Below are 57,671 nucleotides of genomic sequence, written 5' to 3'. Positions count from 1 at the left end.
TCTTCTTTTCTACATTGAAGAGAATCTCACCATTTCCTGACATAAACAAGTCTCTTCTGGCAAGCTCTGTGACGTAATCCTCATCCTTTAATTTGGAAATTTCATCTTTTAAATCAGCCTGTTTCGCGTTCAATTCTTTCACTTGTTTTTCCAGCTGAGCTTTCTTTTCTTCGTTTGCGCTAAGGGAAGAGGTCTGTGACCACAGAGAACCCGCTAAGACAATAGCCGTCAACAACACAAGGGCGCCGAATACGATCAACCGTCTGAAAAGCCCTTTCCGCCTTCTTTTCATAAGCTGGGATTGCCGTTCAACCTGCTCTTTATAGTCGTTTTGGATTTCAGTTATTGTACGTTCTCTAGATAGATTCAAACCAGACGGTCCTCCTTTCACCTTTTCAAAATACGTATCATGGTCGATCTGATTGTTATGATTAGTTTCTTGCTCTTTTGTAAAAATCCTGCACTTTTTTGAAAATATCGTTTGAAAGTAAGACGCCACTTTTCAGGAAGAAGTTTCAATAATTGTTTCAACAGGAAAAACAGCGGATACAGCAAAAACGTTACGATCTTAAAAAGACACTTCGCAAAAAAGGCACTCACCCGATAGGAGTATAAAGAAACAACCGTGATCAGCCCGATGAGCAGCTTAAAGAGCAGAAGCACCGGACGGAACAGCACGTGCTGAATGAGCTTTTTTGCGAATTGGTAAAGAGACACCGCAAGATGAATGGCAAATTTCAGTATTTTTATATACATTCGTTTAAACAGGCTTTGGTACGTCGCAATCCCCAGTAAGACAGCCAAGAAAATGTATACCCTGAGTTCTCCTTCATTCACGTTGAGCAGCACATAGAAAAACAGCAGACCTTGTACAATCCAAAAGAGAATGTCATGAATGAATAACAGCCATCTGGCCGTTTTGGCACGGCTGACAAACAGCCTGTATGTATCAAGCGACGCTCCGAGCCAGGCGCCCATACCGGTCATTGCCAGCATCGTATAAAATTGGGTGGTCAGCGTCATTTAAACAACTTGCTAAAAAACCCTTTAGCTTTATCCCCTTGCTGCTCGTCTAAATATACAAGGTCAAACACCCTGCCTTTTATAGATACAATCCCTTTTTCCACATCAAGATTTTTCATCTGCAGGTTCTCGCCTCTGACGGAAAGCATTCCCATAACCGTTTCCAGCAAAAACTCTTCGTTGTCAAAACTTTCTACATGCTTGACGCCCGAAATGTCTAAATGCTTTCTCCCTTTCATCGTTACATCATGCTGTTCCGGAACAGAAGAAGAACCTTTTTGCTCATAATATGAATTCATCTATTCAGCCCCCATATCCTCGATACTTTTAGCATTATTACTGCATTGTATGAGGCGGGAGCCTTGTTTAGAACAAGCCTATTCGCCGAGTTTTTCTTCCTTGACGATTGTATACATGCCCGCGGCTTCTTCTTTTTTCGTTGTTTCTTTCAATTCGTTTACCTTCACGGTGACAAGTTTCTGGCCGAAGCGGACCGTCAGTTCATCACCGGCTTTTACGTCTGAGCTGGCTTTCGCCTGATTCCCGTTAACTGTGATTCTCCCTTGATCGGCGACCTCTTTCGCCAATGTGCGGCGTTTAATTAATCTGGATACTTTTAAAAACTTATCAAGTCTCATATCAGAATCTCCTCTCCATTTCTTTTGCTTCATCCCACAATTTGTCCATTTCCTCAAGTGACATTGCGGTCAATTCAAGGCCCTTTGCTGCCGCTTCTTTCTCAATATAAGCAAAGCGTCTGCGAAATTTGTCATTTGTCATGGCGAGCGCTTCCTCAGGCTCAATTTTATAGTATCGGCCGATATTGACCAATGCAAATAAAACATCGCCGAATTCAGCTTTTAAGCTGATTTCATCTGCTGATTCGGCGGAAGCCTCTGCAGAAAATTCCTTCAGCTCTTCATTTACTTTATCCCATATATCCTGAACGTCATCCCAGTCAAAGCCGATTTTTGCGGCTTTTTTCTGAAGCTTGGCCGCTTTTGCAAGAGAAGGCAGTGTTTTCGGCACGGCATCCAGCAATGAAGTGGATGTTGTTTGCTTTTCCGCCTTTTTGATTTCTTCCCAGTTGGCGACGACATCATGTTCATCCTGAACCTTAACATCCTTAAACACATGCGGGTGCCGTCTGACCATCTTCGCACTGATGTCTCTGATGACATCATCAATTGAGAAATACCCCTCGTCTTCTCCGATCTGGGCGTGCAGCATAACCTGAAGCATGACGTCCCCGAGTTCTTCTATCATGTGATCCGTGTCCTCTTCGTCAATGGCCTCAAGCAGTTCGTAGCATTCCTCAATCATATACTTCTTTAATGACTGGTGTGTCTGCTTTTGATCCCACGGACAGCCGTTCGGCCCGCGAAGCTCGCGAATAATACTTCGGAATGCAGAAAATTCCTGGTAAAGGAGTTCTTCTTTTTTAATCGGCGGAACATACACGCTTGTTAAGTTATTTATTTCTACATTGCGGTCAAGCTCAAACAAAGGCACCTTGGTCATCTTTTCTCCCTTGCTTCCGGCTGCCGTGACGATGACCACTTCATAGTCGTCAGGCAATTTCTCCATAAGCGTCAGCTTCACCTCAGAGGCCGTCATTTGGTCATAAACCTGGCAAATGATCAGGTGATGGCGGAGTTCGAGCTCATCCGGCGTCATTGTTTGCGCATCCGTAAATTGAAACCCTTCAATCGGATCAATTCGCAATGCATTAAAAATGGCATCCAAAAAGCTTTGCCCTCCGGCAGTATGAACAGCTACCTGTTGTTCTTCCCGGCGTTCAAATAACAGCTGAACGGTTTTCTCAGCGACAAACGGATGCCCGGGCACAGCGTAGACGACATCCTCTTGCTTCGCTTTTTCAAACAGAATGTCCGCGATCTCTTCATAGACCGCTTCAAACTGATCATGTTTTTCATAAATATCATCAAAATACCGGATGTCCGCTTCCGTCTCTTGCTCTAATTCCGGAATCAAAGGGTGGTCTTTCGTTCTTATATATAAATGCTTCGCCTGAGTCAGCAGCTTATGTATGCCCACTGTCAACTGATCCATGTCTCCGGCGCCGAGGCCGACGACCGTAATGTTACCTGCCATGTTTTTCTCTCCTCTTTTTCAATTTGCTTAAAGCACTGCCGAAAGGAAGGCCGCTCAGCTCTTCGTCCGTGAAAATCTTCATTCTTATCATACAATAAATAAACAATAGCCCTCCGATGACCGACGCAGACAGACTCTCACATACAGCTCCGGCCCTGCTGACGGGAAGAAATAACTGCCATAGCTTCATATATACGAGCAGAAAGAAGACCATCAGCAGACTGCACCAGCACAGACGGGCAATCACGCCGCCGATATTCGTCAGCCAGCCCTTCGACCAAATTCTCCGGAGATTCAGGCACGCAACTGCGGCAAATGCCAAGACGGTCGCCAGTGCCGCTCCTGTAATACCCCAGCCGGGGACCAGCCAAACATTCAGCACCCATTTCAGCGCCCCTCCCGCCAAAACGGATACGGCGGGGAAAACGGTATGTCCCGCTCCTTGCAGAATCGCGGCTGCTGTAAGCGCAATCGAGGCAAAAAAGATAGATAAGCTGAATATTTGTAAGGTCTGCGTCCCCTCACTGTTTTGGAAAAGCATGATATTCACCGGCTCTAAAATGCAAAAAAGCCCGGCTGATGCACCGATCCCTACCGCAAGGCAGAGCTTGACGGCTGATGTCGCTTTCTCTTTTATGATAAACGGGTTATTCTCATGCACCGCTTTTGAAATTGAAGGAACCAATGACGCGGCGATACTGATGGCAAACACGGTTCCCAGCTGAAGGAGCGGCTGTCCGCGGTCATATATGCCTTTCAGCTGTTTCGCGGCATGACTCTCCGTCCCGTCTGAAAGCAGTGAATATAAGTTTAAGGCGTCTACAAGCTGAATCAAAAGCATGAGTACACTGCTGATACAGATGGTGACTGAATAAAGCAGCAGCTTTTTTACAATGACGGCCGTTTCGATATGTCCGCCGTCTTTCTTGGTTTCTTCCCGCTTATACCAGAAAACAGCCAATACACAAAGGGCCGCCAAGCTTCCGGCAATTGATCCCGAAGCCGCCCCCGCACCAGCCGCGTATAATGAACGGCCGCTTTTCAAAAGCCAGAAGGATAAACCGAGAAGCACCGCCACGCGAAGAAGCTGTTCCGTAATCTGGGATAAGGCTGACGGCATCATATCATGCACACCTTGGAAATACCCCCGGAAAACCGACGTAAACGGAAACAGTATGAAAGCGAACGCCGCGACCCTTATCAGCATCACAAGGCGGGCGTCACCCATAAAACCGGCCAACGGCGCCGCGCCGGCATACATGAGCGCAAACAGAACAAGTCCGGCCGCCGTGACATAAAGGGCGGAAATTTTCATTATTTTTTGTTTATGATCGCTATAATCGTTCATTAATTTTGAGATGATTACCGGAAAACCGGATGTTGACAGCATGACCGCGATCCCTAAAAACGGATACACCTGCTGATAAATGTAAAACCCGACGTCACCGACAATATTCTGAAAAGGAACCCTGTACACGGCGCTTAATATCTTCGTTACGATACCCGCAACGACGAGCACAAAAGCACCTTTCCATGCCGATTGCCGCTTGGCGCCAACTGAATCGTTCATCCAAAAGCTCCTTCCAGCCGCTAGAAAATTACGTCTATAAAACGAGCTTATTATATCACAATCCTAACGGCCGAACCGATAGAGAGCACATATGAATATGAAAAAGAACAGCACTTGTATAAGAGCTGCTCTTTCTCCGTTTTCTTATTTCAATAATGGTAATAAGACCTACTGCTCCATTTGTCTCGCCAAAAAACTGGCTGCCGTTTCTACCGCTTTATGTTCTACTTCTCCAAGTGCCTGTTCCTTGGAAAAGATGACCACGGCACCGATAGGATCGCCATTTGCCACGATCGGAGCTATTGTATAGGAGCTCATATCTTCATCAATGTCATTAACAAGCTGCGCGGACTTCACGTCGTTTTCTACCACTGAGCTGCGCTGATCCATCGTTTTTTCGAGCAAATCGCTGATGGCTTTGTTCAGAAATTCTTTTTTCGAACTGCCTGAAACGGCAATATACGCGTCACGGTCGCAAATCAAGACGGAATGGCCGAGACTGTCATACAAAGCATCTGCATATTCCTTCGCAAAATCGCCAAGCTCACTGATAGGAGAATATTTTTTCAATATAACTTCTCCGTCGCGGTCAACGAATATTTCAAGCGGGTCTCCTTCCCTGATTCGCAGTGTTCTCCGAATTTCTTTAGGAATGACGACCCGTCCTAGATCATCAATACGACGTACGATACCTGTAGCTTTCATCTCTCTGGTGCCTCTCTTTCATGTGATGATATTTAAGGGAAAGTACTAAAGCTCTTTACTTTATGTAGCTTCCGCCACTCGCTTGAAATTAGTATCCGTCACATCAAATGTAATATACACCAGAGAGTAACAATTTTTATGAAGACGCGATTGTTTCTTTCTTCACATCCTGAAGGCCTTTCAGCATGCCGAGCACGGTTTCCAGCCACTCTTCCGTTTTGCGGCCTTTCGTCTGTACTGAGATTTTCAGCTTTTTCCCTTCCATTCCCAGTCCGATCTGCCGGCCGTATTTATTGCCGAGTTCGAACAATTTCTGGCCGTCAATCTGTGCGCTGGCCTCTTCAGAAATGGTAAATCTGATCGCGTCTTTATCCTGCTTGATGAGTTCGACGCGTTCATATTTTCCGTATACCTTCATCTCAGCAACCGTAAACAGCCATTCAACCTCTTTAGGGTAGCTGCCGAACCTGTCGATGATTTCATCTTGAAGCTCATTTTTCTCCTCAATTGTGGCGATTGACCTGAAGCGTTTATACATGTCGATTTTTTGCTTGCCGTCTTGTATATAGTTTTCAGGAATATACGCGTCAAGCTCGATATCGATTTCTGTCTCAAACTGTTCACTTTTCGGAATATCGCCTTTCCGCTCTTCAATCGCTTCCTTGAGCATTTGCGAGTACAGGTCAAAACCGACTGAGTCGATAAAGCCGTGCTGCTGGGCGCCGAGAAGGTTCCCCGCTCCCCTGATCGTCAAGTCACGCATGGCGATTTTAAAGCCTGATCCCAGCTCGGTAAATTCTTTAATCGCCTGCAACCGTTTTTCCGCCACCTCAGTGAGCACTTTGTCTCTGCGGTACGTAAAATACGCATAAGCGACGCGGTTGGAACGGCCGACCCGTCCTCTCAGCTGATACAGCTGAGACAGCCCCATTTTGTCTCCGTCGAACACAATCAAGGTGTTGACATTTGGTATATCTACGCCTGTCTCAATAATAGTCGTGCTGACAAGGACGTCTGATTCCCCTTCCAGAAAATTGAGCATGACGCTTTCCAATTCATTTTCGGTCATTTTTCCGTGGGCATATGCCACTTTCGCATCGGGAACAAGCATGGAAATTTCATCAGCCTTCCGCTCGATGTCATCCACGCGGTTGTACAAGAAATATACCTGTCCTCCGCGCGCCAGTTCTCTTTCGATGGCTTCCCGCACAAGCGCGCCGTTGTATTCCACGACATATGTCTGAACAGGGAAACGGTTTTCCGGCGGCGTTTCAATAACAGATAAGTCCCGCACACCGAGCATGGACATATGAAGCGTACGCGGTATCGGCGTCGCTGTAAGAGTCAGCACATCGACATTGGCTTTGATCTGTTTGATTTTTTCCTTATGCGTTACGCCGAAGCGCTGCTCTTCATCAATGATGAGCAAGCCGAGATCTTTATAGACGACATCTTTAGATAAAAGCCTGTGGGTTCCGATTACGATGTCTACCGTTCCGTTTTTCAGGCCTTTAATCGTTTCATTGGATTCTTTTCTCGTTCTGAATCGGCTGAGAAGACCGATGTTAATCGGATAGTCCTGGAAACGCTCCATAATGGTTTCATAATGCTGCTGCGCGAGTATTGTCGTCGGCACAAGAAGCGCGACCTGCTTTCCGTCTGCGATCGCTTTAAAGGCCGCTCGGATGGCTACCTCCGTCTTCCCGTAACCCACATCACCGCAAAGCAAACGGTCCATCGGGCGCTCTCTTTCCATATCCTTTTTAATCTCCTGAATGGAACGGAGCTGGTCCTCTGTTTCCTGATAAGGGAAAGCAGATTCGAACTGCCGCTGCATTTCATGATCCGGCGAGAACGCATAGCCCTTGCTTGCTTCCCGTTCCGCATAAAGCTTAATCAGATCATCGGCAATATCCTGAACGGAGTTTTCAACTTTTTTCTTCACCCGTTTCCATTCACTGCCGCCCAGTTTATAAAGCTTCGGTTCTTTTCCTTCAGAACCGACGTACTTCTGCACCTGGTCGATTTGTTCTACAGGGACGTACAGCTTATCGCTGCCCTGATAATGAATGTTGAGGTAATCTTTATGAATGCCTTTGATTTCTAATGTTTCAATCCCCAAATACTTACCGATCCCGTGGTTGACGTGGACGACATAGTCGCCGACCTGAAGCTCGGAATAGCTTTTGATCCGTTCGGCATTTGTCAGCTTCTGCTTTCTCGGCTTTTTCTTGATTCGGTTTTTGAACAGCTCTTCCTCCGTAATGACGGCCAGCTTCATCAGCGGCAGTTCAAAACCGGATTGCAGCTCGCCTTCCATGACATAGACCTGTCCTTGCACAAGCGCTTTGGAGCTGTCCGTTTTTGCGGCTTCAATTTCGTAATCAGCCAGCACGGATGCCAATCTGTCGGTTCTGTCCTTATTTGCGCCTAAAAAGACGACGGTGAAGTTTGATTTCTTAAAGCGCTCCATTTCACCTGCGAGCACATTCATCTGCCCGTGAAAACTCTGCATCTGCCGGCTTGTCACATTCACGATATTCTGAGGGCTTGTATGCTGGACATGACGCAAAAATAATGAATAATAAATAGCCGGGCGCCGCTTTTCGCTCATAAGCTCCTGAAAGCTGAAGGATAAATGAATGTCATGCAGAATTTTCCCTTCCTCGAGCAGACTTGTCATAAATTCGGCCTCTTCTTTTTGCAGCTGATCCTCCATTTCATGAATGCGGCTGACCTCGTCTAACAGTAACAACGTGTCTGCCGGTGTATAATCTAGCAAACTAGCAGGTTTTTCGTAAAAGTACGAGAGATACTTCACAAGTTCCTGATCAGTCTGTCCCGTTGATAACCGTTCTTTATCATGTGAGATATTGATATGAAGCATTTCCTTTTGTTTGTCCTGCTTCAGCTTTTTCAGACTGTCGGCAAGCCCTTTATCGAGCCTTTCCATCGCCCGGGCTTTTTCTTCCGCCCTGATGATCAATTCCTTCGCCGGTCCGATCGCCACATGTTTGAGCGTCTCAATTGATCTCTGGTCATCAGAATTGAAGCTTCTGATGGAATCGACCTCCGTATCAAACAGTTCAATTCGCACCGGATGCTCCGACGTCAGCGGATAAATGTCGATAATTCCGCCGCGAATACTGAATTCACCGGGTGCAGAAACCATATCGGAACGCTCATACCCCACCTCTACAAGGCGCGCGGACAGCTGATCCGGTTCTATTTCGTCTCCGAGTGAAATGACGAGCTGGCTGCTTTTCCACAGCTCCTTCGGCGGAAGCATTCTTCTCACTGCCGCAACGGGCGCCACAACGACCGGCGCTTCTCCGTTTGTTAATCTATTAATGACATCAAGCCGCTGAGCGCGCAGTTCAGGGCTCGCTACCGCAATTTCTGAAGAAATCAATTCATTCACGGGGTATAAAAAAACAGATTGATCCCCGAGAAGCGCCGTCAGATCTTCCGTCACTTTTTGGGCCTGATATAAATTATGGGTGATAAAGAAAATCGGCCTTTTCGTTTCCTGTGCAAGGGCGGAGGTAAAAACAGAACGCGCGGAACCTGACAGACCCGCAAGCAGCTGTTCCTTCAGCCCCTCATGTAAACCGTTGACAATGGATTTAAAATCATCGCTTTCTTTAATAAAGGTTTGAATGTTGTCCATATGGGCCCTCCTCTCTATTTTCTGCAAGAACAGAAAAACGCTTTGGTCTAGAATCTACACCAAAGCTTCTTATTGAATAAATGTGTTGTGTTCATGGTAGTGCGGATTGCGCTCCAGCGCCTCTTGGCAGTCTTCACAAATTGTAAGAACATGGACATCTCCATTGTCTTTATATGAAATCATATCGTTTCTTTCCTCATTTGTTAAGTGCTGAAATCCAAGTGACTGTGTCGGCACCGTCGAATATTCCAGGCTCCCTACCTTAAAGCCGCAGTGGCGGCAGAAATAATGCAAAGCCATACGTTGGACCTCCTGATGTGAAAAAATCATTTTTCCCTAGTATGGTCTCCCATTATTTATCTTATACATTTGCATTAAATTCGTTCATGACTTCTAAAAATGGTTTCGTTAAGGAAGCTTCGCAGGCTTTTACGGTTTTTGAGACGGCATCATTGATATGCGGCGCTTCTTCCTTCGTAAAAGCTCCCAGTACATAGTCAACGACTTTCATTCCGTTGACGGGGCGGCCGATTCCGATTCTGACCCGGTCAAATTCAGGGGTTCCGAGGTGCTGTATAAGCGATTTAATTCCGTTATGTCCGCCTGCGCTCCCTTTCGTCCGGAGCCTGATTTTCCCCGTCGGAAGATCAAGGTCATCGTATATGACTTTCAGATCTTCATGATCGGCATCATAATAATCCAGTATCGGCCGCAAACATTCCCCTGATAAATTCATATATGTAAGCGGTTTAACAAGTAGAACTTTTTTTCCGGAAACAAACCCCATTCCGTAAAGTCCGTTGAATTTCGTTTTATTCAATTCAATATTCCATTCTTTAGAAAGCTCGTCAATGGCCATAAAGCCGACATTATGTCTCGTGTTCTCGTAGGTTTTTCCCGGGTTACCCAGACCGGCAATCACAAGCATCGTAAATCCTCCCTCAACATCGCTGTAATTCTTCTCATTCTAGCACAAAAGACGTAACCTCGGGCGGGTTACGTCTTAAAGCGCTTATTGATTTTCTCCTTCGGGCTCTTCCCCAGGAGACGGTTCTGCATCTTCTTCGAATGCTTCCTGCTTAGGAGGAAGGATGGAAGCCACGACTTCTTCCGGATCGTTTGTAAATGTATAATTGCCGTCAGCAGTCAGATCTGCGATGGTCAGCACATCATTCATTTCAAGCCCGGAAATATCAACATTGATTGTCTGAGGGATGTCCTTCGGCTTAGCCTTAATCGAAAGCTCATGCAGCGGCTGCTGGATGACGCCTCCGTCTTTGACTCCCTTCGCCTCTCCCGTCAGCTGAATCGGCACCTCGGCCTCCAGCTCCTCACTCATATTCACGACTTGAAAATCGGCGTGCGTCAATTCGTTTTTGAGCGGGTCTGTCTGAAGATCAGTCACCATAACCGATTGCTGATTTCCGTTGACATCAATTGTGATAATCGTGTTTTTTCCTTCGTCCCGCAATGTTTTAAGCAATTCGACACTGTCTAAAGAGACAGGCGTATTCGTTATTTCTTTACCGTATATAATCCCTGGAACATGTCCTGAATGACGGATTTTCCGAAGCGTCGAACGTTTAAAATCTGTTCTTTCATTTGCTTTTAAAGTTGCCATATTCAGCACCATCCTAATTATCGTTTTATCGTCCTATTAGAACAATACCCACAATAACTGGGATTTAAACCTTAAAATTTCGGTTTAGCTGAATAAATAGCTGACAGATTGTTTCTCGTGAACGCGGATAATCGCTTCAGCCAGAAGCGGTCCGACAGAAAGCTGCTTAAAGCGTTCGATTTTTTTCTCATCAGGAAGTTTAATGCTGTTCGTTACGACAAGCTCCTTGATTTTAGAGTTATTGATCCGCTCAACGGCAGGGCCTGACAGTACAGGGTGCGTACAGCATGCATACACTTCTGCAGCTCCGTTTTCAACCAGCGCGTTAGCGGCAAGTGTGATTGTGCCGGCCGTATCAATAATATCATCGATCAGAATCGCTGTTTTACCTTCCACGTTACCGACGATGTTCATCACTTCTACCTCATTCGGTCTAGGACGGCGTTTGTCGATAATCGCGATCGGCGCTTTCAGACGGTCCGCAAGTTTGCGGGCGCGCGTCACACCGCCGTGGTCAGGAGAAACAATAACGATATCTTTCAAGTCTTTACCTTCAAAGTAATGGCCTAAAATCGGAACACCCATTAAGTGGTCAATCGGAATATCAAAGAAACCTTGAATTTGCGGCGCGTGTAAATCAAGCGCGATCACGCGTGTCGCACCCGCTGTTTCAAGCAGGTTTGCAAAAAGTTTTGCCGTAATCGGTTCACGTGATCTTGCTTTTCTGTCCTGGCGCGCATAACCGTAGTACGGAATGACAATGTTGATTGTTTTCGCGGAAGCGCGCTTTAAAGCGTCAACCATAATCAGCAATTCCATGATGTGCTCGTTGACCGGCGCACTTGTAGACTGAATGATATAGCAATCACAGCCGCGAATACTTTCTTCTATGTTGATCTGGACCTCTCCGTCACTGAATCTTGTAACAGAGCACTTTCCTAATTGAACCCCTACATTATCCGCGATTTCTTTTGCAAGTTCTGGATTTGAATTCAAAGAAAAAATCTTTAAATTCTTATCTCCGTATTCGTTAGACATGGTAAACCTCCGATTTTAGGATTATTTTTTATGAATGTTTTTCACATAATCTTCTTTATTTACTTGTCTTGCTCTGGCAATGGCAAGCGCTTCGCCCGGCACATCTTCAGTTACGGTTGAACCCGCAGCGACGTACGCGCCTTCTCCCACTGTAACAGGAGCGACCAGATTGGAGTTGCAGCCAATAAAGGCGCCGTCTTCAATTTTGGTTAAATACTTTTTCTTCCCATCATAATTGACCGTGATGGAGCCGCAGCCCAGATTCACATCCGTGCCCACTTCGGCATCACCGATATAGCTTAAATGAGATGCTTTGCTCCGGTCGCCGAATTGTGTTTTCTTGATTTCAACAAAGTTTCCGATCTTCACTTCATTGCCGATTGCGGAATCGGGTCTGATGTGAGCAAAAGGACCGATATTTACATCATTCCCAACTTTGCTGCGATTGACAACGGATTGTTTAATCACAGTGCGGCTGCCGATTGAGCTGTCCTCTATCTCAGTGTGGGGGCCGATGACACATTCATCGCCGATTTCAGCTTGTCCCTTTAACACAGTTCCGGGATAAATAACTGTATCTTGTCCGATACGTGCGTCAGGTGAGATGTACGTATTCATCGGATCGATTAAAGTGACTCCGTTCTGCATATGCCGTTTGTTAATACGCTCTTTCATATACATTTCAGCCTGAGAAAGAGCGACTCTATCATTCACTCCGAGCGTCTCTTGGAAGTTACCAGTCTGGTAAGCGGCAACAGTTTCGCCTTCGTCTTTGAGGATTTCGATCACATCCGGCAGATAATACTCGCCTTGGGCATTTTCATTCGAAACCTGTTCGATGACACGAAAAAGAGCCTCGTTATCAAAACAGTACGTTCCCGTGTTAATTTCTTTCACAAGACGTTCTTGCTCCGAAGCATCCTTGTGCTCCACGATTTTTTGAACGGCGCCGTCTTCACTGCGGATGATTCTTCCGTATCCGGCGGGATCGTCGGCAACGGCCGTTAACACCGTGGCTTTTGCACCTTTGTCTGTATGTTCATTCAGCATGGCTTCCATCGTCTCCGCCGTCAGAAGCGGTGTATCGCCGCAAATAACGATCGTGACACCCTTTTCTCCGTGAAGAAATGGTTTTGCCTGTTTGACCGCATGAGCCGTACCGAGCTGTTCTGCTTGGAGAGCGTAATCGCTTTTCTGTCCGAGCTGCTTCTTCACATCTTCGGCGCCGTGTCCTACGATGGTGACAAGCTTCGCTAAAGATAATTTCAGAGCTTCGTCTGCGACGTGCTCTACCATAGGCTTTCCGCATACCGGATGAAGGACCTTGTAAAGCTTCGATTTCATTCTCGTTCCTTTTCCGGCAGCTAAAATCACTGCAAACCGCTTATCCATTTAATGGCCTCCAATATCCCTTTTATCCATAGAAAAATATATCCTAAATAGCTGTTGATTTCAAGAAGACATCAAAAAGTGCAAGAATTTTCTATGTAATCGCTTTATTACTGAAAAATCAGATTTAAAAAAGGACTGCCGGAAAAGGCCTTGTGTCAGCCTTTATCAGCAGTCCTTACATTTTGTTATGTTTAAGAAGCCCCGGCTTCTTCATATTCTAATGCTTCAGAATCACCCAAACGATGATACTCATTTAAAACAGCATCCTGGATCTTGCCCCGCGTGCTGGAATTAATAGGATGAGCAATATCGCGGAATTCTCCATCAGGGGTGCGTTTACTCGGCATCGCAACGAAAAGACCATTGTTTCCATCAATCACACGAATATCATGTACAACAAATTCGTGATCCAGCGTGATGGATGCAATCGCTCTCATGCGACCATCGGTATTCACGCGGCGTAATCTTACGTCAGTAACTTCCACAGTAGTTCACCACCTTTTCCCTATATAAAAGCATTAGTCTAACAATTCCACGATTCTTTTTAAATTCCTGCACGTTTCAAAAAGTTTTTTTGAAAATATAGGATATACATACACAATTAGGTGATAAACCATATTTGGGGATCATATACTGCATAAAAAAAGTGATCCCGAATACCGGAACCACTTTTCTGAGATTTAAGATTTCACCAGCGCAATGACTTCAATTTCCACGAGAGCGTCTTTCGGCAGTCTCGCCACTTCCACACAAGACCTTGCCGGCTTATGTACATCAAAGTATTGTCCGTACACTTCATTCACTTCCGCAAACTGCTCCATATCAGCAATAAACACCGTTGCTTTGACAACCGTCTCGAGAGAAGCGCCCGCTTCTTTCAGCACAGCTTTTAAATTGCTGAACACCTGATGCGTTTGTTCTGTGATATCACCGTTTACCATTTCTCCTTCAGCAGTAAGAGGAATCTGGCCTGAGCTGTAAAACATGTTGTTTACGATGATTCCCTGTGAATATGGCCCGATCGCTGCCGGCGCGTGTTTTGTATGGATTGCTTTTGTCATTTTTCTGTCTCCCCATTCTTTAAATGCTGTTCTTTAAAAAATCGCAGAAAATTGCCGTTTTGAATCTCAATCGTTTTGTCTTTCATATTGATGGTTGAAAGCGTGAGCAGTGACATGTATTCATCGACAAGCCGTTCATTCACTCCCTCGGCTTCAACCAAGACGCCTATTCCCGCAACGTTTGCGTTAAACTCATCAAGCAGGCTGATCATGCCGTTAATGGTGCCGCCGGCTTTCATAAAATCGTCAATAATCAAAACGTTCGAACCCGTAGCCAAACTTCTTTTCGCAAGCGACATCGTTTGAATGCGGTTAGACGACCCTGATACATAATTGATGCTCACCGTGGAGCCTTCCGTCACCTTATTGTCTTTTCGCACGATGACAACCGGAACGTTCAGATAACTGGCCGCTGCGTAAGCAAGAGGGATTCCTTTTGTCGCAACGGTCATCACCACATCAATCTCCCGCTCCGCAAAAACGGAAGCAAAAAGCCTGCCTACATGAGAGAGGACAGATGGTTTTCCTAAGATATCCGTTAAATATACATAACCGCCCGGAAGGATACGCTCAGGATTTACTAAAGACTGTCCCAGCTCCTGTATAAAGGCTTCTGCTTCAGCCTGTTTCACTTTCGGAATGTATTTGACGCCTCCGGCAGCTCCCGGCACTGTAAGCAGCGTCCCAATGCCTTGCTGTTCAAAGGTCTGTTTAATAATCGTTAAATCTTCACTGATTGATGACTTTGCTGATTGATACCGTTCTGAGAAAAACGTTAACGGTATTAATTCATGCGGATGGGTTAACAAATAATTTGTTAAGTCCACCAATCTGCCGCTGCGACGAAACTTCATGAACTTACCCCCAAAATCCGAATAATTTAAAAATAATATAACTTAACATACGGATTTAATCAAGAGCATTCTGTTCGCCGATCATCCGCACCGCGTACACTTGATCACAGAAACCTCTTAACCCGTTATAAATCCGCTGCACCTTCGATTCGTATTGAACCAAACCGAATACAGTCGGTCCGCTTCCGCTCATTAACACCGCATCAGCGCCGAAGCGTTTCATTTGATTTTTAATCATCGCCACCTCGGGATGGAGGCTGAGCGTAACTGACTCCAATACGTTTCCTAATTGTCCGCATACCTTTTGGAAGCTTTTTTCTTCAATCGCGTCAATCATCGCCTGCACATCAGGATGCCGAACCTGCTGTAAGTTCAGCCGGCGGTACACTTCGGCAGTTGATACCCCGATCGTCGGTTTGGCAAGCACGACCCAGCAATGAGGCGGAGCACTGATGTGCCTGATCTTCTCACCGCGTCCGGTTGCCAGGGCAGTGCCTCCGTATACACAGAAGGACACGTCTGAACCGATTTCAGCTCCAAGCTCCGCGAGCTCTTCGACAGAAAGCTTTAAATCCCAAAGCCTGTTCAGCCCTCTGAGCGTGGCTGCCGCATCGCTGCTTCCGCCGGCAAGCCCTGCCGCTACAGGGATCACTTTTGTAATCATAATGGAAACGCCTTTTTTGACTTGAAATCGTTCTTTAAGCAGTTTGGCTGCCTGATAAGCCAGATTCCTTTGATCATCCGGAACAAAGCGATTATGCGACGCCACTCTGATAACGTTTTCGGGCAGTTCTGTCAGTTCAATCCGATCTGCCAAATCAATTGTCGTCATGATCATCTCCACTTCGTGATAACCATCCGGGCGTTTACTTGTCACATCGAGGGACAGATTGATTTTGGCCGGCGCTTTTTCTAAAATACGCATAGCTTTCACCTACTTCTCCATCTAAACATAAGTATGAACATTGTATCACATTTGGAGACCCGGAGGTACTTATCCGAAATTGACGCCGGTTTTGACAGCCGATAGAAAAAACCGGGGAACGGATTGTCCCCCGGGCCACTGCATTATCGGTTATTTTGGTTCTGAGCCGCCATCTGCTGTTCGGCAATCTCAATCGCGCGTTTTACCATATTCCCGGCGTCACGCGCCCGAATGCCTCCCCAGCCCTCGTTTTTCACCGTATCGTAAAAACCAAGGTCCTTCGCCAGCTCATATTTGAACTCATCTGACATAACTCCACGACGTCTGCCCAAACGAAACAACCCCTTTTATAGAATTGATCACCATTCGTGCACGCCACGATAAAACATGTGACACTTATAGCTTCCGTTTAATCGGCTGAAACTTTCGAGGGAATAATTAGAAGAGCTTTAGAAGGCAAAACAAAAAGCAGTAAACAAAAGGTTCACTGCCCATTAAAATGCTACTGAGCTTGCCGCATCGTCATTGAATGTCAATTCAACAGTCTCAGTCAGAATATCAGCATAACTGTATGAAACTCTTTCAAACGAATTCTCGTCTTGATCTAGTTGTATCACAAAAACAGAAGGGTACGTCTCAGCTAAAATGCCCGAACGCTCAATCGTTTTTCGGCGGCCGCCGTTTGCTTTTAACGTAAGCCGTTTACCTAAATTCCCATCAAGCGATCTTTTTATATCGGACAACGTCTTCGCCATTGCATCCACCTCACTACATTTATTGTACAACAAGAGCCCAATTTTGTCAAATAAAATTTAAATTATATCAACGTTAATAAGTCATTGTCAACAAAATTATTTTGACAAAATTCTATTGATTTCTGCGTTATTTTTCACAAGTTCCGGAAATTTATGTATCAATTTGTAAAATAATTAACCCGCATAGCGAAATATATGCGGGTTTTATCACTCATCCATTTGATTTATACGGCATACCGACACGCAGCACACCCTTCGTTTCAATTCCTCCCAGCCCTTTCTCTCTCGTCAGCGTATTTCTCAGGACATCCCATACATTGATCCGCTCCATAAACGGGGTGAAGCTGATTTTCGCGACAATATATACCGGGTCAAGCGCGTGGATATTGACGCGTGACGGCGAACTTGCGAAATTCGCGCCCGCTCTGATTAAAGACTCGAAATGAGATTGGCACGCCCCCGCGAATATGACCAGCTGATCCAAATGAGGTACTTTACGCCTCGCTCTTTGAACGGTTTCGACAAAGTGTTTGGAATGCCTGTAGGCGCTTAAATCGTTCACGCCTCCCTTATGCTTGGAATATGCATCATGGCCGGTGATGACTAAAATATCCGGCCTGTATTTATCAAGCAGCTCGTCAATTGATGCCGGCATTTTTTTCTCATGGCAATGAATTCCGTATACCGGCACACCGATTTTTTCATAAAAGTTCAGGCACTTTTTCAAATAGGCCTCATCGCCGTCCAGATGCAATACCTTTCCGGGCATATGAAAGTAGTGCTCCTGATGCTGATATTGATTTGTCGCATAATATTCCTGTTTTTCCCGAAGCAGCTTATAATCCTGGCGGAGCAGCTCGAGAGATTCATTCATCCTGCTTTCATCTCTTTTCTTTCTCATGGCCTGTTCGTCTTTTCTGACAGGCTCCAAATCAGAAAAATCAGCATCCGCAATCAATCTGACTTCGTCACCATGCAGGATGGCAATTGAATTTCCGTTGCTTGTTTGCTCTATACCGATAATGCGAAATAAAACATCCATTTGATAGGATTTCCTGGCTACCATATCTCCTATTTGAAATTGCACGTTACCCACTCCACAAATAGACTAAGCCTCATCATGAAAGAAGTCTTGGCAAATACACCTCTTTCCGCTGCGGCGCTTGATGTTTCAAGCTTTTCTTGCAGTTGAATGAATAAGGTTCTCCTCTAGCCTATGTAGCGGCAGTCCAAGTGGTGACGCAAAACAAAAAGCCCTCTTAGAAAAGGGCTTTATGCAATCCGTTGGACAGGAGCGCGAATTCTTCTATGGACAGGGATTCACCGCGCCGCTTTCCGTCAATATTCGTTTCTTGAAGAACTTCTTCAATTTGAGCTTTTTTCTCTTTTCCGCCCGGAAGATTGTTCACAAGGTTGTTAAGCAAGGTTTTCCGGCGCTGTGCGAAGCTTGCTTTAATCAGCTGGAAGAAAAACGGTTCATTATCGACGTCAACCGCCGGGCCGTCACGAAGCAAGAGACGGATGACGGCAGAATCGACATTAGGCTGAGGCACAAACACCGTTTTCGGGACGGTCATGACGGTTTTGGCCTCCGTATAGAACTGAACCGCAATGGAAAGCGATCCGTACTCCTTAGAGGAAGGATCAGCGGCCATCCGCTCAGCGACCTCTTTTTGCAGCATCACGACAATTCCTTTTAACGGAAGATGTTCTTCCAAAAGCTTCATGATGATCGGCGTCGTCACATAATATGGGAGATTCGCCGTCACCATAATTTCATCACAATCCTGAAACTGCTCTTCAATGACAGATTTAACGTCTGCTTTCAGCACATCTTGATGAATGATCGTTACATTGTCATATGGAGACAGCGTATCATTGAGAATGGGCAGCAGGCGCTGATCAATTTCAAACGCGACGACCTTTTTCGCCCGTTTGGCAAGCTGCTCTGTCAGCGCGCCGATTCCGGGCCCGATTTCAATGACTCCGGTCCGATCCGTAATTTCCGCATGGTCCACAATTCTGTCCAATATATTTGTATCAATTAAGAAATTCTGTCCCAGACTCTTTTTAAAAGAGAAACCGTACTTTTTCAGAATTTCCTTCGTTCTGATAGGTGTCGCGATATCTTTATTGTTCATCCTGTTCCTCCTGCCTCATAGCATCGAGCGCATCAATAAAATCACTTCTTTTGATTTGAAACATTTGCAGCCGTTTTTGAAGCTGCTTGCCGTTTGTATAGCCGATCTTCAGCAGGTCGCCCAATCGTTCGCGGCGTCTTTTGGCAGCCGGTCCGCCGATCAGACCGGCCTGTATGACATCTTCAGCTGAAATCTCACTCGGCTTTGCCTCCATCTCTTCATGCACATTTTCCAGACATGCTCTGATGCTTTCAATGGATGCGTGCTCAACGCCAATGCCGCGCTTGTTTTTCGGTTTGGCAAGATGTTTGGGCAGAAATGCGTGTTTACAGCCGGGTACTGCTTCAGAAATGGTTTTCCGGATCTTTTCCCCCGGAAAATCCGGGTCCGTCAGCACGATGACCCCTCTCGTTTCCTGCGCCAGCCGAATCTGTCTGATGACTTCATCTCCGATTGCGGAACCGTTTGTCTCGATCGTATCCGCATCAACGGCAAGTTTTATGCGCGCAGTGTCATCGCGTCCCTCGACTACAATAATTTCTTTAATTTTCATTACTTCCTCCAAAAAAACTTTTTATATCCAAAACGAAACCTTTGCTTACATGTCACGTCTAATATACTGAAAATACACTTTACCTATTATAACGAAAAAAACAGAGGGCGCAAAACCCTCTGAGTGAATCGGAATTAATTTAAGATTTTTATTTTGACCTGTTTCTTTCCCCAGCGGTAAGCCGAAGATTTTTCAGGGAAAAAGACATCAATCCGTCTTCCTTTAATGGCTGAGCCTGTATCAGCGGCCACGGCATCCCCGTATCCGTCTACGTGGACTCTTGTGCCGAGCGGAATGACGCTTGGGTCTACCGCAATGACTTTAGCATTCGGATTGCTTGTCAGGTTAACGCCTGTAGCCGTATGGCCGGAACAGCCGCTGCAGCTTGCGGTATAAGCCGTGGAAGACACGGTAATCACTTTACCGGAAGATCCGGTTTCGCCCGAAGATGCCTTCACAGGTGCACTGAGCTGCTCAATCTTGGGACTGTGCCGCTTTGTGCCGACCGCAATGATCTGATCTTTGCTTTTTTCAGATGTTTCTTCTTTAACAAGCTTTCTTGAAACTTCTTTTCCATTTTCTTTGACAACATGAAAATGCTTTTTAAGTTTGCCTTCTTTTCCTTTTTGAACGATCTTTTCTTTCCCGCTGTCGAGAGACGCATCTTCTTTTTCTTTCACTTGATACGCTATTTTTTCCTCAACTACATCGGTGACTTTTTCGATACGAGTGATTTGTATGCCGGCCTGATTTTTTGTGAGCTTTTCGTGTAATGCCGGTTTTACTTTATCTTCGTCTTTCATGTCCATCTTATGCTGCGTTAAAAAGTCAGCGACCGTAGTCGAAGTCGTCCATATTTTCTTTTTCTTTCCCGCATCATTTACAGTGACCTGAAAAGCCGGGTCGACCGTGACTTTCATGCCGTTTGTCACTTTCGTATCTGCTGCTGGATCTATTTTATCGTGCTGATTCACAGGTGTATGCTGTTCGTTCAGAAATGCGCCGACTGTTTTTGCCGTTGACCATAAAGTCTTTTCTTCTCCGCCTCTTGTCACACGGATCTGCTTTGCAGCTTCATACACGACATTCATGTTGTCTGCCAATGCTGTCTGCTTAGACGGGGTAATCCGGTCTTCATTTCTCGTCTCTATATGTAAATCTTCCAGAAGTTCCCCAACCGTTTTTGCATGAGTGCGTATTTGCTTTTTCTTGCCGTTGATAGAAACAGAAACTGATTGTTTTGAGAGCTCATGTGCCCCGTATGCAGTCCCGGTTCCGCCCAGCAGAATAATAGCTGCAATAAGAATAACCTTGCTTTTACCAAGCTTTACGGAAAACAGTTTTTTCATTTTTTGTGTGATGAAAAACGCCTCCTTCTCCTCGGAGAGATTATATAGAGTATCTAAAATGCTGTCAACCCTCCCATCTCGAAGATGAAAAACCTTCAGCGTATCCCTCATTATGCAAAAACAAAGCAAAAAAAGGAAGAGAGACATATCGACAACCTATCTTATGAGGAGAAGGAAGCTTGTAGAACCGTTTTACATATCCACTGAATCGGACAAGCCTTTACACGTTACGACAGCGCATTCTGTCAGTTCATGCAGAAAAGTCTTTTTGCGTTTTCGGTTGTAATTGAGGCAATTTCTTCATATGTCAGCCCTTTTAATTCAGCGAGCTGTTCAGCAACATATTTTACATAGCTTGGCTCATTTCGTTTGCCGCGGAAAGGATGCGGTGTCAGGAAAGGGCAGTCCGTTTCAATCAGCAAACGGTCATTCGGAATTTCCTTTGCTACTTCTTTTGGTTTCTTCGCATTTTTGAAGGTAACCGGTCCGCCGAATGAAATATAAAAATTCATATCCATACACTGCCGCGCAACCTCCGCGCTCCCTGTAAAGCAGTGCATAATACCGCCGACTTCTTCCGCTCCCTCTTCTTTCAAAATCGTGACAACATCTTCCGTTGCATCACGATTATGAATGATAATTGGAAGGTTCACTTCTTTGGCGAGAGCGATTTGTTTCCGGAATACTTCTTTCTGAACGTCTTTTGGTGATTTATCCCAGTGGTAATCAAGGCCCATCTCTCCGATTGCCACGACTTTTTCGTGAGAGGACAGTTCCTTAATCCATGATAAATCTTCCTCTGTCATGTCAATTGCGTCTACCGGATGCCAGCCGATCGCAGCGTATATAAAGTCATATTCCTCAATCAGCTCCATCGCACGCGTGATAGTGGGTTTGTCGAAGCCGACAACGACGATTCGTTCAACTTCTTCAGCCTTTGCACGCGCAATGACTTCCTCTAAGTCTGTGTCAAATTGCTCGGCATTTAAGTGCGCATGTGTATCAAAAAGCATCATAAAAACTCCTTTCTTGTTGAAAAACAAAAGGTGTTCGACGGAATGTTACACGTGAAACACCTTTTGCATCTATTATTTAATTCGAGTGCCTTTCGGTAATGACTGGTCGACAGCTACAACTTTAAGTACGCCGTCCGATTCTCCTGCCAGTATCATTCCTTGAGAAAGCTCGCCTCTCAGTTTTACCGGTTTTAGATTCGTTACACAAATGATCTTCATTCCCACAAGCTGATCCGGTGTGTAATGCTTCGCGATACCTGATACAACTTGGCGCTGTTCAAAGCCCAGATCAATTTGCAATTTCAGCAGCCGATCTGCTTTTTTCACCGGCTCTGCGGACAAGACTTCTGCGACGCGAAGTTCTGTATCCATAAATTGATCAAACGTAATTTCAGGAAGACGCTCTGCTTCTTGCGGCTCTTCCGCCTTTTCTTCTTTAGCAGGAGCAGTTCCTTGCATTTTTTGCTTGATGTAAGCTACTTCCTCTTCAGCTTCAAGACGAGGGAAAAGCGGTTCCCCTTTTTTCACTTTCGCGTTCTTCAATTGGCCGAATGTCTGAATGCTGTCCCATGCTTTAAGAGACTGATCCTCAACTCCGAGCTGGGCAAACATTTTTTCAGGCGTTTGTGTCAAGAAAGGCTGGAGCAATACGGCTGAGATACGTAAAGATTCAGCTAAATGATACATGACAGAACGTAATTCTTTTTCTTTTTCCTGATCTTTAGCAAGCACCCACGGAGCAGTTTCATCAATATACTTGTTCGTACGGCTGATTAATTGCCATAGCGTTGATAAAGCGACTGAAAACTCCATGTTTTCCATTGCCTTTTCATAAGCTTTAACCGTTTCACCGGCTACAGAAGAAAGCTCTGAATCAAAATCGGTCACATTTCCTTCATATGAACCAATCTCGCCGTCAAAATATTTTTGGATCATTGCGACTGTACGATTCAGAAGGTTTCCTAAGTCGTTCGCCAAGTCATAATTAATCCGTTCTACGAAACCTTCCGGCGTAAAGACACCGTCTGAACCGAACGGTACTTCGCGAAGCAGGTAATAGCGAAGTTCATCCAAGCCGTAGCGTTCAATTAACGTTACCGGATCAACAACATTTCCTTTTGATTTCGACATTTTTCCGTCTTTCATCAATAACCAGCCATGCGCGAAGACTTGCTTAGGCAGCGGGAGATCAAGCGCCATCAGCATAATCGGCCAGTAAATGGTATGAAAACGGACAATTTCTTTACCGACAAGATGGACGTCAGCCGGCCAGTACTTTTTGTAAAGCTCATCATTTTCCGTATCGTAACCGAGCGCTGTTATATAGTTGAACAGTGCGTCAATCCATACATACACGACATGCTTCGGATTTCCCGGCACTTTTACGCCCCAGTCGAACGTCGTTCTGGAAACGGCCAAATCTTCAAGCCCCGGTTTAATGAAGTTGTTAATCATTTCATTTTTGCGTGATTCAGGCTGGATGAAAGAAGGATTTTCCTCATAAAACTTCAGCAGGCGGTCTGCGTATTTGCTCATGCGGAAGAAGTATGACTCCTCTTTGATTAATTCGACCGGATGGCCGCTGTCCGGGCTTTTTCCGCCGACAACCTCACCCTTCTCATTTCTTTCCACATCCACCAGCTGTGTTTCCGTATAGAATGTTTCATCAGGGATGCTGTACCAGCCCTCATACTCATCCAGGTAAATGTCACCATTATCAAGAAGTTTTTGAAACACTTTCTCGATAATTTCTTTGTGCCGGCTTTCCGTCGTCCGGATGAAATCATCGTGAGAAATGTCGAGCTGCTTCCATAGTTTTTGGATTTCAGCAACTGCACGATCTACATAAGCTTGAGGCGTGATATTCTCTTCCTCCGCTTTCTGCTGGATTTTCTGTCCGTGCTCATCCGTTCCGGTTAAGTAGCGTACGTCAAATCCTTTTAATCTTTTGTAACGCGCCATCGCATCGCCGGCCACGGTAGTATAAGCATGGCCGATATGTAATTTTCCGCTCGGATAATATATCGGGGTTGTAATATAAAAAGTATTATTGTCTTGCGGCATGTTGCAACCTCCCATTCAGAATGTCGAAAAGCTCACGCCCAAAGGACGAGAGCGGTTTTATTTGATATACAATATTGATATTTGTCCTCTATCTATGATACCATCTTAGCCTTTAAGATCAAGGATATATACGTACTGCGCGTAAAAGAGTAAATAAAATTAAAAATTTTTATTGAAATTAAAAAAAGTCTTAACATGTCGAAATTTGTCGTATATAATCTACTAATATAAAACATCTTGGTTCGAAAGTCTTGATTTAAAAGGATTTTCAGTAGGATAATAGGTTCGAAAAAGCAGTCAAAAAGCCTGTTATTTCAGGATTTCCAAGGCTTTACTTACTATAAGAACTAATTCTTACAATCAATAGTAAACAAAAAGATTGACGATTATTGGAAACCTTGTTATGCTAGGAATGTAAGGAATTTTGTCGAATAATGACGAAGAAAAATATAAACTACAAAATAATTATCTCTCGGGAGGAGACTGTTAATGAAATCTACTGGTATCGTACGTAAAGTTGATGAACTTGGACGCGTCGTTATCCCTATCGAACTTCGCCGTACACTGGGCATCGCAGAAAAAGACGCTCTTGAAATTTATGTTGATGATGAAAAAATCATCCTTAAAAAATATAAACCAAACATGACTTGCCAAGTAACTGGTGAAGTTTCTGATGATAACCTTAAACTTGCCGGCGGCAAATTGGTACTCAGCAAAGAAGGCGCTGAGCAAATCATCTCTGAAATTCAAAACCAGCTTCAAAACCAAAAATAAGCTATTTCATACAAAAACCGTTCTTGTTACGATACAAGAACGGTTTTTTTTATGATTGAATGTGATAAGCATCATAAATCTCGCGTTTCGGAACGCCCCGATCTACCGCTGTTTGTTTTATGGCCTGTTTGGAAGATGCTCCTTCGTTTATGTAATGCTCCACATGCTCTTTCTCAGAAAGCTCCGTCCACCAAGGCTTTTCCTCTTCATCCGGTTCAGCGGTTTGATTTCCTTCGACGACGAGACAGAACTCACCGCGGATTTGATCTTCATTTGCCCATTCCATCACCTCGGCGATGGTTCCTCTGATGAATTCCTCGTACTTTTTCGTTAATTCTCTCGTGACGGCGATGGTTCGATTACCCAAAACGTCATGCATTGCTGTTAATGTTTCTTTTAATCTGTGCGGCGCTTCGTAAAATATCATCGTTTCCTGCCGTTTTTTCAGGATTTCAAGTTCTTTCTTCTTTTCTTTTTTCTGTCTGTTTAAAAATCCGTAGAAGAAAAACGGCTGCGGGGTGATGCCTGATGCGGTCAGCGCGGTTAATGCCGCATTAGCACCCGGGAGCGGAACGACATATCCGCCGATTTGGGTGAAATCTCTCACAATCTCAGCCCCCGGGTCGGAAATTGTCGGCATGCCGGCATCACTGACCAATGCCACATTCTTTCCGCTTTTCAGCCATTCAATGATTTTATGGCCGCTGCTTTCTTTATTATGTTCATGATAGCTGATGAGAGATGTTTCTATGTCATAAACATGGCACAGCTTTTTCGTCTGTCTCGTATCTTCTGCAGCTATGACATCGGCCGATTTCAGCGTCTCTACTGCACGAAAGGTCATGTCCTCCAAATTGCCGATCGGTGTAGGAACAAGGTACAGAGTTCCCATTTCAGATTTTCCGTTAAAACTCATCTGGCGTCTTAACATATACAGCCTCCTTGCTGCGTCGTTTTTCTTCTATATATTGCTCTTTTTTCTTTCGGGTCAGCTGTTTAAAACGGTATTCCGCCTGCATCGCTTCCCGTTTTGTTTCAAATGATTCCGCATGGCATAACGAAACCGGCCTCCGCGCCCTTGTGTACTTCGCGCCCTTTCCCTCATTGTGGGTTTTCAGCCGTTTTTGCAGATCATTTGTATAACCGGCATACAGACTGTTGTCATTGCACAGCAGCACATAAAAGAAATGACTATTTGTCTCCATATAAAATCGTGCGGATCTCTTTCGTATATTCATTTTGTTCATTGTATACGAACAGCGGGGGAAGAATTTTGAGATCAGGGCGGCCGCCTTTAATTCCTTCAACCAAAATGGTATTCGCTTCTTTACCTTGTTTCGGATAAATAAACTGAACCCGTTTCGGTTCTATTCGGTACGCTTTCATTAATTCAAAGATTTCCAAAAGCCTCCCCGGCCGATGAACGAGAGCCGCTTTTCCGCCTTGCTTCAGCAGTTTGCTGCTGACGGAAATCACATCTTCAAGCGTGCAAAGGATTTCGTGCCTTGCGATTCTGAGATGCTCGTTCAGGTTCTGCTCCGCCTCTTTCGGTGTTTTAAAATAAGGCGGATTGCAGGTGACAACATCATATTTATTATGTCCGAGTCTTTCCGGCATATTTTTCAGATCATCATGAATGAGACTGATCTGACCGCCCAGCCCGTTGTATTCCACGCTTCGGAGCGCCATATCATACAAGCGTTCCTGAATTTCAACCCCGGTGATATCGGCTTTTGACCTTGTGCTGAGCAAAAGCGGCACAATGCCGTTCCCCGTGCATAAATCAACGATGTTTCCCTTTTGAATCGGAACGTATGCAAACTTAGACAGCAGCACGGCATCTAATGAAAAAGCGAAAACCGTCGGACTCTGTACTATTTTCATATCCTCTGCTAATAAGTAATCCAATCTTTCATCATCACGTAATGAAACCATAATCTTATTCCTTTCGGCACTCTTTGAAAAAGGCTTCCGACATCAGCGGAAGCCTTTTCCTTATTTTTTATTTAAGAAGGACAGACAAAAAAGGCAATCTCCCTTGCGGACGCTCCCATAATGGACGTTGCAAATATGAAAGCCTTCTTGATACAGCCGGGCCAGATTGTCGTACCCTTCTCCTATATCACTCTGCTCTGCCTTCTGTGTTTTTGTTTCTTTCTGATCGGCTTTGAATTTCTCAATTTGCTCTGTCGTATCATCAAGCCGCTTACGCAAATGCTTATTTTCAAGCTGAAGATGGTGATTCTCTTCAATCATTTCGCCGATATGCTGCTTTAAGTCACCCAGCTGACGGTACAGCGAACCGATTTGTTCCTCCAGGTTTATGACAGTATCAAATAACTCTTTTTTATCCAAGGTTCCACACCTCGTTAATCTGTGGTTTGTGCGGATACGACGCCCTCTTCCAAGAGCTCTTCCCAAGTATATTCTATCACTTTTTCACGATTCTTCAGTTCCACCTGAAGCACCCGTTCCAGAATATTAAGACCGACAACCTTTGCGGGGCCGTTTGCCGTCGTAATCATTTCGCCTAAATCCGGCAGCTGTTCTTTTGCCGTCTCATACTCATCATTTTCGTACTTCAAACAGCACATCAAACGGCCGCACAGACCGGAAATCTTCGTTGGGTTCAACGATAAATTTTGATCCTTCGCCATTTTGATGGACACCGGTTCAAAATCACCGAGGAACGTGGAGCAGCAAAGCATTCTCCCGCATGGTCCGATACCGCCGAGCATTTTCGCCTCGTCCCTCACCCCGATTTGGCGCAATTCGATTCTCGTTTTAAAGATAGAAGCCAAGTCTTTGACCAATTCCCTGAAATCAACCCGTCCGTCTGCTGTAAAGTAAAAAATGACTTTATTGCGGTCAAATGTAAACTCAACATCAACCAGCTTCATATCTAAGCCGTGGTCAGCCACTTTTTTCTGACAGACTTCAAAAGCGGACAGGGCCTCCTGTTTGTTTTCTTCTACAATGAGAAGATCGCGTTCATCAGCAACGCGTATGACCTTTCGAAGCGGAAGCACAACATCATGCTCGTCCACTTGTTTATTTGCGATGACAACCTGCCCGTATTCGACACCTCTTACGGTTTCAACAATGACGCAGCTGTCTTGTTCTATATCAAATCCGTTCGGATCAAAATAATAAATTTTCCCCGCTTTTTTAAAGCGGACGCCTATTACGTTGTACAAGCTTATCCCTCCTGCAACGTTAACACCAAGTGCTCCATTAATCCCTGCACATTCACATTGGAATGAAGCCGTTTTTTTGCTTCTAAAACAGCGAGAATTTGGTTCGTAACGCTTTGTTGTGTAAATTGCAGCGCATGCTGTTTTATTGATTGGAATAAGTCTTGATAAATCAGTTTATCTTCATTTCCAATTTGGATGGATAATACATCACGGTATATCAATAAGAGCATATCAAGACCCATTTCTTGATGGGTTTTTTCTTTGAAAAAGGGCACCCACTGATCCTGAATGAAGAAAAAGGCATGCCCTTTCCGCTGATGTAAGACTTCATACAATTTTATCACTTTCGCTCTGGACTCTGCAAACTCATCATTTCGACTTAATTCGACTGCTTCCGCAATATTATTTGTCATATTTGCTAAGAGCCGGGCCATGTGAGGGCTCACTTCCTGTTCAATCAGTCTTTCTTCTATGGCTTTCGGCTGAAGCGGCTGGAACGGAAGAACCTGACATCTCGAAACGATGGTATCCAGTATTCGGTGGAGCTGCTCAGTAATAAGAATTGCGATGGTATCTTGACTCGGCTCCTCTAAAAATTTCAGCAGACTGTTTGCCGCATTTGTCGTCATTTGATCCGCATGGGATATAATGTACAGCTTTTTATGCGATTCAAGTCCTGTTTTAGAAAACTCTTCCTGAAGCGATTGGATCTGAGCCTTTTTAATGGATAATCCGTCGGGCTGAACCACATGCAGGTCGGGATGGTTTCCGGATTCAATACGCTTACAGTTCCGGCACTCCCCGCAAGGCTCAGTCCCGTCTTCAAGGCAAAAAAAGCTTTTTGCGAGAAGCAGTGCGGCATCCAATTTACCCGTACCTTTTTTGCCTTCAAACAGATATGCGTGAGAAAGCCTTTTCTTTTCAATGCTGTTATGCAAAAGCCGCATCACTCTGGGCTGCTGCCCGGTCATTTCCTTCCATGATATTGCCATTGTATCACTCTCTATGTGTAAAGGTTAATCAATAAACCTTTTATTTCTCCGATTCGATCCAGCAAATCAATTGCCGGTTTTTCCTGATCTAACATTTCTTCCGTCAGCTGAAGCAGTTTTTGATCTATTTCTTTCACAAGCCCCAGAGTCCGGCTGCTGCCGTACAGGTCAAAGCTTTTCTCCGTCTCATGCGATAATCCGCTGTCTACGGCCTCTTTTACAAAACGTTTTACCAATCCTTTGAATTTCGCTAAGTCTTTGAAGTTTCTCGACTTCGTCAGCCTTTTCCCGAACGTTTCTATATCCGTTAAGAACCTGCTCAGCTGATCAAATTTCAGCTTGCTGCTTTGGCTGTCCATTGAACTTTTAAATGTTCCGGAAAGCTCTGCCGCTTTATAAGCAGGCTGCTGCTTTTTCTCAATAAATGTACGTAAGTCAGAATTTATTTTCACGTCGTCAAATCCTTAAAATTGATGAAATTCATCGACCGGGAGGACAAAGACCGTCGCTCCGCCGACTTCCACTTCGACGGGATATGGAACGTAGGAATCCGCATTCCCGCCCATCGGGGATACCGGGGCAATCATCTGATCACGTTTACAGCCATTCTCTTTAATGAGGCTGAGCGCTTTATCGACACGGATATCTTCCACCCCGATCATAAACGTCGTATTGCCTGATTTAAGGAATCCGCCTGTTGTCGCAAGCTTCGTCACCCTGAAGTTGTGGTCGGTTAATACTTTCAAAAGCCTGTTGCTGTCCTGATCCTGCACCACTGCCACTATTAGTTTCATTCTCTAGGCCCCCTTTAGGTTGGAAAGAACATTGTCGTTACATTCATTATAGCAACTTATGAGAAACAGGTCACAACTGAATTTTTTTCAATGCTTCATTTATCACTTGAAGTGCGTCCTGAATGACGAGTTCCTTCTTTTTCGATGCGTCGATTGTATGGAATCTTTCCGGAAAACGCTGCATGACCTTTTGGTATCCTTCCCGTACTTTCGTGTGAAAGTGCAGGGCCTCAAGATCGAGACGATTCTTCTCTCTTGAATCATTCGACGTAATCCGTTTCAACCCTTCTTCCGGCTCAATAGAAAAATAGATGGTGACATCAGGCATCGTATCGCCGATTGCAAACTGGTTGATAGAAAGGACTTCATCAATGCCGAGCCCTCTCGCATAGCCTTGATAAGCCAGCGAACTGTCGATGAAACGATCGCACAGCACAATGCGCCCTTCTTTCAATGCAGGCTGCACCTTTTCGGCTAAATGCTGTCTTCTCGCCGCGGCGTAAAGCAGCGCCTCCGTTTTTGCATCCATCAGTGTATTGTTTTTATTTAAGATCACTTCTCTGATCTGTTCTGCAATGTCGATGCCGCCCGGTTCTCTTGTCGCTGTCACCGGGAGCCCCTCTGCCGACAGAATCTCTTTCATTTCCTGAAGCACAGTCGTTTTCCCTGCACCTTCAGGACCTTCAAATGTTATAAATAAACCGCTCATGATTTCTCCTCTTCTATATAGACAAGTAATTGTTCCCCGTTTAACAAGCCTTGAATATGCGTGTCCATGCCGATTAAACGGGAAAGCTTTTGTACGATCTCTTCTGTTATCCGTTCTCCGTCCATGATCAGCGGAATTCCCGGCGGATAAGGAATAATGTTCCCCGCATGCAAGCGCCCGGCAGCCTTATTTATATCTGCAGGCTTTTTTTTAAACTTCCGCATCTCATTTTGCGGGTATTCAAGTGTCGATATGGACGGAAATGTCCATCTCACGGCATCCGGCAATTTATCGGGCGGTGTATTCTCCAGTTTCTGCTGTATGTTTCTTACGGTTGCCTGTTCTATCATCCGCCGGCCGCCTATCGGCAGTACGAGCAATACTTGGTACTCGTCAGCCAGCTCGGCAACAATGTCTTCACTCTCCAAAATGCGTTGTAATGAATAGCCGGAATGTCCGAGCTTTGACCGAAGAATTAATTTTAACGGGTCCGCCCGCAGCCCATATCCGGAAGGCTCGATTATTTCAATAGAAGAAATTGATGCGAAACTTCGTTTGATTTTCTCAATGTGCTCCATATGAACGGGAAGTGTCCCTTTTTCAGCAATATCCTGCACATAAGCGCGCGCCGTATCTAAAGATGCCATAATCGGGTATGACGGGCTGCTGCTTTGCAAACTGCTTACATAATAAGTTAATCGATCTCTGTCAATTCTGGTGCTGTTCAAATGAAAGTAAGACCCCATCGTCATAGCCGGAAGCGTTTTGTGAGCCGATTGAACAACGGCGTCTGCCCCCATAGCCAATGATGAAGGCGGGAAAGGCTGGCCTAACACAAAGTGAGCCCCATGAGCCTCATCCACCAGTACAGGAACGCCGTATGAATGGGCTTTGTTAACTGCCGCGGTCAAATCGGCGGCGTGTCCGTAGTAAGTCGGATTGGTCAGAACAAGTCCTTTCGCGTTCGGATATGACGCCAGCGCTTTTTCGATGACTGAAAGGGATACATGTGCCGGCACATGCATGTTTTCATCGATTTCCGGCGCCAAATAAACCGGCTTGGCTCCGGCCAATGCCGCCGCATGGAAAACAGACTTGTGACAATTACGCTGGATCAGAATGGGTTCACCCGGTTCACAAACAGCTAAAATCATCGCCAGATTGCCGGCGGTCGTTCCATTGACGAGAAAGAAACTTTCCTGAGAGCCGTAAAATCTGCTCACCAAATCCTGCGCTTCCTTAATGACCCCCGTCGGGTGATGCAAGTCATCAAGACCCGTGATCTCAGTCATATCAATAGATAAAAGAGATTGATATACAGATTTGGCTTCATCAAAAAAGACATCTCCATTGTGATGTCCCGGAACATGAAAAGAATACGTATTTCGGTGCGCATGCTTCATCAGCGCTGTATATAAAGGTGTCTCCATTTTTAAACAAATCCTTTGCCTGTCTTTCTTATTATATCGTGCCTGCGAGCCAACTTAAAGCTAAGACTTTTTGCCATCTAGCCGTTATCCCGGCCGGACCTCATATCAAGCAGCTTCTTTTTTAAATCGCCTTCCATGATAACAAGCTCCTCCTCGGCACGCCTGCGTTTCATTCTGCCTTCTTCTTGAATAGACATGATTTCTTCAAGTGTGCTGACTAAGCTTTCCTGCACTTTTTTGAGGGTTTCCGCTTCAACAAGTCCGCGCTCATTGGCTTTCGCAGTCTCGACTGTACTTGTTTTCAGAAGTTCAGCGTTTTTCAGCAGCAATTGATTTGTCGTATCCGCCGCCTTCTGCTGCACATCTGCCGCACTCCGCTGCCTCATAAGCGTCAGCGCGATGGCGACTTGATTCTTCCATAAAGGAATAGCCGTAACAATGGAGGACTGAATTTTCTCTGCCAGTGCCTGATTCGTGTTTTGAATCAGGCGGATTTGCGGCGCACTCTGAAGCGTAATCTGCCTGCTCAGCAGCAGATCATGCACCCTCTTATCCAGACGGTCGGCAAACTGGCGAAGATCATTCACTTCCTGCGCGGCCATTTGATTGTGTTCTTGTAATTCGGCTTTTCTTGCCGCTTCGGGTATCAGCTTTGTTTTCAGCTCATCTAATTTTAATTCCCCCGCTGCTATATACATAGTTAAATCAGTAAAGTACTGTTTATTTTGGGCGTACAGCTGATCTAACAATTTATTGTCACTCAACAGCACATTTTTAGAATGTTCCAGCCTTCTGCTGATACGGTCAATCTGCACACTTGTCTTTTGATATTTCGAAAGCACTTCCTGCACAGAACCGGACACCCTTTTAAACAGCCGGGCGAAAAACCCTTTGTTCTTCATCTGCAGATCATCAGGGTTGACCTGGTCAAGCTTCATCATCAGATCAGCCAATATTTGTCCCATCTCTCCTGCATCTTTTCTTTGCACGTGCTCTATCATCGTGTGGGAAAATTCCAGAAGATTCGCCTGCGCCTGTGAACCAAACAGAACAATGCTTTGCATGTTCTCAGGGTCCAGTTTTTCAGCGAGCTGAAGTGCCGCTTCTCTTTTTTCTTCAGACAGCGTATCTGCAAGCTTTAGAGGGGTCTGGTCATTTTGGGCGCCCATGCTGTCGTCGGAACGGTCTTTGGCCATTTCCTTCTTCCTTTCTTATTTTCTCAGTGAATGCTTTGCCATATCTAATTCAAAGTGCAGGTCGTCGATGTCCTCCTTCATCAGTTCATGAAGATCCTCTTCCAGCCTTCTGGAGAGCTCTGCCAGAGTCATTCTCGTCTCACTCAAGGACATTGATAAATCTTTATTTTTTCGCGGCTGTGAGGAGAGCAGAGCATACTTTTCCGTCAGTTCCACAACAGAATCAAGCGTTTGATAATAGAAACGCTCTGCCTGATAAAAACGCTTCGGCTCCTGCTTTGTGAGCAGATATATTCGTCGGGTTATCCGCAGTATCTCTGCATTCTGCTTCAGCATTTGTATACTTTTAGAGCGAAAAAGCGCCCTGCGTAATCGGATGATTTTACCCTTTGCTTCCTCAAGATTTTCCTTGATATAAGCATATTCTTTTCTTGTCAGCCGGTGTTTTTTTAAAAAGAGACGCTTCGCATTCCACAGACCGGCCGCACTGGCTGCGGCTCCGCTGGCTGCCCCGTATAAAAGCGAATACAGAAAAGGCTGATGCCCTATCGTAAAGAAGGTTATCCCCGCTAATACAAAAACTGTGCTGCCGCAAAGCGTCCATTTCATATATTGAATAAACGGTTTCATACTTGATCGACTCCTATTTATTCACTTTTATCAGTATTATCTATTACATTCCATGTCTAAACAAGTTCCTCTTCTATCGTATCAGTTCTTTTATAAAAAGTGTAAAAACTCCTCTGATTTCAGGCAAAAAAAAGACCCTTTTCAGGGTTAAGAATATAACGTCGGTGTATGAAGGCTTTTCAGTTTACGAACGAAAAATTCATAATTCGGATCAGAGGTCGGAGTGGAAACTACTTTCTTCTCACACTCTAAACATATAAATTTCGTATAAATATGGATTCCCCTGCTTTTTTTGGTTTCACACACAATACATGTTTCTTCATGGCTGGACGTTTCATTCATTTTGCCCACCTCCGTATGAATAGCCTTCCCTTAAGCTGTTGATTGTATACACAATTTGGACCTTTTTGAAGTTTGCAATTAGTATATGGGTGTTTCCGTATTTCGGTGTTTGTTTTGTTTTTATTCAAAAACAAAAAAGGCAGCTCATGATGAGCTGCCTTTACCATAATATAGCTTGGCGGCGTCCTACTCTCACAGGGGGAAACCCCCGACTACCATCGGCGCTGAAGAGCTTAACTTCCGTGTTCGGCATGGGAACGGGTGTGACCTCTTCGCTATCGCCACCAAACCATTGAGAGTGTTCTCTCAAAACTAGATAACAGTAAGCATACATTCAAATTGGTTAAGTCCTCGATCGATTAGTATCTGTCAGCTCCATGTGTCGCCACACTTCCACCTCAGACCTATCAACCTGATCATCTTTCAGGGATCTTACTTCCTTGCGGAATGGGAAATCTCATCTTGAGGGGGGCTTCATGCTTAGATGCTTTCAGCACTTATCCCGTCCGCACATAGCTACCCAGCGATGCCCTTGGCAGAACAACTGGTACACCAGCGGTGCGTCCATCCCGGTCCTCTCGTACTAAGGACAGCTCCTCTCAAATTTCCTGCGCCCGCGACGGATAGGGACCGAACTGTCTCACGACGTTCTGAACCCAGCTCGCGTACCGCTTTAATGGGCGAACAGCCCAACCCTTGGGACCGACTACAGCCCCAGGATGCGATGAGCCGACATCGAGGTGCCAAACCTCCCCGTCGATGTGGACTCTTGGGGGAGATAAGCCTGTTATCCCCGGGGTAGCTTTTATCCGTTGAGCGATGGCCCTTCCATGCGGAACCACCGGATCACTAAGCCCGACTTTCGTCCCTGCTCGACTTGTAGGTCTCGCAGTCAAGCTCCCTTGTGCCTTTACACTCTGCGAATGATTTCCAACCATTCTGAGGGAACCTTTGGGCGCCTCCGTTACCTTTTAGGAGGCGACCGCCCCAGTCAAACTGCCCACCTGACACTGTCTCCCCGCCCGATAAGGGCGGCGGGTTAGAAGGTCAATACAGCCAGGGTAGTATCCCACCGATGCCTCCACCGAAGCTGGCGCTCCGGTTTCCAAGGCTCCTACCTATCCTGTACAAGCTGTACCAACATTCAATATCAGGCTGCAGTAAAGCTCCACGGGGTCTTTCCGTCCTGTCGCGGGTAACCTGCATCTTCACAGGTACTATAATTTCACCGAGTCTCTCGTTGAGACAGTGCCCAGATCGTTGCGCCTTTCGTGCGGGTCGGAACTTACCCGACAAGGAATTTCGCTACCTTAGGACCGTTATAGTTACGGCCGCCGTTTACTGGGGCTTCAATTCGCACCTTCGCTTACGCTAAGCGCTCCTCTTAACCTTCCAGCACCGGGCAGGCGTCAGCCCCTATACTTCGCCTTACGGCTTCGCAGAGACCTGTGTTTTTGCTAAACAGTCGCCTGGGCCTATTCACTGCGGCTCTCTCGGGCTTGCACCCTAACAGAGCACCCCTTCTCCCGAAGTTACGGGGTCATTTTGCCGAGTTCCTTAACGAGAGTTCTCTCGATCACCTTAGGATTCTCTCCTCGCCTACCTGTGTCGGTTTGCGGTACGGGCACCTCTCACCTCGCTAGAGGCTTTTCTTGGCAGTGTGGAATCAGGAACTTCGCTACTATAATTCGCTCGCCATCACAGCTCAGCCTTCACGGGAAACGGATTTGCCTATTTCCCAGCCTAACTGCTTGGACGCGGATATCCAATACCGCGCTTACCCTATCCTCCTGCGTCCCCCCATTGCTCAAATGGTGAGGAGGTGGTACAGGAATATCAACCTGTTGTCCATCGCCTACGCCTTTCGGCCTCGGCTTAGGTCCCGACTAACCCTGAGCGGACGAGCCTTCCTCAGGAAACCTTAGGCATTCGGTGGAGGGGATTCTCACCCCTCTTTCGCTACTCATACCGGCATTCTCACTTCTAAGCGCTCCACAAGTCCTTCCGGTCTTGCTTCACAGCCCTTAGAACGCTCTCCTACCACTGTTCGAAGAACAGTCCGCAGCTTCGGTGATACGTTTAGCCCCGGTACATTTTCGGCGCAGAGTCACTCGACCAGTGAGCTATTACGCACTCTTTAAATGGTGGCTGCTTCTAAGCCAACATCCTGGTTGTCTAAGCAACTCCACATCCTTTTCCACTTAACGTATACTTTGGGACCTTAGCTGGCGGTCTGGGCTGTTTCCCTTTCGACTACGGATCTTATCACTCGCAGTCTGACTCCCAAGGATAAGTCATCGGCATTCGGAGTTTGACTGAATTCGGTAACCCGGTAGGGGCCCCTAGTCCAATCAGTGCTCTACCTCCGAGACTCTTACCTTGAGGCTAGCCCTAAAGCTATTTCGGAGAGAACCAGCTATCTCCAGGTTCGATTGGCATTTCACCCCTACCCACACCTCATCCCCGCACTTTTCAACGTGCGTGGGTTCGGGCCTCCATTCAGTGTTACCTGAACTTCACCCTGGACATGGGTAGATCACCTGGTTTCGGGTCTACGACCACGTACTCAATTCGCCCTATTCAGACTCGCTTTCGCTGCGGCTCCGCATCTTCTGCTTAACCTTGCACGGGATCGTAACTCGCCGGTTCATTCTACAAAAGGCACGCCATCACCCGTTAACGGGCTCTGACTACTTGTAGGCACACGGTTTCAGGATCTCTTTCACTCCCCTTCCGGGGTGCTTTTCACCTTTCCCTCACGGTACTGGTTCACTATCGGTCACTAGGGAGTATTTAGCCTTGGGAGATGGTCCTCCCGGATTCCGACGGAATTTCACGTGTTCCGCCGTACTCAGGATCCACTCAGGAGAGAACGAAGTTTTGACTACAGGGCTGTTACCTCCTATGGCGGGCCTTTCCAGACCTCTTCATCTACCTCGTTCCTTTGTAACTCCGTACAGAGTGTCCTACAACCCCAAGAGGCAAGCCTCTTGGTTTGGGCTGGTCCCGTTTCGCTCGCCGCTACTCAGGGAATCGCATTTGCTTTCTCTTCCTCCGGGTACTTAGATGTTTCAGTTCCCCGGGTCTGCCTTCTCATATCCTATGTATTCAGATATGGATACCACTCCATTACGAGTGGTGGGTTTCCCCATTCGGAAATCTCCGGATCAAAGCTTGCTTACAGCTCCCCGAAGCATATCGGTGTTCGTCCCGTCCTTCATCGGCTCCTAGTGCCAAGGCATCCACCGTGCGCCCTTTCTAACTTAACCGTTAAAAAGAATCACTACGTGATATCTTGCATTACTAATTGAATGTGAATTACTTCTGTTATCTAGTTTTCAAAGAACACGTTGGTGGAGCCTAGCGGGATCGAACCGCTGACCTCCTGCGTGCAAAGCAGGCGCTCTCCCAGCTGAGCTAAGGCCCCGTATTGGGTAAAGATGGTGGGCCTGAGTGGACTCGAACCACCGACCTCACGCTTATCAGGCGTGCGCTCTAACCAGCTGAGCTACAGGCCCATCTACCATATGAAAGAATCAAAGTTCCTTCAAAACTAAACAAGACAGGGAACGTTCTGTTTATAAGACCCAAGGTCTTATATTCCGTTAAAATCCTTAGAAAGGAGGTGATCCAGCCGCACCTTCCGATACGGCTACCTTGTTACGACTTCACCCCAATCATCTGTCCCACCTTCGGCGGCTGGCTCCTAAAAGGTTACCTCACCGACTTCGGGTGTTACAAACTCTCGTGGTGTGACGGGCGGTGTGTACAAGGCCCGGGAACGTATTCACCGCGGCATGCTGATCCGCGATTACTAGCGATTCCAGCTTCACGCAGTCGAGTTGCAGACTGCGATCCGAACTGAGAACAGATTTGTGGGATTGGCTTAACCTCGCGGTTTCGCTGCCCTTTGTTCTGTCCATTGTAGCACGTGTGTAGCCCAGGTCATAAGGGGCATGATGATTTGACGTCATCCCCACCTTCCTCCGGTTTGTCACCGGCAGTCACCTTAGAGTGCCCAACTGAATGCTGGCAACTAAGATCAAGGGTTGCGCTCGTTGCGGGACTTAACCCAACATCTCACGACACGAGCTGACGACAACCATGCACCACCTGTCACTCTGCCCCCGAAGGGGACGTCCTATCTCTAGGATTGTCAGAGGATGTCAAGACCTGGTAAGGTTCTTCGCGTTGCTTCGAATTAAACCACATGCTCCACCGCTTGTGCGGGCCCCCGTCAATTCCTTTGAGTTTCAGTCTTGCGACCGTACTCCCCAGGCGGAGTGCTTAATGCGTTAGCTGCAGCACTAAGGGGCGGAAACCCCCTAACACTTAGCACTCATCGTTTACGGCGTGGACTACCAGGGTATCTAATCCTGTTCGCTCCCCACGCTTTCGCTCCTCAGCGTCAGTTACAGACCAGAGAGTCGCCTTCGCCACTGGTGTTCCTCCACATCTCTACGCATTTCACCGCTACACGTGGAATTCCACTCTCCTCTTCTGCACTCAAGTTCCCCAGTTTCCAATGACCCTCCCCGGTTGAGCCGGGGGCTTTCACATCAGACTTAAGAAACCGCCTGCGAGCCCTTTACGCCCAATAATTCCGGACAACGCTTGCCACCTACGTATTACCGCGGCTGCTGGCACGTAGTTAGCCGTGGCTTTCTGGTTAGGTACCGTCAAGGTGCCGCCCTATTTGAACGGCACTTGTTCTTCCCTAACAACAGAGCTTTACGATCCGAAAACCTTCATCACTCACGCGGCGTTGCTCCGTCAGACTTTCGTCCATTGCGGAAGATTCCCTACTGCTGCCTCCCGTAGGAGTCTGGGCCGTGTCTCAGTCCCAGTGTGGCCGATCACCCTCTCAGGTCGGCTACGCATCGTCGCCTTGGTGAGCCGTTACCTCACCAACTAGCTAATGCGCCGCGGGTCCATCTGTAAGTGGTAGCCGAAGCCACCTTTTATGTCTGAACCATGCGGTTCAGACAACCATCCGGTATTAGCCCCGGTTTCCCGGAGTTATCCCAGTCTTACAGGCAGGTTACCCACGTGTTACTCACCCGTCCGCCGCTAACATCAGGGAGCAAGCTCCCATCTGTCCGCTCGACTTGCATGTATTAGGCACGCCGCCAGCGTTCGTCCTGAGCCAGGATCAAACTCTCCGATAAAGTAGTTTGACTGACTACGCACATCACTGTGCGATTTATTTAAAACTTTGAATTAACAGGTACGTTTTGTCTTGTTTAGTTTTCAAAGAACTTTGTCCATCGCTCTTGAAGCGACTTAATTATTGTAACATATCAGTGTCGATGTCGTCAATAACTTTTTAAAGTTTCTTTTTCAAGAATTCGTTTCGTCATCAGCGACGTATATTAGAATACCACCCTTGATCCAACATGTCAACAATAATCGATAAATTAAATGATGAAGCGTTTAATGACTATCAAAGCTGCGATGCCGGGAATCCCCAGAATCCCGCTGATGCCCGTTGTAATCAGGTTAACAGGGATATGAATACCGAGACTGCCTCCGAACAAGTTCACACCCACCAGCAGAATCGCACCGGCAATAAACTTAATCGCAGTCACACCAATCCATCTTAACGGTTTTGAAGATACTCCCCATAAAAAAAGCAAAGCAACCAGACCGACAATCAAACCGATAATGAAAAAAGGCTCCATGAATCTTCCCCCTCGCTTGTTTAGTACAAGCTTATGAGAAGATCCCGGAGAATAGACCTCTTACTTCCATCTGCTCATTTTCAAATTCCGCTGCTTCGCTTCTTTCAAATAAAAAAAGTACTTAGATTCAGCGACTTTCAGCTCAAACAACACCTCAGCGGAGGGCTCGAGACTTTTCTCGACCAGACTCTTCTGTCTGTTCCATTCTTCTTTTTGTTTAAAGAGCTGTTCTATCAGCTTCTCGTCAAACTCTTTTCTTAATGTATTTCTGCGAAGAAAACCCATGCCTTGCTTTTTCCTCCCTTATAATTCACGTCTTCCTTCAAGAGCTTTTGAAAGAGTGACCTCATCAGCATATTCCAAATCACCGCCGACGGGCAGACCGTGGGCAATACGGGAGAGCTTGATGCCTGAGGGCTTTAACAGCCTTGATATATACATCGCTGTTGCTTCCCCTTCAATATTAGGGTTGGTTGCGAGAATAACTTCTGTCACTTGATCATCCTGAAGACGTTTCAGCAGCTCCGGAATCTTAATATCCTCCGGGCCGATGCCGTCCATTGGTGAAATCGCGCCGTGAAGAACATGGTACTGGCCGTTATATTCCTTCATTTTCTCCATTGCGATCACATCCTTAGGGTCCTGCACGACACAAATAACAGACTTATCCCTTCTTGTGTCCTCACATATATAACAAGGGTCTTGATCTGTTATATGTCCGCAAATCGAGCAATATGTCAGATTCCGCTTCGCATTGACAAGCGCCTTAGCAAAATCCAATACTGTGTCTTCTTTCATACCTAGAACAAAAAAAGCCAGACGAACCGCTGTTTTCGGTCCGATCCCTGGCAATTTCATAAAGCTGTCAATCAGCTTTGATATTGGTTCAGGATACTGCATGTTTATTTATCCCCCTAGAATAAACCCGGTATGTTCATTCCTTTTGTAAATTGTCCCATTGTCTCATTCGTCATGTCATCCACTTTTTTGAGGGCGTCGTTTGTCGCAGCAAGAACCAGGTCCTGAAGCATTTCGATATCTTCCGGATCAACGACTTCTTCTTTAATGGCAATGTCTACAACTTCTTTTTGGCCGTTGACTTTTACAGTCACCATACCGCCGCCTGCTGTGCCTTCAAGCACTTTTTCAGCAAGCTCCTCCTGAGCCTTCGCCATATCCTTTTGCATTTTTTGCATTTGTTTCATCATTTTTTGCATGTTTCCCATTCCGCCACGCATATTCAATCACTCTCTTTCATCTTATTAGTCTTTTATTTCGATTAAATCCGCTCCGACAAGTTTTTTCGCCTCTGCAATCAGCGGATCTTCTTCAGCCGGTTCGTTTGATCCTTCACTTTCCTGCTGGTGATCATTTAAAAATTCTTCTCTTATTTTACCCCATTGTGCTTCCGGAACGCCAATCAAATCCATTCTTTTCCCGAGCATTGATTCGAGAATCTGTTCAAGATTCGTACGGACTCCGTTATTGTCTTCTGCAACCATTTTACAATGGATTTCGTATTTAAATTTAAGCACAAATGCCTTTTGAGCAGCAGCCACCGGTTCACTGTCATTCAACAGAGCCGCATGAGACACCTTATTCTGCTGTTTCAGGTGTGCCAGCAGCTTGCCCCAGCTGCTTTTAAGCTGTTCAAGTTCAGGTCTGGTGGCTTCCTTCAATATCTCATGAATTCTTCCGACCGGAGCTTTGTAATGGCTTTTTCCGCCTTTTTGAGGACGCGGAGCTTCTTTCGGAGCGCTTTCCATCTGAACCTTCACACCAGAGGTTTTCAGCCTTTCTACTTCCTGCTCAAGCTGCTGAATCTTATTCATCAGCATGCCGACCTCAGGGATGTCTCCGGCGGATTGCTGTGCCGTCTGGCATATTTTCACGACAGCCACTTCAAAAAAGATTCTTGGGTGGTTCGTCCACTTCATTTCCTGATGGCTTTTGTTCAGGATATCAATCATCTCATATAAAGCGGGGGCCGGTATGTCACCGCTCAGATTCCGAAACGTTTCATCGACCTTCACCTTCTCCAGGACTCCTTCTAAACCGGGAGCGGCCTGGTACAAGAGCATATCCCTGAAATAGAAAATCATATCTTCAATCAGTTTGGCCGCATCTTTCCCTTGCTGGAGCAATTCATTCAGTGTTTCCAATGCCTCGGAAACCTGTTTGCGGTGAAGAGCAGATGCCAGTTTTCCAATATAGTGCTGAGAAACGGCTCCGGTAATGAGCAATGCATCATCCACCGACAGCTCCTCGCCGCTGAATGATACGGCTTGATCGAGCAGGCTCAGCGCGTCCCTCATTCCTCCGTCCGCAGCACTCGCTATGATATCAAGGGCTCCTTCTTCCACCTTCAGCTGCTCTGCATCGACGATTGTCTTCATTCGTCCGACAATTGCTTTGGATGTAATCCGTTTGAAGTCAAAACGCTGACATCTGGAGATAATGGTTAAAGGAATCTTATGAGGCTCAGTCGTAGCTAATATGAAAATGCAATGTGCCGGCGGTTCTTCCAGCGTTTTCAGAAGCGCATTGAATGCGCCGATAGAGAGCATATGCACCTCATCTATAATATATACTTTGTAGGTGACGGCCGACGGGGCGAATTTTACTTTGTCACGGATGTCGCGGATTTCGTCTACGCCGTTATTCGACGCCGCATCTATTTCAATCACATCTGATATAGAGCCGTTTGTGATCCCCTTGCACGCCGCACATTCATTGCACGGTTCTTCTACGGGGGCGTGCTCACAGTTGACTGCTTTCGCAAATATTTTAGCTGCACTGGTTTTTCCCGTTCCCCGCGGTCCAGAAAACAGATATGCATGAGAAAATTTCTTTTGCAAAAGGGCATTTTGCAGCGTTTTCGTAATGTGTTCCTGTCCGACCACATCTTCAAACTGCTGAGGCCTAAATACTCGATATAAAGCTTGGTAACCCACAGGATGCGCCCTCCTCTGTTATTCATCATGTTTATTATACATGAACGTGCTTTTAACGCCAAAACCCGTTTTTCATATACGAAAAAACTCACCTGCCATAAACAGGTGAGTCTGAAATTTGATGATTGATTTACCGTGCACCTTCTGTCGATTCGCTACCCTAAGCGTTACTTAAGCAGTTAGCTCAGCCCAGGCAACCCTGCGGCACATGAGAGGTTTCACTTAATGCTGCTTCCTTCCGGACCTGACATGGTTCATGAATTCCCATTGCGCAGGACCCAGACGTCAACGCCACTTACTTAAGGCAGACCTTACAGTAAACGAACCTCGAGAAGGGATTCGGCCCCGCTAGAGCGGATTGCGGGTACAGGGCACCGCTACCTCCCCGCTTAGCACGGCAAAATAAATATCAAATTTTTATATGCGCACCATTCATGATGCACACATAAGTATATCTGCTTCAGGCAGAAAATGCAACCGTACTACTCAGACAACTTTTTCCTCATGTCTTTCTTTTGCCGGCGCAGCTTTCTGAAAAAAGCGCTGAGCATTTCTCCGCACTCTTCTCCGAGCACGCCGCTCACCACTTCCGCTTGGTGGTTGAACCGCTCTTCCTGCAAGAGGTTCATCAGCGTTCCTGTACAGCCCCCCTTGGGATCAAATGCGCCGAATACGACCTTATCGACTCTCGAAAGCACGACGGCTCCCGCACACATCGGACACGGCTCCAAAGTGACATAAAGAACGGCATCCTCAAGTCTCCATGTCCCCAGCTTACGGCACGCTTCGTCTATCGCCAGCATTTCGGCGTGGGCAAGCGACCTCTGTTCAGTCTCCCGCAGATTATGCGCCCGCGCCACGATCTCATCGTGCAAAACAAGAACTGCTCCGATCGGCACTTCACCTTTCGCTTCGGCTTTCTTCGCTTCTTTTATGGCTTCTCTCATATAATATTCATCATTCATAGGTTCGAGCTCTCTTCTTAAGTTTTTTCATGTCTCATAAAGGTTAAAATAGGAATACCCCAGCAGAAAGGAGTTGCCGGTATTGTCTGAACCTAACAACACAGCCCTTCTGATTGTCGATATGATTAACAATTTTCAATTTGATATGGGCGAACGTCTTGCTGAAAAAACCAAACAAATTGTCCCCCGTATTTTATCATTAAAGAAGCATGCAAAACAAAACAACTGGCCGATTATTTATATTAATGATCATTACGGGCTCTGGAAGGCTGATATTGATGCCATCAGGGAGGAATGCAGCAACGACAGAAGCGCCCCCATTATAAAAGATATTTCGCCTCAGCCGGATGATTATTTTCTCATTAAACCGAAGCATTCCGCTTTTTACGAAACGGCGCTTCACACCCTTCTGACCGAATTACAAGTGAACCGATTAGTCATCACGGGGATTGCCGGGAACATTTGTGTGCTGTTCACGGCCAACGACGCCTATATGAGAGAATACAGCATTGCCATTCCGAAAGACTGCACCGCTTCCAATAACGACGAAGACAATGATTTCGCTTTGACCATGATGGAGAATGTTCTCTTCGCAGAAATAACCACGGAAAAACAAATTACCGCCGAAAAATAAACATGATCAGCCTCCTTTTTTCATATATTTGATAGCGGATATGAAAGGAGGCGTTTTTCATTCAGATCTATATAGTGAAACGGGGCGACACGCTTTCCGCTATTGCGGCGCGCTACCGGACTGCCGCAAATGTCATTGCGGAAGCAAATAAACTGCCTAATCCAAATACATTGGTTGTCGGACAAACCCTTGTCATCCCGATTGAGGGTCAATATTACGAAGTGAAACAAGGTGATACTCTCGCGGCAATCGCCGGCCGTTTTCATATATCGGCCGCGGAGCTTGCGAGGGTTAACGGAATTCAGCCCGGCACCACATTGAGAGCCGGAACCCGCCTTTACATTCCGCAGCAGGCGAATAAGCCCGATATCGAATCAAATGCATATATAGAACCGCGGGGAACGAGCGTAAGCGCTAATCTCCAACAGGCGGCAAGGGAGGCCTCTCCTTATTTAACATACCTCGGCGCATTCAGTTTTCAAGTGCAGCGGAACGGGACTTTAAAGGAACCGCCTTTGACCAATTTAAAAAGCATCAGTGACAGGCACAACACCACACTGATGATGATCATCACCAACCTTGAAAATGACGCATTCAGCGATGAACTCGGGCGGCTCATCTTGAATGACAATACAGTGAAAACAAAACTCTTTCAGGAAATCGTCTCCACGGCTAAAAAGTACGGCTTTCGCGATATTCACTTTGATTTCGAATATTTACGTCCACAGGACAGAGAAGCCTACAATCGTTTTTTACGTGAAGCGAGGACGATTTTTCATCGGGAAGGCTGGAAGATTTCAACGGCGCTTGCTCCGAAAACGAGCGCGACTCAGGCCGGCAAATGGTACGAAGCACATGACTATAGGGCACATGGAGAAATCGTCGACTTTGTCGTGATCATGACATATGAGTGGGGGTACAGCGGAGGCCCGGCTCAGGCCGTATCACCTATCGGCCCTGTAAGAAATGTCATTGAGTACGCGCTGACGGAAATGCCTTCTTCAAAAATCGTCATGGGCCAGAATATGTACGGCTATGATTGGACACTGCCTTTTAAACAGGGAACGACAGCCAAAGCCGTCAGTCCTCAGCAGGCAATCGCTCTGGCAGCACGCCATAAAGTCGACATTCAATATGACGAAACCGCCCAGGCTCCATTCTTCCGATACACGGATGAAAATCAGAGACGGCATGAAGTATGGTTTGAAGACGCACGATCCATTCAAGCGAAATTCAATTTAATTAAAGAACTTCATTTAAGAGGAATCAGCTATTGGAAACTCGGCCTTTCTTTCCCGCAAAACTGGCTTTTGCTCGGCGATCAATTTCATATTGTGAAAGAGACGTTTCGTTAATTGGAAGCGTCTTTTTTCATGGGCTTTTCTGAGAGTGTGATACAATATAAAGGCCGGCAGCTGACGGATGTTTGCAGAATTAAGGAGGATTTTCAATGAACAGAGCCCCTTTTATCGCGGTAGAAGGTCCTATCGGGGCAGGAAAAACGACACTCGCTACGATGCTTTCTGAAGAGCTCGGTTTTCCTATGATTAATGAGATTGTGGAAGACAACCCTTATCTCGATAAGTTTTATGACAATATCGAGGAGTGGAGTTTCCAGCTTGAAATGTTTTTTCTATGTCACAGGTATAAACAGCTTGAAGACACCGATCGAGATTATTTAAAACAAGGACAGCCCGTTTTGTCCGATTATCATATTTATAAAAATGTTATTTTCGCAGAGCGTACATTGCACGGCCAAAAGCTTGAGAAGTATAAGCAGATCTATCACCTGCTCACTCACGACCTGCCGAAGCCGAATATCATTGTATACATAAAGGCAAGCCTGCCGACATTGCTTCAACGCATCGAAAAACGCGGGCGCCCGTTTGAGAAAAATATCGAGCATCAATATCTGGAACGTCTCATTACAGATTACGACACAGCCATCAGACAGCTTCAGGAAGAAGACCCGGATATATCTGTACTGACCATTGACGGTGATACTGAAGACTTTGTTTTGAATAAGACAGACTATGAAAGAATTGCCCGTCAGGTAAAGGAGCTTATTAAATGAAAGACATTCATATTCCAAACAACGCCATTATAACAGTAGCGGGAACGGTAGGAGTCGGAAAATCGACTTTGACCAAAGCTTTAGCAAAACGGCTCGGGTTTCATACCTCACTCGAGGAAGTGGATGAAAACCCTTATTTAGAGAAGTTTTATCACGATTTTGAACGTTGGAGCTTCCATTTACAAATTTATTTTCTGGCTGAGCGGTTCAAAGAGCAGAAAAACATGTTTGAATCAGGCGGCGGATTCGTGCAGGACCGTTCGATTTATGAAGATACAGGCATATTCGCAAAAATGCATGCCGATAAAGGAACCATGTCGCTGACAGATTACACAACATACACAAGCCTATTTGAGGCGATGGTCATGACGCCGTACTTCCCGCATCCTGATGTTTTGATCTATTTAGAAGGCGACCTTGAAAACATTATAAACCGGATTGAAAAGCGGGGCCGCGAGATGGAGCTGCAGACAAACCGCTCTTATTGGGAAGAGATGTATACACGGTACGAAGACTGGATCAGCGGTTTTAACGCCTGCCCTGTGCTGAAAGTGCGCATTGAAGATTATGACCTTGAAGCTGATGAACAGTCACTGGAACCTTTGATCGAAAAAATCAGTCACGTGATCAACGAAAACAGAAATAAATAAAAACAGCAAAGCGATTTTCCCCGGACAGAGAAAATCGCTTTTTTTGCATATAAAAAATCCGCTGCATCACATGCAGCGGACAAAACAATCTCCAATATATGCTCGAGTTTCATTAGGTTTAAAATCAATATGGCGGAGGAAGAGGGATTCGAACCCCCGCGGGCTTTGACACCCCTGTCGGTTTTCAAGACCGATCCCTTCAGCCAGACTTGGGTATTCCTCCGTATCGACATTTAATAATATAACACATGACCTAAATTTCAGTCAAGCGCTTTTTCATATTTTTTATTTCATTTCTTAAACGGCTTGTCCGTCAGCTTTACTATCATACAAAAGTCTTGCGTCCAATTCAACCTCAGTATGCCATACGGGCAGGAAAACACAGTAAAAATCAAGAATAGATTCAAACAGATAACCTGCTCATAAAGGTGGAGAACATAATGAAAATCATTATTGCACCGGATTCTTTCAAAGAAAGCATGACATCAAAAGAAGCCGCTGACAGCATAGAAAAAGGATTCAAAGCGGTCTTCCCTGACGCGGAATATATCAAGATACCCGCGGCCGACGGCGGAGAAGGAACCGTTCAGGCTTTGACGGATGCCACTGGCGGAAGCATCATCAAAAAAACTGTGACCGGTCCGCTGGGAATGCCGGTAAACGCCGCATATGGACTTCTGGGAGACGGACGCACAGCAGTCATTGAAATGGCGGAAGCATCGGGACTTCATCTCGTTCCCCGCCATCTCAGAGATCCGTTGAACACAACGACAAGAGGAACGGGTGAACTGATAGCAGATGCAGCTTCCCGCGGGGCGGGTGAGATCATCATCGGGCTTGGCGGGAGCGCAACCAATGACGGCGGAACAGGAATGGCGAGCGCGCTCGGTGTGCGTTTCTTAAATGAGGAAGGTCAGGAGATACCTGATGGCGGAGGCGCTCTGCACACCCTAGCTTCTATTGATATAAGCGGTCTCTCTCCTGATCTGAAACATACCCGTATCCGTGCCGCATGTGATGTCGAAAATCCTCTGACCGGTAAAAACGGCGCGTCATATGTCTTCGGCCCGCAAAAAGGGGCATCCGAGAAGACTAAAGTTGTATTGGATCGCAACTTACGCCATTTCGCTGACGTATTGAGACGTCAGCACGATATCGAAGCGGATACCGTAAAAGGCGCGGGCGCCGCAGGGGGACTGGGCGCCGGACTGATCGCTTTCTTACAGGCAGAACTTCAAAGCGGGATTGATGTTGTATTAGATACACTGTCCTTCTCAGATCAGATAAGAGGCGCTGACCTTGTCATTACCGGAGAGGGGCAGATAGACGGACAAACGATATTCGGCAAAACCCCCGCCGGGATCGCCGCACGCGCATCTGCTCAAGAAATTCCCGTTATCGCATTGGCGGGCTCCTTAGGCAAAAATTTCGAGCAAGTTTACAGCGCAGGAATAACGGCTGTATTTTCTATCGTGCCGGGTGCTGTAAGTCTTGAAGACGCCTTAGCATCCGGCCGTTTTAACCTTGAAAGCACAGCCCGGAATGCCGCCGCTCTATACCGGGCAGCAAAAAAGGCGCGCCTCTAGGGCGCACCTTTTACGGTTTGATGACTTCTTTATTTCCCATATAAGGACGAAGCACTTTCGGAATGATGACACTTCCGTCTTCCTGCTGATAGTTTTCTAAGATGGCAGCTACTGTTCTGCCGACTGCAAGACCTGAACCGTTTAATGTATGCACATGCTCCGGCTTGCCTTTCGCTTCGCGTCTGAATCGAATGTTTGCGCGTCTCGCCTGGAAGGCCTCAAAGTTACTGCAAGAAGAAATTTCACGGTATGTGTCTTGGCTTGGAATCCATACCTCAATATCGTACTTTTTCGCGGCTGTAAAGCCGAGATCACCGGTACACATGCTCATGACACGATACGGCAGTTCAAGCAGCTGAAGCACCCGCTCAGCTTGATTCGTCAGTTTTTCAAGCTCTTCATAAGAATCTTCCGGCTTCACGAATTTCACAAGCTCAACCTTGTTGAACTGATGCTGGCGGATCAAACCGCGTGTATCACGGCCGGCAGATCCCGCTTCTGAACGGAAGCAAGCGCTGAATGCGGCATAATTGATCGGCAGGTTCTCACCGGATAAGATTTCATCGCGGTGCATATTTGTAATCGGCACTTCCGCCGTCGGAATTAAGAAATAATCTTCTTCTCTGATTTTAAAAGCATCCTCTTCAAATTTAGGAAGCTGTCCCGTACCTGTCATGCTCGTACGGTTTACCATATAAGGAGGAATGACTTCCGTGTAATCATATTCATCAACGTGAAGATCCAGCATAAAGTTGTAGAGCGCGCGTTCGAGGCGGGCGCCTAATCCTTTATAAAACACAAACCGGCTGCCTGTTACTTTTGAAGCGCGTTCGAAATCAAGAATGTTTAAATGGTCTGCGATATCCCAATGCGGTTTCGGCTCATATGAAAATGCCGGCGCCTCTCCCCACTTGCGGATTTCAATGTTATCATCTTCCGTTTCCCCAACGGGCACTGAATCGTGCGGGATGTTCGGAATAGACAGAAGGATGGTTTCGAGCGTCGTTTCGACAGTACGAAGCTCTTCATCAAGCTTCTTAATTTCTTCGCCCACTTCGCGCATCTCTTTAATAATATGATCAGCGTCTTTTTTCTCCCGTTTCAAAACGGCGACCTGCTGAGATACTTCATTGCGTTTTCCCTTCAGTTCTTCTACTTTACCGATAAGCTCTCTTCTCTTTTCGTCCAGCTCTTCAAACTTGTCAAAGTCAGATAAGTCTTCGCCTTTTGGAATGAGCTTCGCTTTCACCTCTTGAAAATTGGCTCTCAGCACCTTCGTATCAATCATGCCTAACAACTCCTATCTGTTTTTATCGAAAATAAAAAAGAGCCCTCATCCCCTAAAAGGGACGAGAGCTCTCGCGTTGCCACCCTGATTGAAAACAAGCTCACACTTGCTTCCCGCTTTAACACATAACGGTTTTCCCGTAAATGCCTACTTGGTTTCAGCATTTCGCTCAAGGACGGATTCGGACAGCATCTTTCACCGATTCGCACCACCCATCGGCTCTCTTTGAAAGAGGGGCCCCCTACTGCTTCCTGTCAACGCTTTTCGATCTTTATTTGTGTTTATAATGTACTATAAGTATCAGCGGTTTTCAACTGTTTTATACAGCTGTTTCCTGCTTATGCTTTTCCGCCATCTTCACAAACAGCTCTGTCACCCGGTGATCATCCGTCAGTTCAGGATGGAACGAGCAGCCGAGGAAATTCCCCTGCTTTGCAGCCACGATGCGTCCGTTATGCTCACAAAGCACTTCAACATCTTCTCCGGCTTCTAAAATATGCGGCGCGCGAATAAATACACCCGTAAACGGCTCATCAAGGCCTTTAATCGTCAGATCAGCTTCAAAGCTGTCGACCTGACGTCCAAAGGAATTACGCTCGACGACAACGTTCAACAGCCCTAAATGAGCGTTATCCGTTCCCGCTATCTCTTTGGCTAAAATAATCAGACCGGCGCATGTGCCGAACATCGGCTTGCCTTGGGCGGCAAACTCGCGAAGCGGCTCCATAAAATGATACGTATCCATTAAACGCCGCATCGTCGTGCTTTCCCCGCCCGGCAGGATTAAGCCGTCGATGTCATCCAGCTGTTCAGGACGCTTAATGACGACACCTTTTGAACCACATGCTTCAATTGAACGAATATGTTCTCTTACTGCTCCTTGAAGTCCAAGTACACCAATTGTTAACATGCTTCCAGCTCTCCTATGGTTTTACCAGCCGCGTTCTTGCATACGCTGTTCCGGCAATAGATTTGAGATTTCGATTCCTTTCATCGCTGTGCCTAATTCTTTAGAAAGCTCAGCGATCAGTTTGTAGTCTGTGTAATGAGTCGTTGCTTCAACAATTGCTTTGGCGAATTTAGCAGGGTTGTCTGATTTGAAAATACCTGAACCGACAAATACGCCGTCAGCGCCAAGCTGCATCATCAATGCCGCGTCAGCAGGCGTCGCTACTCCGCCGGCAGCAAAGTTCACTACAGGCAGTTTGCCGTCACGCTTGATTTGAAGAAGCAGTTCATAAGGAGCGCCGAGGTTTTTAGCTTCAGTCATCAGCTCGTCATCGCTCATCGCAACAACTTTGCGCACTTGCGCGTTTACTTTTCTCATATGGCGGACAGCTTCCACAATGTTTCCTGTTCCCGGTTCGCCTTTTGTACGAAGCATGGAAGCTCCTTCGGCGATACGGCGCGTTGCTTCGCCGAGATCACGGCAGCCGCATACGAACGGGACTGTATATTCGTTTTTATTTAAATGAAATTCTTCGTCAGCCGGAGTCAGAACTTCACTTTCATCGATGTAATCTACTCCCATTGCTTCAAGGACACGCGCTTCAACGATATGTCCGATACGCGCTTTTGCCATTACGGGAATGGATACAGCATTCATTACTTCTTCAACGATTGTCGGATCAGCCATGCGGGCAACACCGCCGGCAGCGCGAATATCAGCCGGAACGCGTTCTAACGCCATTACGGCAACAGCTCCCGCCTCTTCCGCAATCTTCGCTTGTTCAGCATTTACAACGTCCATGATGACGCCGCCTTTTTGCATTTCCGCCATGCCGCGTTTTACACGATCAGTACCTGTTTGAGCCATTATTTGGTCCCCCTAGTCAATGTATAGTTAGATAATTTCTATCTCTTATTGTATCCCAGAAATACAATATTTCATATGGGTATTCTTATTTTACAGCGAGATGAATAAGATAGATATCATTTTTTTACTAATAATTTGGTTTTTTCAGTATATTAAGCAAAAGAGCCCTAACTTTCATCAGAGCTCTTTCTTATTTCTTAAAACCAGCCTGTTACCGTGTCAACGGCGCTGTTCCAGATACCGGAGAAGAATCCGCCGATGCCGCGCATCATCTGAACAAACCAGTTTGCTTTATCTACATCATTTTTCGTTACAAGATTCACGCTGAACTCTTTGGATTTGAGGAAGCCATAGTCTTTGTCACTGCCTTTGTATGTAACTGTCAGCGTTCCGACTTTCGTTCCCTTTTTCACAGGAGCCGTGATTTCTTTTTTATCTAAAGTCACTTCGGCTTTATAGTTCTTTTCATCCCCGCTTTTCACAGGAATAGAAAGCGCCTTGTCAGTAACAATATCGACTTGCTTGTCTTTCCCTTTTTCAACGTCAATCGTTTTGTGCCCTTTTACTTGAGAGCCTTCAGGGTAAAGATCTTTCATTGAGAAATTGCTGTTAAATGCGTAATCGAGCATTTTTTTCGTTTCATCAAAACGTCCGGTATGCAGGTTGCCTTTTGCGTTTAATACAACGGTGATGACCCGCATTCCGTTCCGCTGTGCTGTGCTTGTAAAACAAGATCCCGCAGAATCAGTAGAACCCGTTTTTAAGCCGTCAACGCCAGGGTATTCAGAAACAAGACCTTTTAACATGAAGTTCCAGTTCGGCATGTCCATTTCATCATCAGTGCCGGCTCTGAATTTCGTCTTAGCGATGCTTGTTGTTTTGAGAACTTCCGGATAATCAGTGATCAGGCGGTCTGCAAGAAGCGCCATGTCTTTAGCAGAAACTTCACTCTCTTCTTTAACGCCTTCTCCTTGCGGCTGCTTGCCGTGAAGGTCTTCATTCACAAGCCCTGTGGCATTTTTAAAATCATAGTTTGTCATGCCTAATTCTTTGGCTTTCGCATTCATTTCAGCGACAAATTTCGTTTCAGTTCCGGCAAGAATTTCGGCAACTGCAATCGCGGCTCCGTTGGCAGAGTAAATCGCCATAGCCTGATACAGTTCTTTAACCGTGTATTTGCCGTCTTTTCGAAGGGGGACGTTTGATAAACTGTTGTCTTGAGAAATTTCATAGACATAATCATCAGGAGTATACGTTTGATCCCATTTCACTTTTCCTTCTTTAATGGCTTCCAGAAGCAGATATTCAGTCATCATTTTTGTCATGCTGGCAATCGGCAGTCTTTTGTCTGCATTTTTACTGTATAAAATTTTTCCCGATGAAGCCTCAATCATTATCGCAGCTGATGCGTTGACATCAATCGGGTCATTGCCGGCTGCCTCCGCTTTAGACATCGGAACAAAGCAAGTTGCGGCCAGTGCCAGTACCACTAATGACACCAACAGCTGTTTCCATTTCGTGATGTTCAATCTTACGACCTCCGTCATTCATTTTAAATCTATAATTAAGCCGTTAAGGACATATTCAAATTCAAAACACAACAGTATAAATTTTATCACACTCGATATAAAAAAAATAGACAGAGTCAGCGACCCTGTCAAATGTTTTTTATTTGTAACAATTATGAGATTGTGTAGTTTGGTGATTCTTTCGTAATTTGGACATCATGCGGATGACTTTCGCGAAGTCCGGCACCTGTCATACGGATGAATTGAGCCTCTTCTCTTAAAGCGCGCAAGTCTTTTGAACCGCAATATCCCATACCTGAACGAAGACCGCCGACAAGCTGATACACTGTTTCTTCTACAGGACCTTTGTACGGAGTCCGTCCTTCGATACCTTCAGGGACGAATTTCTTATTTTCTTCTTGGAAATATCGGTCTTTACTGCCTTTTTCCATGGCAGCGACAGAACCCATACCCCGATACACTTTAAATCTTCTGCCTTGATAGATTTCAGTCTCTCCCGGGCTTTCTGAAGTACCGGCAAGCAGGCTTCCGAGCATTACGGCATGTCCGCCTGAAGCCAACGCTTTCGTAATATCTCCGGAGAATTTAATACCGCCGTCTGCGATAATTGTCGCGCCGTGTTTTCTCGCTTCAGTGGCACAATCATAAATGGCAGTGATCTGCGGTACGCCTACACCTGCAACGACGCGTGTCGTACAGATAGAACCAGGTCCGATTCCCACTTTGACAATATTTGCTCCGGCTTCAATCAGAGCTTTTGTCGCTTCAGCCGTTGCAACATTTCCTGCGATAATGTTCAGTTCAGGATATGTTTCACGGATTTTCGCAACTGTGTTCAGTACGCCTCTGGAATGTCCGTGAGCCGTATCAACCACGATAACGTCGACATTCGCTTCAACAAGCTTGCTGACGCGTGTCATTGTATCGCCTGTCACGCCTACCGCAGCGCCGACAATAAGGCGTCCGTGTTCATCTTTAGATGAATTCGGGAATTCGATAACCTTTTCAATATCTTTGATCGTGATAAGACCTTTTAATTTGTTTTGGTCATCCACTAACGGAAGTTTTTCAATTTTATGTTTCTGTAAGATTTTTTCTGCTTCGTCTAATGTGGTTCCCACAGAAGCCGTAACCAGCTCTTCTTTTGTCATGACATCACTGATTTTCATTGAATAATCAGAGATAAAGCGAAGATCACGGTTTGTAATGATACCGACAAGCTTTTGATCGTCTTTATTATCTACGATCGGAACACCGGAAATTCTGTATTTCCCCATCAAATGCTCCGCATCGAATACTTGATGATCAGGTGTTAAAAAGAAGGGATTTGTAATAACGCCCCGTTCAGAACGTTTGACTTTGTCAACATGTTCAGCCTGCTGTTCGATGGACATGTTTTTATGGATAATGCCCAAGCCGCCCTGTCTGGCCATCGCAATCGCCATAGCTGATTCTGTTACTGTATCCATTCCCGCACTGATGACAGGAATGTTAAGCTTTAACGTCTTTGTCAGTTCAACAGATAAATCCACATCACGCGGAAGTACGTCTGATTGAGCCGGTACGAGCAGTACATCATCGAACGTTAAGCCTTCTTTTGAAAATTTACTTTCCCACATTAGTAAATCCCCCTCTTTTCGGCAAAATATTATATGTAGATTATCAACTAGAAAACAGCATGTCAAGGAAGCGAAAAAGAGTTGAAATATTTAGATAAAGGAAAGGGTTTAAAAATACATATGAGAGATCATGAGTGGAAAGAGTTATCATTATTTTATTCCGTAGAATCTTCCCAGAAATTTCTAAATAAAGTCTATACAGAAAGCGGCATGGAAGAACCAAAACGATATGCGTTTAAGAACAGTGAGCGCTTCATATTCTTTATCAAACACGCCGAGTCCTTCTATAAGCAGGCATCTCTTTCCCCTTTAGAAATTAAGCCTATTCTGTTGTTTTACGGGATGTCACAATTGCTGAAAGCCTGTCTTCTGACCACAGATCCAAGCTATCCAAGCCACGCCTCAGTACTCGCGCATGGCGTGACTGCCCGGAAACGCAAAAAGCAAAATTACTCCTTTAGGGATGATGAAGTGAAGGTGCAGCGCAATGGTTTATGTATTCATGTAATGAAGCACTTATTCGGGATAGCTGGTCTTGAGGAAGAACGGTACACAATGAAGAAATTGATGACAGCCATACCTGAATTGCATACTGTCTTTTACTTCCAAGAGAAAAAGAATTGGCTGACCCGAGTAGAGCTGAAAGATGACCTTATTTCAGTGCCTGAGCATGCGGTGATTCATTACAATATGTCTGATTCCCGCTTTGCTGAATATATCAGCCATCATTTGAAGTGGTCTTTTCTGAGGAAAGACCATAATCACTTGGTTTTTGAGGCTGACCCGATAGACAAAGAACCTTGGTCTTCGCCAAATTTATTGTTTCACTTGGAGAAAAATCAATATTACATTCCCTCTCAGCGTGATCACTTCCTGCATCTTCCGGAAATGATTATTCATTATTTGGTTCTCTACAATATCGGGATGATTGCGAGATATGAAACGGAGTGGTGGTATGAACTGCTGACACAGCATGTCAGTGATGATTATGTGATGATCCGCCGGTTCTTAGAGGTCACGGAACGCAAATTTCCGTATTACGTTTCTAATTTCCTGAAGCAATACTTATAAACAAAAAAGGCAGCTCATGATGAGCTGCCTTTACCGTAATGATAGCTTGGCGGCGTCCTACTCTCACAGGGGGAAACCCCCGACTACCATCGGCGCTGAAGAGCTTAACTTCCGTGTTCGGCATGGGAACGGGTGTGACCTCTTCGCTATCGCCACCAAACCATTGAGAGTGTTCTCTCAAAACTAGATAACAGTAAGCATACATTCAAATTGGTTAAGTCCTCGATCGATTAGTATCTGTCAGCTCCATGTGTCGCCACACTTCCACCTCAGACCTATCAACCTGATCATCTTTCAGGGATCTTACTTCCTTGCGGAATGGGAAATCTCATCTTGAGGGGGGCTTCATGCTTAGATGCTTTCAGCACTTATCCCGTCCGCACATAGCTACCCAGCGATGCCCTTGGCAGAACAACTGGTACACCAGCGGTGCGTCCATCCCGGTCCTCTCGTACTAAGGACAGCTCCTCTCAAATTTCCTGCGCCCGCGACGGATAGGGACCGAACTGTCTCACGACGTTCTGAACCCAGCTCGCGTACCGCTTTAATGGGCGAACAGCCCAACCCTTGGGACCGACTACAGCCCCAGGATGCGATGAGCCGACATCGAGGTGCCAAACCTCCCCGTCGATGTGGACTCTTGGGGGAGATAAGCCTGTTATCCCCGGGGTAGCTTTTATCCGTTGAGCGATGGCCCTTCCATGCGGAACCACCGGATCACTAAGCCCGACTTTCGTCCCTGCTCGACTTGTAGGTCTCGCAGTCAAGCTCCCTTGTGCCTTTACACTCTGCGAATGATTTCCAACCATTCTGAGGGAACCTTTGGGCGCCTCCGTTACCTTTTAGGAGGCGACCGCCCCAGTCAAACTGCCCACCTGACACTGTCTCCCCGCCCGATAAGGGCGGCGGGTTAGAAGGTCAATACAGCCAGGGTAGTATCCCACCGATGCCTCCACCGAAGCTGGCGCTCCGGTTTCCAAGGCTCCTACCTATCCTGTACAAGCTGTACCAACATTCAATATCAGGCTGCAGTAAAGCTCCACGGGGTCTTTCCGTCCTGTCGCGGGTAACCTGCATCTTCACAGGTACTATAATTTCACCGAGTCTCTCGTTGAGACAGTGCCCAGATCGTTGCGCCTTTCGTGCGGGTCGGAACTTACCCGACAAGGAATTTCGCTACCTTAGGACCGTTATAGTTACGGCCGCCGTTTACTGGGGCTTCAATTCGCACCTTCGCTTACGCTAAGCGCTCCTCTTAACCTTCCAGCACCGGGCAGGCGTCAGCCCCTATACTTCGCCTTACGGCTTCGCAGAGACCTGTGTTTTTGCTAAACAGTCGCCTGGGCCTATTCACTGCGGCTCTCTCGGGCTTGCACCCTAACAGAGCACCCCTTCTCCCGAAGTTACGGGGTCATTTTGCCGAGTTCCTTAACGAGAGTTCTCTCGATCACCTTAGGATTCTCTCCTCGCCTACCTGTGTCGGTTTGCGGTACGGGCACCTCTCACCTCGCTAGAGGCTTTTCTTGGCAGTGTGGAATCAGGAACTTCGCTACTATAATTCGCTCGCCATCACAGCTCAGCCTTCACGGGAAACGGATTTGCCTATTTCCCAGCCTAACTGCTTGGACGCGGATATCCAATACCGCGCTTACCCTATCCTCCTGCGTCCCCCCATTGCTCAAATGGTGAGGAGGTGGTACAGGAATATCAACCTGTTGTCCATCGCCTACGCCTTTCGGCCTCGGCTTAGGTCCCGACTAACCCTGAGCGGACGAGCCTTCCTCAGGAAACCTTAGGCATTCGGTGGAGGGGATTCTCACCCCTCTTTCGCTACTCATACCGGCATTCTCACTTCTAAGCGCTCCACAAGTCCTTCCGGTCTTGCTTC

Annotated in this window: 56 protein-coding genes, 3 tRNA genes, 5 rRNA genes, 1 other RNA gene and 1 other annotated feature (2 of these 66 cut by a window edge); of the genes, 7 read left to right on the top strand and 58 right to left on the bottom strand. The window is 46.1% G+C overall.

Going from position 1 to position 57,671, the window contains the following annotated elements; genetic code table 11:
• The 25 genes from divIC to metG form a co-directional block, all read right to left on the bottom strand.
• Window positions 1–370: the 5' portion of a cell division protein DivIC gene (gene divIC, locus ACKTRM_RS00375; RefSeq protein WP_004264632.1), read on the bottom strand. Its footprint begins 8 nt before the window's first position; 370 of the gene's 378 nt are visible here — the first part of the coding sequence; the start codon lies at window positions 368–370; its stop codon lies beyond the left edge, outside the window.
• Between the two features lie 17 nt (window positions 371–387).
• Window positions 388–1,023 (bottom strand): spore cortex biosynthesis protein YabQ, encoded by a 636-nt coding sequence (yabQ, locus tag ACKTRM_RS00370; protein WP_011996177.1) that lies wholly within the window; start codon window positions 1,021–1,023, stop codon window positions 388–390.
• On the bottom strand, window positions 1,020–1,322 hold the full coding sequence (gene yabP / locus ACKTRM_RS00365) for a sporulation protein YabP (protein WP_004264638.1): 303 nt from the start codon (window positions 1,320–1,322) through the stop codon (window positions 1,020–1,022). Before yabP ends, yabQ begins: the two co-directional genes overlap by 4 nt.
• A 78-nt stretch (window positions 1,323–1,400) precedes the next feature.
• Complete coding sequence (locus tag ACKTRM_RS00360) at window positions 1,401–1,661, bottom strand: RNA-binding S4 domain-containing protein (protein ID WP_007409934.1); 261 nt, start codon at window positions 1,659–1,661, stop codon at window positions 1,401–1,403.
• Between the two features lies 1 nt (window position 1,662).
• Window positions 1,663–3,138 (bottom strand): nucleoside triphosphate pyrophosphohydrolase, encoded by a 1,476-nt coding sequence (mazG, locus tag ACKTRM_RS00355; protein ID WP_011996176.1) that lies wholly within the window; start codon window positions 3,136–3,138, stop codon window positions 1,663–1,665.
• Entirely contained in the window at window positions 3,128–4,708 is a 1,581-nt protein-coding gene (locus ACKTRM_RS00350) for a putative polysaccharide biosynthesis protein (protein ID WP_011996175.1), read from the bottom strand. The genes mazG and ACKTRM_RS00350 overlap by 11 nt, the downstream gene beginning before the upstream one ends.
• 168 nt (window positions 4,709–4,876) lie before the next feature.
• Window positions 4,877–5,413, bottom strand: a complete 537-nt coding sequence (gene spoVT / locus ACKTRM_RS00345) for a stage V sporulation protein T (RefSeq protein WP_004264646.1) — start codon at window positions 5,411–5,413, stop codon at window positions 4,877–4,879.
• 136 nt (window positions 5,414–5,549) lie between these two features.
• A complete protein-coding gene (gene mfd / locus ACKTRM_RS00340; protein ID WP_007409931.1) occupies window positions 5,550–9,083 on the bottom strand; it encodes a transcription-repair coupling factor in 3,534 nt (1,177 codons plus the stop codon).
• A 69-nt stretch (window positions 9,084–9,152) separates the two neighbouring features.
• Window positions 9,153–9,383, bottom strand: a complete 231-nt coding sequence (locus tag ACKTRM_RS00335; RefSeq protein ID WP_004264650.1) for an anti-sigma-F factor Fin family protein — start codon at window positions 9,381–9,383, stop codon at window positions 9,153–9,155.
• Between the two features lie 61 nt (window positions 9,384–9,444).
• The gene (gene pth / locus ACKTRM_RS00330; RefSeq protein WP_011996174.1) at window positions 9,445–10,011 is read right to left on the bottom strand and encodes an aminoacyl-tRNA hydrolase; all 567 of its coding nucleotides are present in this window, start codon (window positions 10,009–10,011) and stop codon (window positions 9,445–9,447) included.
• Window positions 10,012–10,095: 84 nt separating this feature from the next.
• Window positions 10,096–10,704 carry a 50S ribosomal protein L25/general stress protein Ctc gene (locus tag ACKTRM_RS00325; RefSeq protein ID WP_011996173.1) on the bottom strand — a complete coding sequence of 203 codons (609 nt, stop codon included), beginning with the start codon at window positions 10,702–10,704 and terminating at the stop codon, window positions 10,096–10,098.
• Window positions 10,705–10,788: 84 nt separating this feature from the next.
• Entirely contained in the window at window positions 10,789–11,742 is a 954-nt protein-coding gene (locus tag ACKTRM_RS00320) for a ribose-phosphate diphosphokinase (protein WP_007409928.1), read from the bottom strand.
• Window positions 11,743–11,763: 21 nt separating this feature from the next.
• Window positions 11,764–13,134: a bifunctional UDP-N-acetylglucosamine diphosphorylase/glucosamine-1-phosphate N-acetyltransferase GlmU gene (glmU, locus tag ACKTRM_RS00315; RefSeq protein ID WP_004264658.1), complete on the bottom strand. Its 1,371-nt coding sequence runs from the start codon at window positions 13,132–13,134 to the stop codon at window positions 11,764–11,766.
• Window positions 13,135–13,325: 191 nt separating this feature from the next.
• The gene (spoVG, locus tag ACKTRM_RS00310) at window positions 13,326–13,619 is read right to left on the bottom strand and encodes a septation regulator SpoVG (protein WP_004264660.1); all 294 of its coding nucleotides are present in this window, start codon (window positions 13,617–13,619) and stop codon (window positions 13,326–13,328) included.
• Between the two features lie 195 nt (window positions 13,620–13,814).
• Window positions 13,815–14,195, bottom strand: a complete 381-nt coding sequence (gene ridA, locus ACKTRM_RS00305) for a 2-iminobutanoate/2-iminopropanoate deaminase (RefSeq protein ID WP_004264663.1) — start codon at window positions 14,193–14,195, stop codon at window positions 13,815–13,817.
• A complete protein-coding gene (gene purR, locus ACKTRM_RS00300) occupies window positions 14,192–15,049 on the bottom strand; it encodes a pur operon repressor (protein ID WP_004264666.1) in 858 nt (285 codons plus the stop codon). Before purR ends, ridA begins: the two co-directional genes overlap by 4 nt.
• A 55-nt stretch (window positions 15,050–15,104) precedes the next feature.
• On the bottom strand, window positions 15,105–15,974 hold the full coding sequence (ispE, locus tag ACKTRM_RS00295; protein WP_007409927.1) for a 4-(cytidine 5'-diphospho)-2-C-methyl-D-erythritol kinase: 870 nt from the start codon (window positions 15,972–15,974) through the stop codon (window positions 15,105–15,107).
• Between the two features lie 143 nt (window positions 15,975–16,117).
• Window positions 16,118–16,306 (bottom strand): small, acid-soluble spore protein, alpha/beta type, encoded by a 189-nt coding sequence (locus ACKTRM_RS00290; protein WP_011996172.1) that lies wholly within the window; start codon window positions 16,304–16,306, stop codon window positions 16,118–16,120.
• A gap of 162 nt (window positions 16,307–16,468) precedes the next feature.
• Complete coding sequence (veg, locus tag ACKTRM_RS00285; protein ID WP_003218330.1) at window positions 16,469–16,729, bottom strand: biofilm formation stimulator Veg; 261 nt, start codon at window positions 16,727–16,729, stop codon at window positions 16,469–16,471.
• Window positions 16,730–16,940: 211 nt separating this feature from the next.
• Window positions 16,941–17,816: a sporulation peptidase YabG gene (yabG, locus tag ACKTRM_RS00280; RefSeq protein WP_004264691.1), complete on the bottom strand. Its 876-nt coding sequence runs from the start codon at window positions 17,814–17,816 to the stop codon at window positions 16,941–16,943.
• Window positions 17,817–17,988: 172 nt separating this feature from the next.
• Window positions 17,989–18,870, bottom strand: coding sequence for a 16S rRNA (adenine(1518)-N(6)/adenine(1519)-N(6))-dimethyltransferase RsmA (rsmA, locus tag ACKTRM_RS00275; protein WP_004264694.1), 882 nt, complete (start codon window positions 18,868–18,870; stop codon window positions 17,989–17,991).
• Window positions 18,860–19,423, bottom strand: coding sequence for a ribonuclease M5 (gene rnmV / locus ACKTRM_RS00270; RefSeq protein ID WP_004264696.1), 564 nt, complete (start codon window positions 19,421–19,423; stop codon window positions 18,860–18,862). The genes rsmA and rnmV overlap by 11 nt, the downstream gene beginning before the upstream one ends.
• Window positions 19,424–19,557: 134 nt before the next feature.
• Window positions 19,558–20,883, bottom strand: a complete 1,326-nt coding sequence (locus ACKTRM_RS00265) for a G5 and 3D domain-containing protein (protein ID WP_023356663.1) — start codon at window positions 20,881–20,883, stop codon at window positions 19,558–19,560.
• Between the two features lie 134 nt (window positions 20,884–21,017).
• Entirely contained in the window at window positions 21,018–21,785 is a 768-nt protein-coding gene (locus tag ACKTRM_RS00260; RefSeq protein ID WP_041482169.1) for a TatD family hydrolase, read from the bottom strand.
• Window positions 21,786–21,860: 75 nt separating this feature from the next.
• A complete protein-coding gene (gene metG, locus ACKTRM_RS00255; RefSeq protein WP_011996169.1) occupies window positions 21,861–23,852 on the bottom strand; it encodes a methionine--tRNA ligase in 1,992 nt (663 codons plus the stop codon).
• Between the two features lie 483 nt (window positions 23,853–24,335).
• Here metG and abrB point away from each other — a divergent pair, with 483 nt between their 5' ends.
• Entirely contained in the window at window positions 24,336–24,626 is a 291-nt protein-coding gene (gene abrB, locus ACKTRM_RS00250; protein ID WP_169510469.1) for a transition state genes transcriptional regulator AbrB, read from the top strand.
• Window positions 24,627–24,675: 49 nt separating this feature from the next.
• On the opposite strand, the gene rsmI is transcribed toward abrB, so the two are convergent.
• From rsmI to tadA, 25 genes are all read right to left on the bottom strand, one after another.
• Window positions 24,676–25,557: a 16S rRNA (cytidine(1402)-2'-O)-methyltransferase gene (rsmI, locus tag ACKTRM_RS00245; RefSeq protein ID WP_011996168.1), complete on the bottom strand. Its 882-nt coding sequence runs from the start codon at window positions 25,555–25,557 to the stop codon at window positions 24,676–24,678.
• Entirely contained in the window at window positions 25,532–25,831 is a 300-nt protein-coding gene (locus tag ACKTRM_RS00240) for a GIY-YIG nuclease family protein (RefSeq protein ID WP_007409921.1), read from the bottom strand. The genes rsmI and ACKTRM_RS00240 overlap by 26 nt, the downstream gene beginning before the upstream one ends.
• Window positions 25,818–26,561 carry a tRNA1(Val) (adenine(37)-N6)-methyltransferase gene (locus ACKTRM_RS00235; RefSeq protein ID WP_004264717.1) on the bottom strand — a complete coding sequence of 248 codons (744 nt, stop codon included), beginning with the start codon at window positions 26,559–26,561 and terminating at the stop codon, window positions 25,818–25,820. Before ACKTRM_RS00235 ends, ACKTRM_RS00240 begins: the two co-directional genes overlap by 14 nt.
• 60 nt (window positions 26,562–26,621) lie before the next feature.
• Window positions 26,622–26,981 carry a replication initiation-control protein YabA gene (gene yabA / locus ACKTRM_RS00230; RefSeq protein WP_004264720.1) on the bottom strand — a complete coding sequence of 120 codons (360 nt, stop codon included), beginning with the start codon at window positions 26,979–26,981 and terminating at the stop codon, window positions 26,622–26,624.
• 14 nt (window positions 26,982–26,995) lie between these two features.
• Window positions 26,996–27,823, bottom strand: coding sequence for a competence/sporulation regulator complex protein RicT (gene ricT, locus ACKTRM_RS00225; RefSeq protein ID WP_004264723.1), 828 nt, complete (start codon window positions 27,821–27,823; stop codon window positions 26,996–26,998).
• 2 nt (window positions 27,824–27,825) lie between these two features.
• The gene (holB, locus tag ACKTRM_RS00220) at window positions 27,826–28,815 is read right to left on the bottom strand and encodes a DNA polymerase III subunit delta' (RefSeq protein WP_007409919.1); all 990 of its coding nucleotides are present in this window, start codon (window positions 28,813–28,815) and stop codon (window positions 27,826–27,828) included.
• Between the two features lie 11 nt (window positions 28,816–28,826).
• Entirely contained in the window at window positions 28,827–29,267 is a 441-nt protein-coding gene (locus tag ACKTRM_RS00215) for a YaaR family protein (protein ID WP_011996167.1), read from the bottom strand.
• Window positions 29,268–29,279: 12 nt separating this feature from the next.
• Window positions 29,280–29,609, bottom strand: a complete 330-nt coding sequence (gene darA, locus ACKTRM_RS00210; protein WP_004264734.1) for a cyclic di-AMP receptor DarA — start codon at window positions 29,607–29,609, stop codon at window positions 29,280–29,282.
• A 70-nt stretch (window positions 29,610–29,679) separates the two neighbouring features.
• Complete coding sequence (tmk, locus tag ACKTRM_RS00205; RefSeq protein WP_007615155.1) at window positions 29,680–30,318, bottom strand: dTMP kinase; 639 nt, start codon at window positions 30,316–30,318, stop codon at window positions 29,680–29,682.
• Window positions 30,315–31,748, bottom strand: coding sequence for an aminotransferase class I/II-fold pyridoxal phosphate-dependent enzyme (locus ACKTRM_RS00200; protein ID WP_011996166.1), 1,434 nt, complete (start codon window positions 31,746–31,748; stop codon window positions 30,315–30,317). The genes tmk and ACKTRM_RS00200 overlap by 4 nt, the downstream gene beginning before the upstream one ends.
• A gap of 77 nt (window positions 31,749–31,825) precedes the next feature.
• A complete protein-coding gene (locus tag ACKTRM_RS00195; RefSeq protein ID WP_011996165.1) occupies window positions 31,826–32,944 on the bottom strand; it encodes a toxic anion resistance protein in 1,119 nt (372 codons plus the stop codon).
• Between the two features lie 15 nt (window positions 32,945–32,959).
• Window positions 32,960–33,574 (bottom strand): 5-bromo-4-chloroindolyl phosphate hydrolysis family protein, encoded by a 615-nt coding sequence (locus ACKTRM_RS00190; protein ID WP_011996164.1) that lies wholly within the window; start codon window positions 33,572–33,574, stop codon window positions 32,960–32,962.
• A 147-nt stretch (window positions 33,575–33,721) separates the two neighbouring features.
• Window positions 33,722–33,916, bottom strand: a complete 195-nt coding sequence (locus tag ACKTRM_RS00185) for a sigma factor G inhibitor Gin (RefSeq protein ID WP_007409914.1) — start codon at window positions 33,914–33,916, stop codon at window positions 33,722–33,724.
• Between the two features lie 173 nt (window positions 33,917–34,089).
• Window positions 34,090–34,205 (bottom strand): 5S ribosomal RNA (gene rrf, locus ACKTRM_RS00180).
• 50 nt (window positions 34,206–34,255) lie between these two features.
• A 23S ribosomal RNA gene (locus tag ACKTRM_RS00175) occupies window positions 34,256–37,185 on the bottom strand.
• Window positions 37,186–37,267: 82 nt separating this feature from the next.
• Window positions 37,268–37,343: transfer RNA gene (locus tag ACKTRM_RS00170), tRNA-Ala, on the bottom strand.
• A 14-nt stretch (window positions 37,344–37,357) separates the two neighbouring features.
• Window positions 37,358–37,434, bottom strand: a tRNA-Ile gene (locus tag ACKTRM_RS00165).
• A 100-nt stretch (window positions 37,435–37,534) separates the two neighbouring features.
• A 16S ribosomal RNA gene (locus ACKTRM_RS00160) occupies window positions 37,535–39,084 on the bottom strand.
• Together the 16S, 23S and 5S rRNA genes with 2 tRNA genes alongside form the textbook arrangement of a ribosomal RNA operon.
• A gap of 249 nt (window positions 39,085–39,333) precedes the next feature.
• Window positions 39,334–39,597 carry a pro-sigmaK processing inhibitor BofA family protein gene (locus ACKTRM_RS00155; protein ID WP_003150686.1) on the bottom strand — a complete coding sequence of 88 codons (264 nt, stop codon included), beginning with the start codon at window positions 39,595–39,597 and terminating at the stop codon, window positions 39,334–39,336.
• A gap of 60 nt (window positions 39,598–39,657) precedes the next feature.
• A complete protein-coding gene (locus tag ACKTRM_RS00150; RefSeq protein ID WP_007408755.1) occupies window positions 39,658–39,882 on the bottom strand; it encodes a YaaL family protein in 225 nt (74 codons plus the stop codon).
• A gap of 18 nt (window positions 39,883–39,900) precedes the next feature.
• Window positions 39,901–40,497, bottom strand: coding sequence for a recombination protein RecR (gene recR / locus ACKTRM_RS00145; RefSeq protein WP_003150697.1), 597 nt, complete (start codon window positions 40,495–40,497; stop codon window positions 39,901–39,903).
• 14 nt (window positions 40,498–40,511) lie between these two features.
• Window positions 40,512–40,835 (bottom strand): YbaB/EbfC family nucleoid-associated protein, encoded by a 324-nt coding sequence (locus tag ACKTRM_RS00140; RefSeq protein ID WP_007408754.1) that lies wholly within the window; start codon window positions 40,833–40,835, stop codon window positions 40,512–40,514.
• A 24-nt stretch (window positions 40,836–40,859) separates the two neighbouring features.
• Window positions 40,860–42,551, bottom strand: a complete 1,692-nt coding sequence (gene dnaX / locus ACKTRM_RS00135) for a DNA polymerase III subunit gamma/tau (RefSeq protein WP_011996162.1) — start codon at window positions 42,549–42,551, stop codon at window positions 40,860–40,862.
• A 133-nt stretch (window positions 42,552–42,684) separates the two neighbouring features.
• Window positions 42,685–42,949, bottom strand: an RNA gene (ffs, locus tag ACKTRM_RS00130) — signal recognition particle sRNA large type.
• 84 nt (window positions 42,950–43,033) lie between these two features.
• On the bottom strand, window positions 43,034–43,516 hold the full coding sequence (gene tadA / locus ACKTRM_RS00125; RefSeq protein ID WP_007615141.1) for a tRNA adenosine(34) deaminase TadA: 483 nt from the start codon (window positions 43,514–43,516) through the stop codon (window positions 43,034–43,036).
• Window positions 43,517–43,598: 82 nt separating this feature from the next.
• On the opposite strand from tadA, the gene ACKTRM_RS00120 reads away from it, so the two are divergent.
• From ACKTRM_RS00120 to dck, 4 genes are all read left to right on the top strand, one after another.
• Complete coding sequence (locus ACKTRM_RS00120; RefSeq protein ID WP_011996161.1) at window positions 43,599–44,150, top strand: cysteine hydrolase family protein; 552 nt, start codon at window positions 43,599–43,601, stop codon at window positions 44,148–44,150.
• A 71-nt stretch (window positions 44,151–44,221) separates the two neighbouring features.
• Complete coding sequence (locus ACKTRM_RS00115; RefSeq protein WP_040238645.1) at window positions 44,222–45,505, top strand: LysM peptidoglycan-binding domain-containing protein; 1,284 nt, start codon at window positions 44,222–44,224, stop codon at window positions 45,503–45,505.
• Window positions 45,506–45,600: 95 nt separating this feature from the next.
• Complete coding sequence (gene dgk / locus ACKTRM_RS00110) at window positions 45,601–46,224, top strand: deoxyguanosine kinase (protein WP_011996159.1); 624 nt, start codon at window positions 45,601–45,603, stop codon at window positions 46,222–46,224.
• A complete protein-coding gene (gene dck / locus ACKTRM_RS00105) occupies window positions 46,221–46,874 on the top strand; it encodes a deoxyadenosine/deoxycytidine kinase (protein ID WP_007615132.1) in 654 nt (217 codons plus the stop codon). The genes dgk and dck overlap by 4 nt, the downstream gene beginning before the upstream one ends.
• A 130-nt stretch (window positions 46,875–47,004) precedes the next feature.
• Here the strand turns inward: dck and ACKTRM_RS00100 are convergent.
• Window positions 47,005–47,097 (bottom strand) — tRNA-Ser (locus ACKTRM_RS00100).
• A gap of 217 nt (window positions 47,098–47,314) precedes the next feature.
• Between ACKTRM_RS00100 and ACKTRM_RS00095 the strand changes: the two genes are divergently transcribed.
• Window positions 47,315–48,460 (top strand): glycerate kinase, encoded by a 1,146-nt coding sequence (locus ACKTRM_RS00095; RefSeq protein ID WP_011996158.1) that lies wholly within the window; start codon window positions 47,315–47,317, stop codon window positions 48,458–48,460.
• A 10-nt stretch (window positions 48,461–48,470) separates the two neighbouring features.
• Here ACKTRM_RS00095 and serS read toward each other — a convergent pair whose 3' ends face one another.
• The 5 genes from serS to guaB all read right to left on the bottom strand — a co-directional run bounded on the left by serS (window position 48,471) and on the right by guaB (window position 54,712).
• Window positions 48,471–49,748 (bottom strand): serine--tRNA ligase, encoded by a 1,278-nt coding sequence (serS, locus tag ACKTRM_RS00090; protein WP_007408744.1) that lies wholly within the window; start codon window positions 49,746–49,748, stop codon window positions 48,471–48,473.
• 54 nt (window positions 49,749–49,802) lie between these two features.
• Window positions 49,803–50,015: a binding site (T-box leader), on the bottom strand.
• Between the two features lie 52 nt (window positions 50,016–50,067).
• Window positions 50,068–50,658 carry a pyridoxal 5'-phosphate synthase glutaminase subunit PdxT gene (pdxT, locus tag ACKTRM_RS00085; RefSeq protein WP_011996157.1) on the bottom strand — a complete coding sequence of 197 codons (591 nt, stop codon included), beginning with the start codon at window positions 50,656–50,658 and terminating at the stop codon, window positions 50,068–50,070.
• A 21-nt stretch (window positions 50,659–50,679) separates the two neighbouring features.
• The gene (pdxS, locus tag ACKTRM_RS00080; protein ID WP_003150714.1) at window positions 50,680–51,564 is read right to left on the bottom strand and encodes a pyridoxal 5'-phosphate synthase lyase subunit PdxS; all 885 of its coding nucleotides are present in this window, start codon (window positions 51,562–51,564) and stop codon (window positions 50,680–50,682) included.
• A 197-nt stretch (window positions 51,565–51,761) separates the two neighbouring features.
• Window positions 51,762–53,093, bottom strand: a complete 1,332-nt coding sequence (dacA, locus tag ACKTRM_RS00075; protein WP_011996156.1) for a D-alanyl-D-alanine carboxypeptidase — start codon at window positions 53,091–53,093, stop codon at window positions 51,762–51,764.
• Between the two features lie 152 nt (window positions 53,094–53,245).
• Complete coding sequence (gene guaB / locus ACKTRM_RS00070) at window positions 53,246–54,712, bottom strand: IMP dehydrogenase (protein ID WP_007408741.1); 1,467 nt, start codon at window positions 54,710–54,712, stop codon at window positions 53,246–53,248.
• A 120-nt stretch (window positions 54,713–54,832) separates the two neighbouring features.
• Between guaB and ACKTRM_RS00065 the strand changes: the two genes are divergently transcribed.
• Complete coding sequence (locus ACKTRM_RS00065) at window positions 54,833–55,783, top strand: YaaC family protein (protein WP_011996155.1); 951 nt, start codon at window positions 54,833–54,835, stop codon at window positions 55,781–55,783.
• A 44-nt stretch (window positions 55,784–55,827) separates the two neighbouring features.
• Here the strand turns inward: ACKTRM_RS00065 and rrf (ACKTRM_RS00060) are convergent.
• Both rrf (ACKTRM_RS00060) and ACKTRM_RS00055 read right to left on the bottom strand, forming a co-directional pair.
• Window positions 55,828–55,943 (bottom strand): 5S ribosomal RNA (gene rrf / locus ACKTRM_RS00060).
• 50 nt (window positions 55,944–55,993) lie between these two features.
• Window positions 55,994–57,671: ribosomal RNA gene (locus ACKTRM_RS00055) — 23S ribosomal RNA — on the bottom strand; it runs 1,252 nt beyond the window's last position.

This window comes from Bacillus sp. D7-8 (assembly GCF_052055895.1).
In the GTDB taxonomy this organism is placed as follows: Bacteria; Bacillota; Bacilli; order Bacillales; family Bacillaceae; genus Bacillus; species Bacillus velezensis.
Note: the sequence above shows the minus strand (reverse complement) of the source record. Positions and strands in the feature narration are given on the sequence as shown.

Coding starts and splice junctions, on each gene's coding strand:
- yabQ (WP_011996177.1), bottom strand. CDS start 1,023: ATGACGCTGACCACCCAATTTTATACGATGCTGGCAATGACCGGTATG.
- yabP (WP_004264638.1), bottom strand. CDS start 1,322: ATGAATTCATATTATGAGCAAAAAGGTTCTTCTTCTGTTCCGGAACAG.
- ACKTRM_RS00360 (WP_007409934.1), bottom strand. CDS start 1,661: ATGAGACTTGATAAGTTTTTAAAAGTATCCAGATTAATTAAACGCCGC.
- mazG (WP_011996176.1), bottom strand. CDS start 3,138: ATGGCAGGTAACATTACGGTCGTCGGCCTCGGCGCCGGAGACATGGAT.
- ACKTRM_RS00350 (WP_011996175.1), bottom strand. CDS start 4,708: ATGAACGATTCAGTTGGCGCCAAGCGGCAATCGGCATGGAAAGGTGCT.
- spoVT (WP_004264646.1), bottom strand. CDS start 5,413: ATGAAAGCTACAGGTATCGTACGTCGTATTGATGATCTAGGACGGGTC.
- mfd (WP_007409931.1), bottom strand. CDS start 9,083: ATGGACAACATTCAAACCTTTATTAAAGAAAGCGATGATTTTAAATCC.
- ACKTRM_RS00335 (WP_004264650.1), bottom strand. CDS start 9,383: ATGGCTTTGCATTATTTCTGCCGCCACTGCGGCTTTAAGGTAGGGAGC.
- pth (WP_011996174.1), bottom strand. CDS start 10,011: ATGCTTGTGATTGCCGGTCTGGGTAACCCGGGAAAAACCTACGAGAAC.
- ACKTRM_RS00325 (WP_011996173.1), bottom strand. CDS start 10,704: ATGGCAACTTTAAAAGCAAATGAAAGAACAGATTTTAAACGTTCGACG.
- ACKTRM_RS00320 (WP_007409928.1), bottom strand. CDS start 11,742: ATGTCTAACGAATACGGAGATAAGAATTTAAAGATTTTTTCTTTGAAT.
- glmU (WP_004264658.1), bottom strand. CDS start 13,134: ATGGATAAGCGGTTTGCAGTGATTTTAGCTGCCGGAAAAGGAACGAGA.
- ridA (WP_004264663.1), bottom strand. CDS start 14,195: ATGACAAAAGCAATCCATACAAAACACGCGCCGGCAGCGATCGGGCCA.
- purR (WP_004264666.1), bottom strand. CDS start 15,049: ATGAAGTTTCGTCGCAGCGGCAGATTGGTGGACTTAACAAATTATTTG.
- ispE (WP_007409927.1), bottom strand. CDS start 15,974: ATGCGTATTTTAGAAAAAGCGCCGGCCAAAATCAATCTGTCCCTCGAT.
- veg (WP_003218330.1), bottom strand. CDS start 16,729: ATGGCGAAGACGTTGTCCGATATAAAAAGATCGCTTGATGGGAATTTA.
- rsmA (WP_004264694.1), bottom strand. CDS start 18,870: ATGAACAATAAAGATATCGCGACACCTATCAGAACGAAGGAAATTCTG.
- rnmV (WP_004264696.1), bottom strand. CDS start 19,423: ATGAAAATTAAAGAAATTATTGTAGTCGAGGGACGCGATGACACTGCG.
- ACKTRM_RS00265 (WP_023356663.1), bottom strand. CDS start 20,883: ATGAGGGATACGCTGAAGGTTTTTCATCTTCGAGATGGGAGGGTTGAC.
- ACKTRM_RS00260 (WP_041482169.1), bottom strand. CDS start 21,785: ATGCTTTTTGATACACATGCGCACTTAAATGCCGAGCAATTTGACACA.
- metG (WP_011996169.1), bottom strand. CDS start 23,852: ATGCCGCAAGACAATAATACTTTTTATATTACAACCCCGATATATTAT.
- rsmI (WP_011996168.1), bottom strand. CDS start 25,557: ATGTTAAGACGCCAGATGAGTTTTAACGGAAAATCTGAAATGGGAACT.
- ACKTRM_RS00240 (WP_007409921.1), bottom strand. CDS start 25,831: ATGGAGACAAATAGTCATTTCTTTTATGTGCTGCTGTGCAATGACAAC.
- ACKTRM_RS00235 (WP_004264717.1), bottom strand. CDS start 26,561: ATGGTTTCATTACGTGATGATGAAAGATTGGATTACTTATTAGCAGAG.
- holB (WP_007409919.1), bottom strand. CDS start 28,815: ATGGCAATATCATGGAAGGAAATGACCGGGCAGCAGCCCAGAGTGATG.
- darA (WP_004264734.1), bottom strand. CDS start 29,609: ATGAAACTAATAGTGGCAGTGGTGCAGGATCAGGACAGCAACAGGCTT.
- tmk (WP_007615155.1), bottom strand. CDS start 30,318: ATGAGCGGTTTATTTATAACATTTGAAGGTCCTGAAGGTGCAGGGAAA.
- ACKTRM_RS00200 (WP_011996166.1), bottom strand. CDS start 31,748: ATGGAGACACCTTTATATACAGCGCTGATGAAGCATGCGCACCGAAAT.
- ACKTRM_RS00195 (WP_011996165.1), bottom strand. CDS start 32,944: ATGGCCAAAGACCGTTCCGACGACAGCATGGGCGCCCAAAATGACCAG.
- ACKTRM_RS00190 (WP_011996164.1), bottom strand. CDS start 33,574: ATGAAACCGTTTATTCAATATATGAAATGGACGCTTTGCGGCAGCACA.
- ACKTRM_RS00185 (WP_007409914.1), bottom strand. CDS start 33,916: ATGAATGAAACGTCCAGCCATGAAGAAACATGTATTGTGTGTGAAACC.
- ACKTRM_RS00155 (WP_003150686.1), bottom strand. CDS start 39,597: ATGGAGCCTTTTTTCATTATCGGTTTGATTGTCGGTCTGGTTGCTTTG.
- ACKTRM_RS00150 (WP_007408755.1), bottom strand. CDS start 39,882: ATGGGTTTTCTTCGCAGAAATACATTAAGAAAAGAGTTTGACGAGAAG.
- recR (WP_003150697.1), bottom strand. CDS start 40,497: ATGCAGTATCCTGAACCAATATCAAAGCTGATTGACAGCTTTATGAAA.
- ACKTRM_RS00140 (WP_007408754.1), bottom strand. CDS start 40,835: ATGCGTGGCGGAATGGGAAACATGCAAAAAATGATGAAACAAATGCAA.
- tadA (WP_007615141.1), bottom strand. CDS start 43,516: ATGAATGATGAATATTATATGAGAGAAGCCATAAAAGAAGCGAAGAAA.
- dgk (WP_011996159.1), top strand. CDS start 45,601: ATGAACAGAGCCCCTTTTATCGCGGTAGAAGGTCCTATCGGGGCAGGA.
- dck (WP_007615132.1), top strand. CDS start 46,221: ATGAAAGACATTCATATTCCAAACAACGCCATTATAACAGTAGCGGGA.
- ACKTRM_RS00095 (WP_011996158.1), top strand. CDS start 47,315: ATGAAAATCATTATTGCACCGGATTCTTTCAAAGAAAGCATGACATCA.
- serS (WP_007408744.1), bottom strand. CDS start 49,748: ATGATTGATACGAAGGTGCTGAGAGCCAATTTTCAAGAGGTGAAAGCG.
- pdxT (WP_011996157.1), bottom strand. CDS start 50,658: ATGTTAACAATTGGTGTACTTGGACTTCAAGGAGCAGTAAGAGAACAT.
- pdxS (WP_003150714.1), bottom strand. CDS start 51,564: ATGGCTCAAACAGGTACTGATCGTGTAAAACGCGGCATGGCGGAAATG.
- guaB (WP_007408741.1), bottom strand. CDS start 54,712: ATGTGGGAAAGTAAATTTTCAAAAGAAGGCTTAACGTTCGATGATGTA.
- ACKTRM_RS00065 (WP_011996155.1), top strand. CDS start 54,833: ATGAGAGATCATGAGTGGAAAGAGTTATCATTATTTTATTCCGTAGAA.